The sequence below is a fragment of the Arthrobacter sp. P1_H7 genome, from assembly GCF_056405215.1.
In genome coordinates this window covers 56776-114446 of record NZ_JBFUCO010000010.1, presented here as the reverse complement: position 1 = coordinate 114446, position 57671 = coordinate 56776, and the positions used below count along the sequence as shown (strand labels likewise).

The following is a 57671-nucleotide window of genomic DNA, read 5'->3' as shown; positions in this document are numbered from 1 at the left end:
TGGACGGGGTGTGGATGGCGCCGGTGACGGCGCTGGTGATGATGACCTTGCGGGCAGCAGCCATGGGAATGTCTCCTTGGTGGGGCAGGGTGGGTGCGGGGAGGGGCGGCCGCTTGGGACGGACCGGATCCCCAGGCAGTTCAGTTCAGGTCAGTAGAGTTTTTCGGTGTTGCCGTCCACGGCGAGAGCCTGGCCGTTGACGTTGCGGGCCATGTCGCTGGCCACGAAGACGGCCATGTTGGCGATGTCCTCGGCCTCGATCAGGCGGCCCAGCGAGGACTGGTTGTTATACAGCGCGGACACCTCGTCCGCCGGCAGCGCCAGCATCCGGGCCTTGGCGGCGATGACGGAGTCGATGCGGGGGCCGTTGACGGCGCCGGGGCAGATGGCGTTGACGCGGATGCCGTCCGGGCCGAGTTCGATCGCGAGGGTCTTGGTCAGCCCGACGACGGCCCATTTCGACGCCGAATAGGCGCTGCGGCCCGCCATGCCCAGCCGACCGGCGGCCGAGGACAGGTTCACGATAGAGGCGCCGCTGCCCGCGCGCAGCAGGGGCAGGGCATGCTTGATGCAGAAAAACTGGCCATGGATGTTGACGTCGAAGGTTGCCTTCCACGCCCCGGCGTCGAGGGATTCCAGGGGCCCAGTGGGCCCGGCGATCCCGGCGTTGTTGACGAGGACGTCGAGGCCGCCCATTTCGTCCCGGATGGTGTCCATGAGTTCGCGGACCTGGCCCTCCTCCGAGACGTCGCTGACCGCGGCGAGGAGCCCGTTGACGCGGGCCTTCTCGACGGCGTCGGGGTCAATGTCGGTGACGAAGACGGTGGCGCCGAGTTCCCGGAACTTGCTGGCGATGGCCAGGCCGATGCCGTTGGCTCCGGCGGTGACGAGAACGCGCTTGGCGGTGAAATCCATGAGTGGTCCTTGCAGTGAGATGGCGTGCGGACCCGTTCCGAACGCGCGGCGGGGCACATCCGGAACGGGCGGTGGGAGCAGTGGGTCAGTGGGCGGCCGGGACAAGCGCGGGCTTCTCCGCGCCGCGCTTGAGCAGCAGGGACAGCAGCGCGCCGATGACGCACATGCCCACGATGAACCACAGCCCGGAGAGCTTGGAGCCGGTGGCGTCCTGCATGAAGCCCATGACGTAGGGGCCCAGGAAGCCGCCGCAGAGGCCGATGGTGTTGACGAAGGCGATGCCGCCGGCGAGGGCGGCGCCGCTGAGGCGGGTGGCCGGGTAGGTGAAGAGGATCGGCTGCAGGGCGAAGAAATTGAAGGCGGCGAGGCAGAAGCCGATCATGCCCAGCAGCGGCCCGCCGACGGCGCCGAGGGCGAAGCCGGCGACGATGCCGGTCATGGTGCCGGTGACCAGCATCCGGGAGCGGCGGCCGTCGGTGGCGAAGCGGGGGACCAGCAGGGCGCCGGCGGCCGAGAAGATCCAGGGGATGGCCGTCAGCAGGCCGATCTGGAGCGGGCTGAGCTTGCCGTAGGTGCCGATGATGGAGGGCAGGAAGTAGGACAGGGCGTAGACGGCGATCTGGTGGGTGAAGTAGACGCCGACGACGAGGAGGATCTGCTTGTCCTTCAGGACATCCCGGAGTCGGTGGTTGCCGGAGGCCTCGGCGCCGGCGGTCTCCTCGGCGGCGATGCGGGCCTCGAGATCGGCGGCTTCCTCGGCGGTGAGGAACGTCGCCATGCTGGGGCGGTCCGGGAGCTTCTTCCAGACGACGTAGGCGAGGACGCAGGCCGGGAGCCCTTCGACGAGGAACATCCACTGCCAGCCGTGCAGGCCGCCGAGCCCGTCAAGGGTCAGCAGCAGCCCGCCCAGCGGGGCTCCGACAATGTTGGCGATGGAGACGCCGAGCAGGAACATTCCGTTGGCCTTGGCGCGGTCCTTGACCATGAACCACTGCGTCAGGAAGTACATGACGCCCGGGAAGAGTCCGGCCTCGGCCACGCCGAGCAGCATCCGCATGATGTAGAAGGACCATTCGCCCTGGACGAAGGCCATGCCGGCGGAGATGATGCCCCACGTGATCATGATCCGCATGATCCAGAACCGGGCGCCGACCTTGTGCATGATCAGGTTGGACGGAATTTCGGACAGGGCGTAGGTCAGGAAGAACAGCCCGGCGCCGATGCCGTACGCGGTTGCCGAGATGCCGAGGTCGATCTCCAGCCGGTCCTTGGCCATACCGATGTTGGTGCGGTCCAGGAAGGCCATGATGTAGGCGCCGATCAGCAGCGGCATGACGCGGCGTAAGATCACGCCGTTGATTTCCTGCGGTGTGCGCATCTTCTTTGTTGCGGATACAACTGACATGGGGCGGGGTCCTTGGCTCGTTGGCGGGATAGGTGGTCAGGTCGGGCATGCGGAAAAGGGCAAACGGGAGGTACGCGGGCGCGGCGGTGCGCGCGGCGCATGGCTCGTCAGGGTCTCGGGAACGTGTAGGGCCGGCCGCGGACGGGCCGGCGTGCGTGCGGCGCCTGGCCTCAGCTGTCCGGGGGCGTGCAGCCGCACGTCCGCCCGACATGCAGGCGGTGCCGGCACACTTTCGAGGTGTAGGTGGCGGACGGGGAATCGATGCGTTTGAGCAGCATGGCGAACGCCTCGTTGGCCATTTCCTGCTGCGGTTGGACAATGCTGGTCAGGTTGATCAGCCCGGAGCGGCTGTGCGGCAGCCCGTCACAGCCGGCGACGGCAACGTCGTCCGGGATGCGCAGGCCGCGCGACAAGGCGTATTCCATGACGCCGATGGCAAGCTCGTCGCTGCCGCACACCACGGCCTGCGGCGGCGTTCCGGCGGAGAAGAGCCGCTCCGCCGCCAGCCGGCCGCCCTCGTTGTTGACCCTGGTGCTGATCTTCCGGTCGCCGCTGATCGTGATGCCCGCAGCGGCGGCGGTGCGGACAAACGCCTGTTCGCGGGCCAGGGAGGCCGTTGAGAACCGGGGTCCGATCACGGTGGCGATTTCGGTGAAGCCGTGGCTGAGCATGTGCTGCATCAGCGTGGTGGCTGCGGCGTCGTCGTCGATCCCGACGAAATCCGAATCGAGGAAGTCTGCCCGGCGGGACAGGCACACGTAGGGGATCCGGGCCGCCCTCAGGGTGCGGAGCGCGGTGGCGTCGTCCCGGAGTGAGGCGGCCAGGATGATGCCATCGACGTTGCGGTGCGCGAGCGTCGAGGTGACCTGGGCCAGCACCTCCGGATCGTCCTGGGTGGTGGCGACGAACACCTCGTAGCCGGACTCCGCCGCGGCCGTAATGACCCCCTGCGCCCAGCGTGGAAACATCGGATTGATGATGTTCGGCAGGATCAGCCCGATGACCCGGGTCCGCTGCGGGTCGGTTGACTGCGACGGCTTACGAGGCCTGAAGCCGAGCTCGTTCGCCACGTGGATGATGTGGCGCCGGGTCTCCGGCGAGACGCCGCCCTTGCCGTTGAGGACGTAGGAGACCGCAGCCGAGGAGACCCCTGCGGCACGGGCCACGGCGGCGGCCGAAACCGGCGGCACGGGGCCGTCCACGGTGGCGCTTGTGGCGTGTTCGTGCATGTCCGGCCCTCCTTCGCGTCGGTTCGTTTTGATGTGACCCCAGTTACAGTAAGGAGCCCGCCGATCGTTAAGCAACGTTAAGTCATTCACGCGGGCCGTGCGGGCTGACGTCCGCCGGACATGCTCATTGTTGGCCTCGAACCGAAGGGGCATGCTCATTGTTGGCCTTGAACCGAGGGGGCATGCTCATTGTTCGAGTCCGGGCCGAGGGGACATGTCCAGTCTTGGTCCCGGGCGCTGGGCATAGTGGCATTATGTCCACTCTTCGGGCGCGGGGGGAGGGCATGTCCCGCGGCGGGGTGCGGCGGAGGTCCGCGGCCGGGTTGCGTGACGGACGTACGGGGGCGGCTCCCAGGGGCCGCGGGCGGTCGGCCTCTAGACAGGCGTTTCGCTGTCGGCAAACATGGAGCCAGCCTCCCCCATATTAAAGTTGAGCGATGTAGACTCAACTTTGACAGCAAGACCATTCCGGAAGGAGCCCTCGTTGGACGCCAAATTCACCACCAAGAGCCAGGAGGCCCTCGCAGCGGCTGCCATGAACGCCTCGACCGCGGGCAATCCGCAGCTCGAGCCCGCTCACCTGCTCAAGGCGCTCATGGACCAGCGCGAGGGTGTCGCCGTCGCGCTCCTCCGCGCCACCGGGACGGACCCGGATTCCGTCAGCGTCCAGGCCAGCAGTGCCATTAAGGCCCTTCCGTCCACTTCCGGCAGCTCCGTGCAGCAGCCGCAGCTGTCCCGCACCGCCCTGCAGGCCATCAAGAACGCCCAGAACGAGGCCGAGCGGCTTGGCGATTCCTTCGTCTCCACCGAGCACCTGCTGCTGGGGCTCGCGTCCGGAAGCGACGCCGTCGGCAAGCTGATGCGCGACTCCGGCGCTTCGCACGAGGCGCTGCTCGCCGCCCTGCCGGGCGTTCGCGGCGACCGCAAGGTGGACAACGCCGACCCCGAAAACACCTTCCAGGCGTTGGAGAAATACGGCACGGACCTCACCGCGGTCGCCCGCTCGGGCAAGCTGGACCCGGTGATCGGCCGCGACGCCGAGATCCGCCGCATCATCCAGGTGCTGAGCCGCCGGACCAAGAACAACCCCGTGATCATCGGCGAACCCGGCGTCGGCAAGACCGCCGTCGTCGAAGGACTTGCCCAGCGGATCGTGGCGGGCGACGTCCCCGAAAGCCTGCGCGGCAAGACCCTGATCGCCCTGGACCTCGCCTCGATGGTGGCCGGAGCAAAGTACCGCGGTGAATTCGAGGAACGGCTCAAGGCCGTCCTGGAGGAAATCAAGGGCTCCGAGGGGCAGATCGTCACGTTCATCGACGAGCTCCACACCGTCGTCGGGGCGGGCGCCACCGGCGACAGCTCCATGGACGCCGGCAACATGCTCAAGCCCATGCTGGCCCGCGGCGAGCTGCGGCTGATTGGTGCGACCACGCTGGATGAGTACCGCGAGAACATCGAAAAGGACCCGGCCCTGGAACGCCGGTTCCAACAGGTCTACGTCGGCGAGCCGAGCGTGGAGGACACCATCGGCATTCTGCGCGGCCTCAAGGAACGCTACGAGGCCCACCACAAGGTCTCCATCTCCGACTCCGCCCTCGTGGCTGCCGCCACCCTCTCCAACCGGTACATCTCGGGCCGGCAGCTGCCGGACAAGGCGATCGACCTTGTGGACGAGGCCGCGTCCAGGTTGCGGATGGAGATCGACTCCGCGCCGGAGGAGATCGACCAGCTGCGCCGCCAGGTGGACCGACTGACCATGGAGGAACTGGCCCTGGCCGGCGAGGCCGATCCCGCCTCCGTGGAACGGCTTGCGGCCCTGCGCGCGGACATGGCGGACAAGAAGGAAGAGCTCGCGGCCCTGAACGCCCGCTGGGAGGCCGAGAAAGCCGGCCTGAACCGGGCGGGCGACCTGCGCGCCAAGCTCGACGAGCTGCGGTCCACGGAGGAAAAAGCCGAGCGCGAGGGCGACCTCGAGACGGCGTCCAGAATCCTCTACGGCGAGATCCCGGCCCTGGAGCGTGAACTCAAAGCCGCCGCCGAGGCCGAAGCGGCCGTGTCCGACAAATCCGGGCAGATGGTGGCCGACGAGGTCACCGCGGACGACATCGCCGAGGTGATTTCGGCCTGGACCGGCATCCCGGCGGGGCGCATGCTGCAGGGCGAAAGCCAGAAGTTGCTGAACATGGAACACGTCCTGGGGGAGCGGCTCATCGGCCAGACCAAAGCCGTCGCCGCGGTCTCCGACGCCGTGCGCCGCGCCCGCGCCGGGATCAGCGACCCCAACCGGCCCACCGGCTCCTTCCTGTTCCTCGGCCCCACCGGCGTCGGCAAGACCGAGCTCGCGAAGTCCCTTGCCGACTTCCTGTTCGACGACGAGCGCGCGATGGTGCGGATCGACATGTCCGAATACTCGGAGAAGCATTCCGTGGCCCGCCTTGTCGGGGCGCCCCCCGGCTACGTCGGCTATGAGGAGGGCGGCCAGTTGACCGAGGCCGTCCGCCGGCGCCCGTACTCGGTGCTGCTGCTCGATGAAGTGGAAAAGGCCCATCCGGAGGTCTTCGACATCCTCCTGCAGGTGCTCGACGACGGCCGCCTCACCGACGGTCAGGGCCGCACCGTGGACTTCCGCAACGTGATCCTGGTGCTCACCTCGAACCTGGGCAGCCAGTTCCTGGTGGACCCCAACCTTGATGCCGCAGCCAAGAAGGATGCCGTCATGGCGACCGTGCATGCCTCCTTCAAGCCGGAGTTCCTGAACCGGCTGGATGAGGTGGTGCTGTTCGACCCGCTGAGCGTGGAGGAGTTGTCCCGGATCGTGGAGCTCCAGGTCAAGGAGCTGGGCGAGCGGCTCAAGGGCCGCCGGCTCAATCTCGAGGTGACCGAGGGCGCCCGCGCCTGGCTCGCCGTCACGGGCTTCGATCCCGCGTACGGCGCACGTCCGCTTCGCCGGCTGGTGCAACGCGAGATCGGCGACCGGCTGGCACGGGCCATCCTGGCTGGCGAGATCTCCGACGGTGACACGGTTGTGGTGGACACTGCGCCGGACCTGATGGAACTCACCATGGGCGGGCCCGAGGCCACGGCCCGGCCCGACGGCGGCGCGTCCACCGGCAGCGGGCTCTCAGTCAGGCGCAAGGAGTAGCCGCCGGACCGGGTGCGCTCAGTGCCACCGGCAGCCCGGGTCCCGTCCCGGCTGCCAGTGGCGCTGAGCACCCTGCCGGTGGGCCAGAGCCGTGCGCCTTGCCAGTGTACTTAGCCGGGGCAAGGCTAGGGCAGCAGGGACTCTTTGATGACGTTTCCGGTGTTCGTCACGGCGTAGCAGTCGACCCGTCGGTCGCCCATCTCCCAGCTGCGCGGGCTCGGGTAGGCCAGCTTGTAGCTCAGGTCGTAGTCGCCGGCCTTAGCCGTGAGCGGAGCCGTCTTGCAGGCATCGCGTGCTTTCTGCTTGAGCTGGTCCCGGCCGGGGTACGAGTCATTTGACCCGTATTTTTCAACGGCAACCAGCTGCGCCGAGTGGCCGCTGGCGCAATCCACGACCGTGGACTGTTGCGCATCCGGGTCGAAGTCCTGGAAGCAGTCCCGCAACTGGAAGTCCAAGGGGCTGACGCCTTCCAGCGGCAAAGCTCCGCGGCTGGCCGGGGCGGACGCCGACGAAGCTGCGGGGGCCGGGCTGTCGTTTTCCGCGGAGGCCTGGCCGCTGCCGGCAAATGCGGTCACAGCCCACCAGACCAGCAGCGCAAGCACCACGAGGACGGCCGCGGCCGCACCGAGCCGCTTTGGCCCCTGCCGGCGGATCCGGCGGACCAGGGGGCGTGCCCGCCGCGAGAGAGCTTTCTTGGTGCGTGAGAGCGCTTTCTGGGTGCCGGCGAACGTGGTCTCGGCAAGCGCCGGGCGCGCTGGTTTAGCCGCTGCGGGTGCCGCCGAGGGATTCGTGCGCCGCGCAGGATCGGCAGTAATGACGGGCAGGGCGGACGTCGGCGGCCTCGAGGGCGGCGGCGGGATGGACCCGGCGTCGTTCCTTGGATTCTCTTCAGTCACTGAGAAATTCACCACTTCCGTGCGTCTTTGCCGTGGCTGGAGGCCCGGCGCGGCGGCCCTTTTCTGGGCGCACATCACGAAACTCTATCGAAGATGCGCGGCACCGCGCATGCGCCGGTGGCTTCGGCCACCGTTGCGGGACGCGCCACACTGTCCACAGGGGGCGGGCCGGCGAGCAGTTGGCGCCGAAAGCATGTAATCTAGGTGTACGACAAATTGACCAAACATTCCGGGGCCTCACCGATCGCCAAAAGGTGACCACCTCCGGTCCAAGTACAAAAGGGGGTCACGCCATGGGGCGCGGCCGTCAAAAGGCAAAAGCTACCAAGCAGGCTCGGGACATCAAGTACTACTCCCCGAACACTGACTATTCGGCCCTTCAGCGCGAGCTCACGGGCCCGGGAAGTCGTGCCACGAGCCACTTCGCGGATGACCCGGTCGAACCGGATTATTCAGCGTATGTGGATAAGTACGCGGACGATGTGGAAGACGACGACGACGAGGTTGATTCCCGTCGCATAGGTTAGTCGACGCTTCCTCCCGGCAGTTCTCTCCGGGGGATCCTTCCGGCACCGCGGTGCCAGCCAAAGATTTTCGGGCCGCCGGCCACACCTGTAACAAGTGTGGCCGGCGGCCTTTCTTGTGCCCGCAGCGTTCCGTTTCCGCAGCCGGCCGCCTGGCCGCGCTTCGCTGTGATGTGCCGGCGCAGTTGTCACCGGCGGGGCGCCGGGCTACGTTGTTCGTGCCGGATTTTCCCGGACGCGCCACCGATGCCCGGAAGGACTGCCATGACTATGCGCAAAGGATTCGCCGAGGGCGAGCTCTGCTGGACGGACCTCCAGACCCGCGACGTGGAGGCGGCGAAGGCCTTTTACGCGGGGGTTTTCGGCTGGCGGTATGAAGACCTGCCTACCCCGGACGGACGCAGCTACGCGAAAGCCTTCCTGGGCGAGGACCTGGTTACCGTGCTCGCGCCGCAGAACCCCCAGCAGGAAGCCGCGGCCGAACCGGGCCGGTGGAACGTGTATTTCGCGGTCGACGACGCCCGGGACCTGGCCGCCGAACTGGCCCATTCCCCCGGGCACCTTGAATTCGGCCCCGAGGAGATCGGTGACACCGGCGTGATGGTCTTCTTCGCCCCGCCCGGCGGCGGAACCACCGGGGCGTGGCAGGCCGGCAGCCACGTCGGAGCCGGCCGGAGCCAGGAGGCGGGCACCCTGGCATGGGCTGAGCTGCTGACCCCCGAGCCGCAGGCCGCCGTCGGCTTCTTCCAACAGCTCTTCGGGCACGACGTGACCGAATACCCCCAGGACGACGGCGGCACCTACACCACGCTCATGGTGGGCGGAACCGAGGTGGCCGGCATCGCCCGGGTTCCCGGCGACGCGCAGGACACCCTCGAGCCGGGATGGCAGGTCTACTTCGGTGTCTCCGACGTCGCAGCGGCGGTGCAGGCTGCGGTGGCCGCGGGCGGCGTCGTGCTGATCGAACCGGACGAGGTCGAGGAAGCCGGCACCATCGCCACCCTTAAGGATCCGCAGGGCGGCGTCTTCAGCCTGCTGGAGGTTTGAACAGATCGAGTGCTCCGTAACTGCCGTTCAAAGCGTTCAAAACGGCAGTTACGGAGCACTCGATGAGGGTTAGGCGTAGGTGTTGACCAGCCGGACGGCGCCGCCGTCGACGCCCTTGGCGCCCTGGACGTAGTCCGGGCCGGTCTTGAGGACCGCATCCGAGTTCTGCTCGACGGTGCCCATGATCCAGGACGGCAGGCCGCGGTCGTTGAGCCGGTTCACGGCGGCGTCGGCAGCTTCCGGCGAAACAATGGCGACCATGCCCACGCCAAGGTTCAGGGTGCGCTCGAGGTCGGCCAGCGGGACGTTGCCGAGTTCGGAAACCAGCTTGAAGATGGCCGGGAGCTCCCAGGTGGAGCGGTCCACGGTGGCCAGCAGGCCCTGCGGGAGGACGCGGGCGAGGTTGGCGGCGAGGCCGCCGCCGGTCACGTGGCTGAAGCCGTGGACGGCCTTGCCGCCCGCAGAGCCGTTCACGGGGAAGGTGCGGGCGAGGTCCAGGCAGTCCGCGGCGTAGACGCGGGTGGGCTCGAGGAGCTCCTCGCCCAGGGTGCGGCCGAGCTCGGAGACCTGGCGGTCCAGGGCCCAGCCGGCGTGGTTGATGACGCGGCGGACCAGGGAGTAGCCGTTGGAATGCAGGCCGGAGGAGGCCATACCGATCACTACGTCGCCGGCGCGGACCCGGTCCGGTCCGAGCAGTTGGTCGGCCTCGACCACGCCGGTGGCGGCGCCGGCGACGTCGTACTCGTGCTCACCAAGCAGGCCGGGGTGTTCGGCGGTTTCGCCGCCCACCAGGGCGGTGCCGGCGACCGAGCAGGCGGCCGCGATGCCGCGGACGATGTCGGCGATGCGCTCCGGGACCACCTTGCCGCAGGCGATGTAGTCGGTCATGTACAGCGGCTCGGCGCCCACGACGACGATGTCGTCCACCACCATGCCGACGAGGTCGTAGCCGATGGTGTCGTGGATGTCCATGGCCTGGGCGATTGCCACCTTGGTGCCGACGCCGTCGGTGGAGGTGGCCAGCAGCGGGCGCTTGTAGGTCAGCAGCCGGGAGACATCATAGAGGCCCGCGAACCCGCCGACGCCGCCGATCACCGAGGCGTTGTGGGTTGCCTTGACGGCGTCCTTCATGAGTTCGACGGCGCGGTCTCCCGCTTCGACGTCGACGCCGGCGGAGGCGTAGGTGATGCCGGCGTTCTGTGCGGCGTTCATGTCAGCGGCCGGGGAGGCGGAAGTCATACTGGCTCTTTCTTGTCGGCTGTGGTGACGCGGTCGGCATCGGTGAGCAGTTCTTCGAATTCGGAGTCCGGCCCCGGATCGCAGCCGGTGGCGCCGGCCTTCTCGGCCGGATCGTCGGCGATGGAGGTGCCGGGTTCGGCGTCGGGCGCCGCCGCGGAATCAGACGCGCCGGAGGGCGCCGAGGACGCCGCCGAGCCGGCGGCGGGCGCGAGGCCGCCGAGGTCGGTGCGCTCGAGCAGGTTCTTGCCGAGCTTGTCCGCGCCGGGCAGCTCGATCGGGTACTTGCCGGTGAAGCATGCCGTGCAGAGACGCTCGCGCGGCTGCCGCGTGGCGTCGATCATGCCGTCTTCGGAAATGTAGGCGAGCGAGTCGGCGCCGATGGCCTGGGTGATTTCGTCGATGGTGGCGCCGTTGGCGATCAGTTCCGCCCGGGAGGCGAAGTCGATGCCGTAGAAGCAGGGCCACTTGACCGGCGGGGAGGAAATCTTGATGTGGACGCTCGCGGCGCCCGCTTCCCGGAGCATCCGCACGATGGCGCGCTGGGTGTTGCCGCGGACGATCGAGTCATCCACCACCACAACACGCTTGCCGCGGATCACGGATTCGAGGGCGTTCAGCTTGAGCCGGATGCCGAGCTGGCGCAGTGTCTGCGAGGGCTGGATGAACGTGCGGCCCACGTAGGAGTTCTTGACGAAGCCGTGCGCGAACGGGATGCCGGATTCTTCGGCGTAGCCCACCGCCGCGGGGGTGCCGGATTCCGGCACCGGGATGACGATGTCCGCTTCCTGGGTGTTTTCGCGGGCCAGCTGCCGGCCCATTTCGACGCGGGATTCGTATACCGAGCGGCCCGCAATGGAGGCGTCCGGGCGGGCGAGGTAGACGTATTCGAAAACACAGCCGGCCGGCGTCGCCTCGGCGAAGCGCTGCGAACGGACGCCGTCCTCGTCGATCGCGATGAACTCGCCGGGTTCGATTTCGCGGATGAAGCTGGCGCCGACGGTGGCGAGGGCGGACTGCTCGGAGGCAACCACCCAGCCGCGTTCGAGCCGGCCCAGGCACAGCGGGCGGATCCCGTAGGTGTCCCGGGCCGCGTAGAGGGTGCCCTCATCCATGAAGACGAAGCAGAAGCCGCCCTTGATCTTGGGCAGCAGCTCCATGGCCGTCTGCTCCAGGGACTTGCCCTCTTCGCCCTCCAGGAGCGCGGTCACCAGGGCGGTGTCCGAGGTGTTGCCCTGCTTCATCTCGCCGCTGAGGTTTCCGCCGTTGCGGTCCTCGATCATCGCCTTGAGCTCGGCCGTGTTGGTCAGGTTGCCGTTGTGGGCCAGAGCCACGGTGCCCGTGGCGGTCGCGCCCAGGGTGGGCTGGGCGTTGGCCCAGTGGCTGGCGCCGGTAGTGGAATAGCGGCAGTGGCCGACGGCCAGGTGCCCGGTCAGGGTGTTCAGCGTGGTCTCGTCGAAGACCTGGGAAACGAGCCCCATGTCCTTGTAGACGTTGATCCGCTTGCCGTCGCTGGTTGCTATGCCAGCCGACTCCTGACCGCGGTGCTGCAATGCATACAGCCCGTAGTAGGTGAGTTTTGCTACTTCTTCACCGGGTGCCCAGACCCCGAAGACGCCGCATGCGTCCTGAGGGCCTTTTTCGCCTGGGAGAAGATCATGAGAAAGTTTTCCATCGCCGCGTGCCACTGGTCGATTATCTCACGATGTGCGCTAAGACTTTTCCGGCGGCCGGTTTATGACCTGACGCCCTCAGGCGCGGTTCCCGTCGTCGTCGGAGTCGTCGTCCGCGTCCGGTGCGGATTCGACGACGGCGTGCTCGGCGCGGCGGACGCTCCGCCGGTCCAGGACCAGGGCGGTAGCGGCACCCAGGATGACGCCGCCGGCCGCGCAGAGAATCATGAAGAAGCCAAAGACCGAGGAGCGGTCGAAGCTCGCGTCACCGGGAAGGGCGTAGGCGATGACGGCCGCGACGGCCACGCCCAGGAGCCCACCCAGGATCAGGAAGGGCACATATTTCGGCGCCCGGCGGACGGTGACCTCGCGGCGCTCCGGAACGCCGCTCTGGGCACTGCCCTGAACACTGCCCGGGGCCGGTTCCCGCTGGGGGTCGTTGCCTGCTGTGCCGGGGGTTTCGTGGGGAGACATGCCGTTAAGCCTACTGCCCTTCGACTCATTGCCGGGGACCGCTTCCCGGAGCAGACTAGGGCTAGGTACAGACCAGCTAAGGAACCGCCAATGTTAGCCTCAGCCGACCGTATTCGTGAGGAGCAGCGCTTGCTCTGGGATGAGTTCTCGTCGGGCTGGAAGAAATGGGACGCTGAACTGCTCGGCTGGCAGGCCCCGTTCGGGGACGCCCTCATCAAGGAGCTCCGGCTCCGCCCCGGCTCAGAGGTGCTGGACGTCGGGGCAGGCACGGGGGAGCCTGGCCTCAACGTGGCCGCGCAGGTGCCGGATGGCCGGGTGGTCCTGACTGACATTTCGTCAGGGATGCTTCGGGTGGCCGAAGAGAAGGCAGCGGCCCGGCGCCTGAACAACCTGGACTTTCAAGTGTGCGATTCGGCCGCCCTGCCGTTCCGCGACAACACGTTCGACGCCGTCTATAGCCACTTCGGTTTGATGTTCTTCCCGGTGATGTCCGCGGCCATGGCAGAGATGGCGCGCACCGCCAGGCCGGGCGCCCGGGTGGGCGCCGTCGTCTGGGGACGCGCGGCGGCAAACCCCTGGGCCAGCCTGATCCTGGGCACGATTGCCCGGCACCGGGAACTGCCCATTCCGCCCACGGGGACTCCCGGGCTGTTCCGCTGCGCACCAACCGGGTTCATGACCCGCATGTTCAAGGAGGCCGGACTGGCGGAGGTGGCCGAGCACCAGGTCAGCACCGACCTGGTGCACGAATCCCCGGAGAGCTATTGGGAGTTCATGACGGACATCGCGACCACCGTGGCGATGGGGCTGGCCAAGGCGGACGCGGACTCGCGGGCCCTGATCCGCTCGGATGTGTTCTCGCTGCTGGGCCGCTACGAGCACGACGGCGCGATCCGGCTCCGGTCCACCGCCACCGTGGCGGCGGGGACCAAGGTGTAGCCAGGGGGGCGGGCCCGGACTGTTTCCGCGGCGACGCTGCGGAGGGGGCGCGCCGTTAGACGCCCAGTGCTTCCTTCAGCGACGCCACGTGGCCCTGGGCCTTGACCTGGTACTGTGCCAGCTTCACCTTGCCCTCCGGGTCCAGCACCACGGTGGAGCGGACGATGCCCTCCGTAACCTCGCCATGGATCAGCTTCTCGCCCCACGCGCCGTAGGCGAGGGCCACCGCGTGGTCCTCGTCGGCCAGGAGCGGGAAGGTCAGGGCGAAGTCGCCGGTGAAATGGGCCAGGGCCTCGGGGGCGTCGGGGGAGATGCCCAGGACCTCGTAGCCGGAGCCCTGCAGGGACGCGAGGTTGTCGCGGAAGTCGCAGGCCTCGGTGGTGCAGCCGGGGGTTGCCGCCTGCGGGTAGAAGTACACAATGACGTTCTTGCCGCGGTAGTCGGCCAAGGCAACCTGCTTGCCTTCGGCGTCCGGCAGGGTGAAATCCGGGGCCGGGGTGCCGGGCTGAAGCTTGACGGTCATGTTTGCGCTCATGATGTTCCTTCGGGGAGTGGACAACGGTCTGTGATGGACAACATCGTGAGCCGAGGCTGTATTCCGCCGCCTGGGCCCGGGCAGCACCCGTCCGGGGCGGACTGGGTGCCCGCCGGCCTGACAGCTTTTTCAAAGCTCGGGCATAGCTGCCGTGGCTAGCTTGGAGCCATTATGGAACAGCAAACTCCACGGCAGCGGCGACTCGGATCCGGGCGCACGTCCACGGGACGGCAGCCGACGCCTGGCCGGGTCCGGGCCCTGACCCTGGCGGCCGGTGCCGCAGTGCTGGCGGTCGTGCTGGCCGCCGGCATCTATTCCTCCGCCGAAGCCCGCTCGACGGCGGCGAATCTCACGGCTGCGTCTGCCGCCCCGTCTGCCGCGACGACGGCGGAGGCCAGCGCGTCGCCGTCGGCCAGTCTCGATGCGGCGGCCCCGGCATCCGCACCGGCGCCGGGAACGGTGGACGAGGCACTGGATGCGCGCATCAAGGCCATTCTCGATGCCAACAGCCAGTACCAGATCGGCGTGGCGCTGGTCGACGTTTCCCGGGACCCCGGCGCCGCGGACGTCCACGAATACGGGGTCCGGGAGGAGTTCGTGGCCGCGAGCACCGCCAAAGTGCTGGCCGCGGCGGCCTACTACCACCTGGTCGAAACCGGGGCAGCCAGCCTCGATGACCCGTTGGGGAACTACACCGCCGGCTTCCAGCTCCGGGAGATGATCCAGCAGAGCGACAACGACTCGTGGTCCCTGATCATGGATGCCGTGGGCCACGAGCAGCTGACGGAGTACGCGGGATCGCTGGGCGTGAGCTATGACCCGGAAATCAACACGCTGACACCGGCGGAAATGGCGACGATCCTGGCGGGGGTCTACTCCGGGACGCTCCTGACGGCCGGGGACACCGCCCAGTTGTTGTCCTATATGCAGGACACCAACTACGAAACGCTCATTCCCGCCGCCGTTCCGGAAGGGATCACGGTCTTCCACAAATACGGGCTCCTGGACGACGAACTGCACGACGCCGCCGTCCTCGCGCAAGGCAACACCGCGACGCGCTGGTCATCTACACCAAGGGCCAGGACTTGGGTGACGTCCCGGAACGCACCGAGGTGATCCATCAGCTGACGCAGGCCGTGGCGGGCGCCCTCTTCTAGCGCGGCGTTATCGGAAGGCTGCGGCGGAACCGGACCACCGCACCGCGGATCCGAGGAGCCTTCGTCCCGAAGCGGGGCAGAAAACCGAATGCGGCGCGGACCAGACGCGGACTTGGCTCATACGCCGCGGCGGATCAGCTGGCCGGTCGGAGTCCGGCCGTCGATCAGGATGCCGCGGAGGTAGGTCTGCCGGACGACGCCGGAAAGCGCCTTCCCGTCGTACGGGGTGATGGGGTTCTTGTGCCGGAGTTTGGAGGCGTCCACGACGTACCCCTCGTCCGGGGCAAACACGGAGAGATCGGCGTCGTACCCCAGCGCCAGCTGGCCCTTGTTGCGCAGGCCGGCGAGCTGGGCCGGCTTGGCAGCCATCCACGAGAGAACCTGCTCCAGCCCGATGCCGCGGTGCCGGGCCCCGGTCCAGATCAGCGACAGGCCCAGCTGCAACGAAGAGACGCCGCCCCAGGCCACGGCGAAGTCCCCGTTTTCCAGGTCCTTCAAATCCAGGGTGGACGGGGAGTGGTCCGAGACGATGCAGTCGATGGTGCCATCCAGAAGCCCGGCCCACAGCAGTTCGCGGTTGGCGGCTTCGCGGATCGGCGGGCAGCACTTGTAGGCCGTGGCGCCGTCCGGGATTTCCTCGGCCGTCAGCGTCAGGTAGTGCGGGCACGTCTCCACGGTGAGCCGGACGCCGTCGCGCTTGGCGGCGGCGATCATGGGCAGCGCGTCGGAAGAGGACAGGTGCAAGATGTGGGCGCGGGCGCCGGTCCGGCGGGCCCGTTCGATGACCTCGGCGATGGCCTTGTTCTCCGCCCCGCGCGGGCGGGACGCCAGGAACGTGGCGTAGCGGTCGCCCCCCGGGCGGGGCGCGTGATCGATCGTGTGGGAGTCCTCGGCGTGGACGATCATGAGCGAGTCGAAAGACTTGAGCTCGGCCATGTCCTCTTCCATCTCCTCCGCTGCCAGGTCCGGGAACTCGTCCACACCGGAGTGCAGCAGGAAGCACTTGAAGCCGAAGACGCCCTCGTCGTGCAGCGGACGCAGCTCATGCTTGTTGCCCGGAACGGCTCCGCCCCAGAAACCGACGTCCACGAACACCTGGCCCTCGGCCACCTCGCGCTTAAGTTTCAGGGCCGCCACCGTGGTGGTGGGCGGGATGCTATTCAACGGCATGTCGATGATCGTGGTGACGCCGCCGGCCGCTGCTGCCCGGGTGGCGGACGCGAAGCCCTCCCACTCGGTGCGGCCGGGCTCGTTGACGTGCACGTGAGTGTCCACCAGGCCTGGCAGGAGGGTTTCGTCGCCGCCGAGAACGATGACTTCACGGCCGGACAGGCCGGTGCCCAGCGGCTCGATCGCGGCAATCACGCCGTCGCGGATACCGACCTCCCGCGCGGCGACGCCGGCGGTGGTCAGCACCTGCCGGCCGCGGAAGACGACGTCGTAGGTGTCTTCAGGCACGGAGCGTCTCCTTTCCGGGGAAGCCTAGGTGAATGGATCAGCCGCCGACGCCCTGGCGGACGGCCCAGCTGAACGCCGTCTCCGCCGGTTCTTTGTATTCCAGGCCGATGTAGCCCTGGTAGCCGAGGGCGCGGCTGCGGGCGACCCATTCGCCGAGCGGAAGCTGCCCGGTTCCCGGAGCCCCGCGGCCGGGGTTGTCGGCGATCTGGATGTGGCCGAAGTCCCCGGCGTGCTTTTCGATGACGGCGGCGACGTCGTCACCGTTCACTGCCAGGTGGTAGAAGTCGGCGAGGAACTTGATGTTCTCCGCGCCGGATTCCCGCCTGACCCGGGCGATGACATCGAAGGCGTCCTGGGCCTTGAGCAGCGGGTAGCGTGGTGCGCCGCTGACCGGTTCCAGGAGCACCGTGCCGCCGATACTGGCGACGCCGGCAGCCGCCGTCGCAAGGTTCTCGGCGCCAATGGCGTCCTGCCTCTGCGCGGATTCGCCGTCTATGCGGTTGCCGTAGAGGGCGTTGAAGGCCTTGCAGCCGAGGCGTTCACCGATCCCGGCGACGACGTCGATGTTGTCCTGGAATTCGGCGGAGCGTGCCGGCCAGGAGACCAGGCCGCGGTCGCCGCCGGGCATGTCGCCCGCGTTGAAGTTCAGGCCCGTGAGCTGCACGCCGGCGTCGGCGATGGCGTTCTCAAACCGGGAAACCTCGGCGTCGGCGGGGACGGAGGCCTCGAAGGGCCACCAGAATTCGACGGCGTCAAAACCGGCGGCCTTCGCCGCGGCCGGGCGTTCCAGGAGGGGGAGCTCCGTCAGGAGGATGGAGCAGTTCACGGTGTACGTCATTGCGGGTTTCTTCCGGTGAGGGCGGGAGCTGGATCCCGGTGGTTGGAGAGCCAAGGGGTGGTGCGCCGGGGCGGGGCTGGGCTGCGGGCTCCCGGCGGAGGCCATCCCTACCGTTTCCTGGGGTCCTTCCGGGCCGCCAGGCCCACGAGCGCGCCGAGCGCCACGCCGATCAGCAAGCCCGTGAACGGCTTGTCGACGGTGGTGACCCCGATCGCGTAGCCGAGGGCCGCGCCAAGGAGCATTCCGATCCACATGGATTCGTACCTCACAGCATCAGGCTAGCAAGGATCGCCCGTGCCACAAGTGCTCCCGGCTCCGGTCTCACGTCAGGCGGATCTGGCGGTTGACGTCCTTGTACAGCAGATACCGGAAGTTGCCCGGACCGCCGGCGTAGCAGGCCTGCGGGCAGAAGGCGCGCAGCCACATGAAGTCGCCGGCCTCCACCTCCACCCAGTCGTCATTGAGCCGGTAGACGGCTTTGCCTTCCAGGACGAAGAGCCCGTGTTCCATGACATGGGTTTCCGCGAAGGGGATGGAGGCCCCGGGCCTGAAGGTGACGATGTTGACGTGCATGTCGTGGGCGAGGTCCTCCGGGTCCACGAAGCGGGTGGTGGCCCAGGCGCCGTCGGTGCCGGGCATGGCCCGCGGTTCGACGTCCTGGTCGCGGGTCACGAAGGATTTAGCCGTGTAGCCGGGCAGCGGCTCGTAAGCCTTCCGGATCCACTGGAAGCTGGCGATCTCCCCGGACTCGTTCGCTACGGACCATTGGGCCCCCGCGGCGAGGTACGCGTAGCTGCCCTCTCCGAGTTTGTGGACTTCCCCCTCAAGGGTCAGTGCCAGGGCGCCCTTGGTCAGGAAGATGACGCCTTCGACGCCGGCCTCCGGCTCGGGCTGTTCCGCGCCGCCGCCTGGTCCCACCTCGACAATCAGCTGCGCGAACGTCGTGGCGAAACCGGCGATGGGCCGGGCAATGATCCAGGCGCGGGTGTTGGTCCAGCCGGGCAGTCTGCTCGTGACGATGTCGCGGAGCGCGCCCTTCGGGATGACCGTGTAGGCCTCCTTGACCACGGCCCGGTCGGTCAGGAGCTGGGTCTGCGGCGGAAGCCCGCCCTCAGGGTAGAAGTAGTTGCTCATGGGTGCGTTCCTTTGGCTGAGGGGGTGGAGGTGGCGGCCCGCCGGGGATGGGCCAAGGCGCTGAGTTGGGGGAGCCCGACGCCGGCCAGCGCCAGGACTTCGTCGGGACCGACGGCGCCGCACTGGGCGCCGCGCAGCAGGAAGGCCGCCAGGGCGCGGGCGGTGGCGGGTTCATCCAGAACGCCGCCGGCGGTTTGTTCCACGTAATGGCGGAGCCGGGCAGCGGCGGCGGGGAGCCCTTGCCGGTAGAAGGCGTAGGTCGCGGCGAACCGGCTGGGCAGCTGCGCCGGGTGGAGGTCCCAGCCCTGGTAGTAGCCGCGTTCCAGCGAGCGGCGGACCAGCCGGCCGTGGAGCTGCCAGGCCTGCTCCACGTTTCCGCCCACCGGGATGATGTTGGTGGAGCCGTCGGAGAGCCGGATCCCGGTGCCTGCCGCGGCAAGCTGCATGACTTCTTTGGCGAAGTCCGCCACGGGATGTTCCATGGACTGGTATTCGGCGGAGATCTGCAGCGATGCCGAGTAGTCGTAGGTGCCGTAGTGCAGCCCGCTGATCCTGCCGGGCACTGCGTGCGGCAGGCGCGCCACCGGCGAGGTTCCGTCCGGGCCCAGGATCAGCTGCGGCGTTTCCACCTGCACCTCGAAGCGGAGCCTGCCGGCGGCGAGTGCGTGGACTTCCTCGAGGCGGGACACGGCGAAGGCCATGGCTTCCACCTGCGCCACCGTGGTGACCTTGGGCAGGGTGAGGATGAGCCCGTCCGGGAGTTCGCCGGCCGCGGCCAGCTGCGACACGAAAAGATCCAGGGTCCGCAGGCCCCGGGCGCGGGTTGCGGCCTCGAAGCACTTGAAACGGATCMCGATGTACGGCGGCGCGGTTCCGGCGGCGACGGCGGCGGCTACGGCGGACGCCGCGGCAACAGCGGCGCCGTCCTCGGCGTCGTCGCCCCGGTCCCCGAAGCCGTCCTCAAAGTCCAGCCGGAGGTCCTCGATCGGCTCGTGTGAGAGCTTGGTCCGGACCCGGGGCGCGACGGCGGCGGCCAGCTCGGAGTCCTGGCCGAGCAGGATGCCGAGCTGTTCCAGCCCGCCCCGGGCCTCGACCGCGGCCAGGGCCTGGGCGCCCCAGTCCGCGGTGAAGTCCGGGCTGAAACGGTCGGCCGGTACGTAGACGGTGTGCACGGGCTGGCGGGAGCCGTCGTCGCCCGGGTAGCCACGCTCCAGCAGCCGGTCGGTGTCCGCGAGCCGTGCATCGATCCGGGCGAGGTCCGACGCCGAGAGGGCCGGCGTCACCGTGCCGCGGCTTGGCGAAGGGCCCGGTGAATGGCTTGGTGGACGGCCCGGTGGATGCTGCCCCGCGCTGGCCGAGGAGGCTGCCATGCTTTCAGTCCACCAGCTCGTACGCCGGCGTGGTGAGGAAATCGGTGTAGTCCTCGGACAGGCAGAGGCCGCCGATGAGTTTGCTGGCGGGCAGGTAGTGCTTTGCGAAAGCGTCCTCGCCCACCTCGGCCCGGAGTTTCTCGGTTTCCTCGGCCAGGAGGGCGGACACCAGCTCCCGGGTGACGGTCCGGCCGGTGTCGGCCAGCACCGAACGGTTGCGGATCTGTTGCCAGACCTGGGACCGCGAGATTTCCGCCGTCGCCGCGTCCTCCATCAGGTTGTGGATGGCGACGGCGCCGTTGCCGGAGATCCAGACGGCGGTGTACGCGACGGCGACGTAGAGGTTCAGCCGGAGGCCGGCCTCAGTCACCTGGCCCTGGGCGGAACGGATGTCCAGCAGCTGCTCGGCGGTGACGCTGACCTCGGGGCGCTGCCTGTCCAGCTGGTTGGGCCGCCCGCCCAGGACGGCGTCGAAAACCTCGCGGCAGACCGGCACCAGGTCCGGGTGGGCCACCCAGGATCCATCGAAGCCGTCGTTCGCCTCGCGGGTCTTGTCCGCGCGCACCTTCTCGAAGGCCTGGGCGGTCACGTCGGGTTCACGCCGGTTGGGGATCACCGCTGCCATGCCGCCCATGGCAAAGGCGCCGCGCCGGTGGCAGGTCTTGACCAGGAGTTCGGTGTAGGCCCGCATAAACGGTGCGGTCATGGCGATGGTGGCGCGGTCGGGCAGCACGAAGCTCGCACCGGCGTCGCGGAAGTACTTGATGATGCTGAACAGGTAGTCCCAGCGGCCGGCGTTCAGGCCGGAGGCGTGGTCGCGGAGTTCGAAGAGGATCTCGTCCATTTCGAAGGCTGCCGGGATGGTCTCGATCAGGACGGTGGCGCGGATGGTGCCTTGCGGAATGCCGACGTAGTCCTGGGCGAAGACGAAGATCTCGTTCCACAGCCGGGCCTCGAGGTGGCTCTCCATCTTGGGCAGGTAGTAGTAGGGTCCGTGACCGTTTGCCACGAGCCGCTTGGCGGTGTGGAAGAAGTGCAGGCCGAAGTCCACCAGGGCGCCGATGGTGTGGTCCCCGCCGATCAGCAGGTGCCGTTCGCCCATGTGCCAGCCGCGTGGCCGGGTCACCACGACCGCGAGCGGGGCGTCGCTGCGCAGCGTGTATTCCTTACCTTCGGGCGAGGTGTATTTCAGCGTGCCGTCGGCGGCGTCCCGGAGGTTGAGGATCGATTCGACCACGTTGGACCAGGTGGGCGTGCTGGCGTCCTCGAGGTCGGCGAGCCACACCTTCGCGCCGGAGTTCAGCGCATTGATGGCCATTTTGGCCGGGGCAGCCGGCCCGGTCATTTCGACCCGGCGGTCCTGCAGGGCCGCAGGCGCCGGAGCCACGCTCCAGTCGGCGTCGCGGATCTCCGCGGTCTCCGGCAGGAAGTCCAGGCGGCCGGTCAGGGCCACGTGCTCGCGCTTGCGGGCGCGGGCCTTGAGCAGCTCGGCGCGGGTTCCGGCAAAGCGGAGGTGGAGTTCTTCGATGAAGGCGAGAGCCTCCGGGGTGAGGATTTCTCCGGCCCGGTCGACGGGGTGGGGATCGGTGACGACGAGAGTCATTTCTGGTCCTTCCTGGGCCGCTCACACTTCTCTTTGGCCGCTCACACTACTCCTAGGCACCGCCGGCGGCGGAGGTCCCGGCGGTGCGTGGCGTTAGCAGAAGCCGGCGATCCCGTGCCAGGCGATGTCGGCGGGGCTGGTGTCTTGACGCTGGACCGTGGCCTCGATCAGGCCGTAGGGGCGGTCGGCGGCAAAGAAGACCTCGTTGGGGTTGTCGAGGCCGAAGGGCGCGAGGTCAACGAGGAAGTGGTGCTTGTTGGGCATGGAGAATTTGATCTCGTCGATCTCGGGGTGCGCTGCCAGGACCTTGGCCCCCATGTCGAAGAGGGTCTGCTGCAGGGCGTGGGAGTACTTTTCGCTGAAAGCCTCCAGCAGCAGGGCCTTGACGTCCTCGTAGCTTTTGTTGAAGTCGAACGCGCCAAAGTCGGTGCCGGTCCTGAACCGCCAGCGGGCCGAGACGTCCGTGGCGAGGATGCGGTCGGCCGTTTCCTGGAGGGTGGTGTACTTGTCCCGCGGGAAGCCGCTGAACCCGGACTGGGTCGTCTTCAGCACGGTGAGGTCCTTCAGCCCGGCGATGAGGTGCTCGGTACTGCCGTCGCGGACAAGGACCGCGGTGCGGACCTCCTGGCCGTTGCGGACGAAGGAGTGGTGGTGCCCGGACCCGTGGGCCTGGATCCGGTCCCACTTGTAGGCCTCGGCCGCCCAGCGGCCGCCGGTGACCCAGTCGAAGTTCGAGGTGAAGTGCTTGCCGAGCCGGAGCAGGAAGGCTTCCGGGGAGCCGATGCCGTCCCGGGCGAAGGCGTAGATCGTGTTCTTTTGGGTGTCTGTGGCCACCACGTGGCTGTTGTCGCCGTCGAGGTGGGCCGCCGCGAAGTCGCCGCGCAGCTGCGAGGTGACGTTCAGGTCTTCGATCTCATGGCGGCGGGTATCCCTGGTGATCTTAACGACCCGGACTTCGGCTTTTCCGTACTGGTTTTGGCCGAGGACGATCTTGTTGCTCATGGTCTGATTCCCAACTTCAGGTATGCGGCACCACAGTCCCGCATAGAAATTAAGCGCCGTTTCCCGCGCGTTTCTTGTTCCGTCCGTCCACAAAAAAGAGCCGACATCAGTTGATGCCAGCTCATTACGACCCTGCCTGCTGCTCCCAGGTTACGTGGCCTGGCCACGACTTCCGGGCCACGAAGTGGGACCAAGCGTAGCCGGACCCCGGCTTGGTGTACATCACTTTTCGAAAAATCGAGGGTGGCCGGGATGGCCCGGGGTTGGCGTGAAGACCCGGAAATGGAGATTTCACATCACGAAAATGAGGCATCCACCCAATAGGGCGCGCCGTGCGGAAGCCCCGGTGCTACTCTCAATCTTGCCAACGGCGGGCAGCCCGGACCCGGGAAGCTATCTACCAGGCGCAACCTTCAAGGCACATGCTGAAGACAGTCACCGTCGCATCCGGCCCTCGCGCTCCCGCTACGGTGTACCGGCTTCCGCAGGCAGGGAGTGGCAGCATGACGACAACCGATACGGCCCAGAAGTTCCTGGCGAGATCCATCGAGTTGGCCATGGCCAACGTCCTGAACGGCGGCGGGCCGTTCGGCGCCGTGGTGGTCACGGCGGACGGGCAGGCGTTCGAAGGCGCCAACCGCGTCACCGCCGCCAACGATCCCACGGCCCACGCCGAGGTCACGGCCATCCGGCGGGCCTGCAGCGAACTTGGCACCTTCGAGCTCGGCGGAGCCACACTCTACTGCAGCTGCGAGCCGTGCCCCATGTGCCTGGCGTCCGCGCTGTGGGCGCGGGTGTCACGCGTGGTGTTCGCCGCGGACAGGCACGATGCCGCGTCCGCGGGGTTCGATGACGCCGTCTTCTACGAATACTTCGAAAACGATCAGCGCGGCGCGCTCATGCCGGTGGGCAGGCTGGAACTGACCGGCCCGCAAGCCCCCGCAGCCCTGGATCCCTTCACCGCCTGGAACTCGCTCGAGTCCCGGACCGAGTATTAGCGCCGGCACGTTGCAACCCCAGGAGGCCCCATGGACCTGAACACCGTCGAGGCCGTGGTCCGCACCGCGGATCCGGCGCAGTGGCGCGAGGGCGACGCCTGGCTCGCGGGGGGCACTGTGCTTTTCTCCTCCGGGAGCCCCGACGCCGGACCGGAACCGCCCCGGCGTCTCCTGGACCTCGGCTCCACGGACTGGACACCCCTGGCCGTCTCGGCGGCCGGCATCGAGCTGGCGGCAACCTGCACCATCGCGCAACTGTCTGCGTTCCCTGAGTCGGTCCCCGGCCGGGAACTGGCCGGGGACTGGCCCGGCGTGGCGCTCATCCGCCCCTGCTGCGAGTCCTTTGTGGCCTCCTTCAAGGTCTGGACCATGTCCACGGTGGGCGGCAACCTGTGCACCTCCCTGCCGGCCGGGCCCATGATCTCGCTCTGCGCGGCCCTCGACGGCACGGCCACCATTTTGGGCCCCGGCGGTGCCCGCCGCACGCTCCCCGTGCTGGAGTTCGTCACGGGCGACGGAACGAACTGCCTCGCTCCCGGCGAGCTCCTTCGCAGTGTGAGCCTGCCGGCGGCGGCACTGTCCTCCCGGGTTGCCTTCCGCCGGCTGTCGCTGAGCAACCTGGGCAGGTCCGCGGTGCTGCTGATCGGAAGGCTCGACGCCGACGGCGCCCTGGTCCTGACCGTCACCGCAGCCACCAAACGCCCGGTGCAGCTGCACCTCTTGCCCTCCGCGGCGGCGCTCGCCGACTCCCTCACTGATCCTCTCTCCGAGGCCTTGGATGCCGCGATCCCCGATGAGCTGTACCACGACGACGTCCACGGGCTGCCCGCCTGGCGCAAGGACATGACGTACCGGTTGGCCCATGAAATCAGGGCCGAACTCACCGCGCCGGCAGGCCGCGGTCCGCTGCGCGTCTCCGGTGACTTCTGGCCGCCGCGGGCCCATTCCACGCGGACGGAGCCCCCGCGGACAGAGCCGCCGCGGACAGAGTCCCGGGGCGCCGGGTCCCGGACGGAAGGGGCCTGAACATGACCATCGAGTTCCACAGCAGAATCGAGATCAACGGCGTCCCGGCGCAGGCCGAACCCCGTCCCGGCCAGTGCCTGCGCACGTTCCTTCGCGAGCAGGGGAACCTGAGCGTGAAGAAGGGCTGCGACGCCGGCGATTGCGGCGCCTGCACGGTACACGTGGACGGGGTCCCGGTGCACAGCTGCATATATCCCGCCGTCCGCGCGGAAGGCCGCGCGGTCACCACGGTGGAAGGATTGGCTGCCGCCAGCGCCTCCGGCGGAGCTGATGACCCCGACGGCGCCGCGCTCCATCCGATGCAGCAGCAGTTCCTGGACCGGCAGGGCTTCCAGTGCGGTTTTTGCACGGCCGGCATGGTGATGACGGCCGCGACGTTCGATGACGGGCAGAAGGCGGACCTGCCGCGGAACCTCAAGGGCAACCTGTGCCGGTGCACCGGGTACACGGCCATCGAGGACGCCGTCTGCGGGACGGGGAACCACCCGACCACCTCCCACCCGGTCACCTCCGCCCCGGCCGCCTCCGGCCCGGCCACCTCATCCGAGGGGCCCGGCCGGCCGGAGCCGCGCCCCGGACAACTGGGCGACGACGTTCCCGCGCCGGCCGGCCTCGCCATCGTCACTGGGCGGGCCCGCTACACCCTGGACGTCCCGGCCGAAGAGCTGCCCGGGCTGCTGCACGTGAAGCTGCTTCGCTCCCCGCATGCCCACGCCCGGATCCGCTCCATCGACGCAGCAGCCGCGCTGGCGATTCCCGGCGTCGCGGCGGTCCTCACCCATGAGGACTCCCCGGCGCAGTTGTTTTCGACCGCGCAGCATGAGCTCTACACAGATGACCCGGACGATACCCGTGTGTTCGACGACGTGATGCGCTTCATCGGCCAGCGGGTCGCCGCCGTCGTCGCCGGGACGGTGGCCGCGGCGGAGGCAGGCGTGCGCGCCCTGAAAGTCGACTACGACGTGCTGGACGCCGTCTTCACCCCGGAGAACGCCATGCTCCCCGGCGCCCCCGCCCTTCATGGGGACAAGGACGCGACCACGGCCCGGATCAGCCGGCCGGAGCGGAACGTCGTGGCGGAACTGCATTCCGAGCTCGGCGACGTGTCGGCCGGTTTCGCCGCGGCGGACTTCATCCACGAACACACCTACCGGACCCAACGGGTGCAGCACATGGCACTCGAAACCCATGCCTCCATCGCCTCCTTCGGCAGTGACGGGCGGCTGCTGATCCGTACCTCCAACCAGGTCCCGTTCCTGGTGCGGCGGACCCTGGGCCGGGTATTCGGCCTGCCGGAAGAGCAGATCCGGGTGGTGGCCGGACGGGTGGGCGGGGGTTTTGGCGGCAAGCAGGAGGTGCTCACCGAGGACGTCGTGGCGCTGGCCGCCCTGAAGCTGAACCGCCCCGTGCAGCTTGAATTCACCCGGACCGAACAGTTCACCGCCGCCACCACCAAGCATCCCTTCACCATCCATCTCAAGGCCGGCGCCAGCCGCGACGGCCGGCTGACCGCACTCCAGCTGGAGGTGCTCACCAACACGGGTGCCTACGGCAACCACGCCACCGGGGTCATGTTCCACGGCTGCGGCGAGTCGCTGGCGGTGTACAAGTGCGCCAACAAGAAAGTGGACGCCCACGCCGTGTACACCAACACCGTGCCGTCCGGCGCCTTCCGCGGCTACGGGCTCAGCCAGATGATCTTCGCGATCGAATCCGGCATCGACGAGCTCGCGGCGGGGATCGGCATGGACCCCCTGGAGTTCCGCCGCCGGAACATGGTCCGGGAAGGCGACGACATGCTGTCCATTAGCGACGAGCCCCAAGAGGACGTCCGCTACGGCAGCTACGGCCTGGACCAGTGCACGAAGCTGGTGGAGGATGCCCTGGCCCGTGGACGGGAACGCTTCCGCGCGGCCGGCCCCGACAGCTTGGGCCCGGATTGGGTGGTCGGGGAGGGGACTGCCCTGTCCATGATCGACACCGTTCCGCCACGCGGCCACTTTGCCCACTCCAGGCTCCGGCTCCTGCCCGACGGGACCTACGCCGCCGACGTCGGGACGGCAGAATTCGGCAACGGCACCACCACCGTCCACGCGCAGCTCGCGGCCACCGCGCTGTCCACCTCCGCCGCCCGAGTCACCGTCCGGCAGTCCGACACCGACCTGGTGGACCACGATTCCGGTGCGTTCGGATCTGCCGGCACCGTGGTGGCCGGCAAAGCGACGCTGGCCGCCGCAGAGGACCTCGCCCTCCGCATCCGCGTCTTCGCCGCCGGCCTCCGCCGCGTGCCGCCCTCGGGCTGCGTGCTGGACGGGGACGCCGTGGTCTGCGAGGGAACCCGGGTGCCCCTGGCGGAAATTTACGATGCCGCGGAGCAGGCCGGCGTCGGGCTCGCCGCCGAGGGGCGTTGGGCCGGGACGCCGCGTTCGGTGGCGTTCAATGTCCAGGGCTTCCGGGTGGCCGTGAACACCGGGACAGGGGAGCTGCGGATCCTGCAGAGCGTGCAGGCGGCCGACGCCGGCGTGGTGGTCAATCCGCGCCAGTGCCGCGGCCAGATCGAAGGCGGGATCGCGCAGGCCCTCGGCTCTGCGCTCTACGAAGAGATCAAAGTGGACGACGCCGGCCGCGTCACCACCGACGTCCTGCGGCAGTACCACGTCCCCTCCTTCGCCGACGTGCCGCGCAGCGAGGTGTACTTCGCCGACACCAGCGACAAGCTGGGCCCGCTGGGCGCGAAGTCCATGAGCGAGAGCCCGTTCAATCCGGTGGCGCCGGCGCTCGCGAACGCCATCCGGAACGCCACCGGCGTGAGGTTCTCCCAGCTGCCAATCTCCCGGGACAAGATCTACCTGGGCCTGAAGGAAGCAGGGCTGGTCCCCTCCATAGGAGCGCCCTGAATGGCCGATCCCGCGATCCGGGCCTTCGTGGACAGGCTGGCGTCCGTGCAGACCGGGCCGGACAGCCAGAACTTTTTTGATTTTGCCGCTGCCGGCAATGCCCTGCGCCGCCGGAACCTTGAGCTCTATCTGCAGGAAATGCTGGACCGGCGCCCGGACGTGCTGCTGCTGGGCGAAGCGCCGGGATTCCGGGGCATGAGGATCACCGGAGTTCCCTTCACAAACCGCACCATGTTCGAAGGCCCCGCCAACGAGTTTGGCCTGTTTGGGCCGGGGAAGGGGTACGCGCTGCCGACAGACTCCGAAGGCATAGCCGCGGAACCGACGGCCACGGTGATGTGGCAGGTCCTGGCCGAGCTGGAGTTCCTGCCCCTGCTGTGGAGCGCCTACCCGTGGCACACCCACGTGCCCGGGCGGCCGCTGTCCAACCGCACGCCAAGGGCTTCCGAGGCTGCACTGGGAACTCCGTTTTGGCAGGCGCTGATGGAGGCGTTTTCCATCGAAACCGTGGTGGCCGTGGGCAATGTGGCGCACCACAGCCTGCTGCGCGGCGGCCTGGACGTACCGAAGATCAGGCACCCGGCCCATGGCGGCCGGTCCGGTTTCAAGCGTGGCCTGCAGGAGCTGTTGGCACACTCGCGCTAAAACCAACCAACGCGGGGTCAGATACGGCCCATTGGAGAGCCCCTAATGGGCCGTATCTGACCCCGCGTTGGTTTTAGCCGAGAAGGTGCAGCTGTTCGGGGGAGTCGAGGTCCTCGCCGCCGGAGAGGTCGCTGCAGTCCACCAAATCGATCAGGTCCGGGTGGGCGCGCAGGAAGACTCGCGCTCCGGCGTCGCCCGTTGCTGTCTCCGCGGTTTCCGCGCGGAGTCCGGCATCGAGCAGCAGCGGGTGTCCGCGCTGCAGCGTCCCCTCCGCATCGCGGTAGGCGGCCGCCGTCACCCGGCCGGGCCGGTGGGCTGCCAGCAGCCGTGCAACAGTCTCGGTGGTCAGCCCGGGCTGGTCCACCAGCGCGATGAGCACATGGTCCGCCTGGGGCGCCGCGGCAACGCCCGCCCGGAACGAACTGCCCATCCCGGTGCCCCAGTCCGGGTTCTCGATGACCCGGTGCCGGCTGAGGTCGGTGCCGGCGCGGACCGTTGCCGCGTCCGCGCCGAGTACCGTGACCACTTCCCGGCAGCCGCCCGCGAGCAGCACGTCCGCGAGCACTTCAACCAGCGTGCGGCCATGGAAGGGGAGCAGCGCCTTGGGCCCGAGCCCCAGCCGCGTCCCGGCGCCGGCGGCCAGCAGCACCGCCGTCGTGCCCGGTGCTCCGCTATTGCCCATGTGCCGCTAGCTGCCGCGGTAGGTGGAGTAGGCGAAGGGGCTGAGCAGCAGGGGGACGTGGTAGTGGGGCTGCGATTGGGACACAGCGAAAACCAGGGTGACTTCGGGGAAGAAGGTCTCGGTTCCGGCGGCGGCGTAATAGGCTCCGGTGTCGAAGCCCAGCCGGTACGTTCCCGAGCCCAGGCTGTCGGGACCAAGCGACGTGACGCGCCCGTCCTCGTCCGTGGCCCCCGCCGCGACCCTGACCCAGCGGCCGCCGTCGAGCCTGTCCAGGGTGACGGCGACGCCCGCGGCGGGCTTGCCGGAGCCCGTGTCCAGGACGTGCGTGGTGATGTGGGAATTGACGAGCGAATTTTTCATGCGCGGATCAGTCCTTCGAGTCGGAGCACCGCGATTTCGCGCAACTGCTGGCCGATGACTGCTAGTTCCTCTTCGGGCGTATGGGCGAGCCTGGCGGTGAGGGCGGACAGGATTTCCTCCCGGCTGCGGCCGGCCGCGCGGATCAGGAAGACCTGGCCGAATTTATCTTCATAACTGCGGTTCCCCTGGGCAATGGCTGCCGCGACGGCCGGATCCGGGGTGCCGAGAGCCGCCTGCTCCGACTGCGAGAGCCGGGCTTCCGTGCTGTTTCCTGCGGCCCGTTCGCCGATCCGGGGATGGTGGGCCAGGGCGGCCTCCACCTCCGCGGCGGTGAAGGGCTCCGCCGCGCGGCGGGCGGCGTCGAGGAGGCGTCCGGTGCTGCCGAAGGGCCGGGAATCGACGAGCTCCTCAATCCACCGGCCAATGTCCAGGCAGGGGCGCAGGGCGGCCGCGGCCTCCGGACGCCCGGCAGCGTTAAAGTCTTCCAGCAGCATGTGCCAGATCCTCGATGCCAATTCCCGGCTAGCTCGCCAGGAACCGCAGCAGGACCTCGTTGACCTCCGCGGCGTGGGTCCACAGCATGCCGTGCGGGGCGCCGTCGATCTCCACGTACTCGGCACTCGGCAGTGCCTCGGCGAACTGGCGTCCGGCGACGTCGATCGGCAGGATGTTGTCCGCCGTGCCGTGCACGATGAGGGCCGGGACATCGATTTTGGGGATGTCGGCACGGAAGTCCGTGAGCCAGGTCGGCTGCGCTGCCGACGACGCCGTGGGCCCGCCCCCGGTGGCGAGGTTCCAGCCCGCGTTCATGACCTCCTGGCTGAGCCGCGGTGTGCCCAGGAAAGTGTCGCTGTTGTAGAAGTTCTTGAAGAATTCCGTGAAGAAGGCGTACCGGTCCGCGGTCACAGCCTCCATCAGCCCGTCGAACACCGACTGCGGGACACCGCCGGGGTTGTCCTCGGCCTGCAGCACGTACGGCTCCAGCGAGGCCAGGAACACGGCCTTGGCCACCCGGGCAGAACCGTAGGTTCCGAGGTAGCGGCCCACTTCGCCGGTGCCCATGGAGAAGCCCACCAGCACGGCGTCGTTCAGGTCGAGGGTGGTCAGGATGGTGTTCAGGTCCGCCGCGAAGGTGTCGTAGTCGTAGCCGTCGGTGGGCTTGCTGGACTGTCCGAAGCCGCGCCGGTCGTAGGTGATCACACGGTAGCCCGCGCCGAGCAGCGCCGCGGTCTGCTTTTCCCAGGACGTGCCGTCCAGCGGGTAGCCATGGATCAGGACCACGGCCTGGCCGGATCCGTGGTCCTCGTAGTAGAGCTCGACGTCTGTGCTGTTTTCGGTTCCAACCTTGATGTAAGCCATGCCAGCGGTCCTCCCGGTTCGGCGCAGTTCGCGGTGGTGCAGTGCTCGGCAGAGCAGGGCGCTGCGGTTCTCTATGGTCTGCAGTCAGTACGTGGGCTCCACTTTAGCGGCCGGAACCACCGCCGCCAGGGCCTCTTCAGCATTCGGAATGAGGAAATCTTCCGCCAGGTCCGCCCACTGGGGCCGGAAGGAATACAGGCAGCCGAGCCTCAGGCGGGTCGCGGCGGCGTAGGCGTCGAAGCGCGCAGGGGTGACCTGCAGCTCTTCGGCCGTGGCGAGAACGTGGCGGCGGGCGGTTTGGTACCGTTCGGCGGTCAGGCGGTGCTGGTGCAGGCGCAGCTGAAGGTGCACGGCGATGTTGGCGAGGTCGGCGGCGGCCTCGGCGCGGCAGGCTTCGTCGAAGTCCAGCAGACCCAGGGGAGCGCCGGGATCCAGGGTGAAGATCTGCTTGTCGTGAAGATCCCCGTGGGACCACACCAGCGGATCCGGATCGGCCCGGAGCAGCTTTTGGGCGGCCTGCCCTGCGGCCCCGCGGACGGTGGCGCGCTCAGGCTGCGCCGCCGGAATGTCCCCGGCATGCACCAGCCACAGATTCACCGTGCGTTGCAGTCTCGCCAGTTCGACGGCGGCCGTCCGCGGCGGGAGCGCCTCGAGCGCGGGGCGCTGCGCCGGAGCCCGGGCCAGGGAATGGTCCCGGACCCAGGCCCGGGACCATCCTTGCCAGACTTTGTCGAAGAGCACATCGCTGACCGCGGGGTCGTTTCCCAGCGCGAACAGGGAGCGGCCGGGCAACGTCATGAGGGTGAGGCAGCCCGGGGTGGAGGAAACAATTTCCGGTGTGAGGAAGTCTCCGGCGCCGAGGAGCTCGTTCATCCGGGCGTGCCTGCCCACTGCTTCGTCGGACTGCCGGACCCGGAAGATCTTGAGGTAGTGCTCCCCGGTACTGACCACGGCACGCTTGTGGGCCCGGTGCACCACCACCTCGCCCAGCGGCGACGCATGCCTCAGGGCGGGGAGACGCCGGTCGCGGCCGTCCCGCAGGAGCTCCAACTGCCCCGCCCGGAGGTGGGCCGCCCGGATCCCTGCCCGGCCGGGCGCCGCCAACTCCAGGACGTAGTCCTCTGCGGCGTCGTCGGGCCAGGACCGGATGACTGTCCATTCGGTGTTGTCCGCGTCCAGGACGGTGGCCGGGACGGGCGGGTGCCAGCCCATTGGATCAGCTCCGGGATCCGATGGACAGGCCGGCGGTCAATGTGGTGGATCCGAAGGCCCGGCGATGCTCTAACCGTTCCTCAAGAACGTGGGTCGCCAGCGTTGAGCCCGAAGGAAGCGAAGAACAGGCCAGCCGCAGCCAGCGTGCGTCCGAGTAGGCGCCGATCCGATCCGGGCTGACCTGCAATTGCTCGGCGACGGCCAGCACCTCCGTGTGGGCCTTAAGATATCGCGCCGGCGTCAGGTTATTGCGCAGCAGGCGCCGCTCGAGATGGAAATCCAGATAGGCGAGGTCGCGGGCGGCCTCGGCCTGGGAAGCATCGTCGAAGTCCAGCAATCCGAAGGGGGACCGGCCGTCGCCGGCGATGATCTGCCGGTCGTGCAGGTCTCCGTGGGCCCAGACCAGCGGGTCCGGTGCCGTCCGGAGCAGGTCCGTCGTCACCTGCTCTGCCATGGCGATCAAGAAATCGCGTTGGGTGGACAGCACCGGAACATTCGCCGTGTGGCGCAGCCATCGTTTCAGCCACCGGGCCACAGCCTTCGCTTCCACTTCCGGTGAGCGGACCGGCAGGGTCTCCAGAACGGTCTTATTGCTGGCGTCCGACGCCGTGCCCAGCTGGGCGAGCCACGCGCGGGACCACTCTTCCCATACGCCGGCAAACTCCTTTTCGCCGATCGTGACGTAGTCCTCGCCGATTTCGCCCAGCGTCGGTCCGGAGAGGGCGCTAAGAACGAGGGTGTCCGGGGAGCTCTGAAGCACTTTGGGCGCCGTGAAGGCACCGGCGTCCAGCAGGCGGTCCATCTGAGCGCACCGTTCGGCGGGGACGGCGGCGCTGCCTGGCCGGAAGACCTTGATGTAGCAGCCCTCCGCCCGGATGACCGCCCGCGTGTAGGGCCAGTGGGAAATGATTTCCCCGCGCTGTCTTTCCGTCCGAAGGGCCGGCAGTTGCGGATCGTCCTCCGGCAGGAGCTCAAAGTGGCCCTGGCTCAGATGGGCTCCCCGGGCGCCGGGCCGTCCCGCAGTCACGACCTCCAGCAGATATTCTCCGGGTTCTCTGTCGGGCCACGCCTTGCGGACGCGCCACGCGGTGCCGGCGTCGTCGGTGTAATTCCACAGCGGCGGGTGCCAGTTCACGCGATCAGCTCCAAGGCTCGGCGGATATGCCAGTTCGTGTCGGCCGGCCAGTCATTGGCCCGGTTCCGGAACGGGTCGACGCTGTTCAGGAACAACCGGAAGGCCGCCCAGCTATCCACCCTGGCCTGCGTCACGTGTCCGCCGGCCTCGCGGTAACCGTCGATCAGCAGGGCCGTCTTGCGTCCGCCGGCGMCGGGCCCGGCGCCGGCGGGGTCTGCGATGTCCTCCACCGCGGCAAAGGACCCAAGGTCCCTCGCCGGGTCGGAGGTCGTCACGCGGTCGAAATCGATGATGCGGATGACCGGGCCGTCCACCAGCACCTGGTCCGCCGAAAAGTCACCATGGACCAGCACAGGCTGCTGCCTTTGGGGGCCGGCGGCGCCGACAGCTGCCAGGAGCCGGCCGGTGAGTGCGTCCACCGGAGCCCCGAGCCCGGGGAGCAGGCAGGTGATCATGGACCGCGTGGCGGCGAGCTGGCGTGCCAGGTCCTCCCTGTCCGTCATCGGGTCCGCCCCGGCGCCCGCGTCCATTCTATGGAGCGCCGCCAGGGCTTGGCCGGCCCGGTAGGCGGCCGGATCGTTGTCGCCGCCGCCCAGGTCTCCCTGGCCCCAGCCCGGGGAGGCACTGATGCCGTGAGCGGCGCATTCCGGGTCCGCGAGTTCGGGCAGGACCGGGATGCCGTGGCTCTGAAGCCGCTGCCGCAGACGGAGTCCTGCGGCAGCTTCGTCAGCTTGGACGGCGGTCTTGACGACGACGGGGACCGTCTCCGTGGGGACCCTGGCAACGAGCCGGCGCTCCGGGTTGTATCTGAGCACGCTGACCGGGGGGTCCAGGAAGCGCCCTGCCGCGGGGAGCGCCCCGAGCCGTCGGAGTCCGTGGTCCCGGAGCCACCGCAGGTTGGGGCGCAACGGCCAGTCCTCCTCGATGGGACCGGCCGCCACGGCGACGTCGGGGTGGAGATGATCGGGCTGGATAAGCCGGATGCCGCCGCCGCGCTGTTGCGAACTGTCCGCCCGCCGTTGCAGTTTCCCGGCGTGCTCGGGGGCGGTGGTCGATGCCCAGCCGTAGCTGCCGGCGCCGTTGCCGGCCCGGCGGAAGACGACGAGGACCGAGCTGTGCGGCTTGTAGCGGGTCCTGGTGATCCGGACGCTTTCGCCCAGGAGCTCGGAGAGCAGCTCGTCGTCGAGGACCCAGTTCAGGCCCGGGATTCGGGGGTCCCGGGCCGCGAGGGCACGGTCGGCTTCGCGCCGCTGCGGCTGCAGCCCTTGTCCCTGCAGCCGTTCTCCCTGCAGCCATCCCTGCGGGGCGGTGCTCATGTCGGCACCTTGAACAGTTCACCCGGTTCGCCGGTCTGCTGCCGATGGACCCAGCCGGCGAAGCGGGAGTCGGGATCGGCCAGCAATGTCTGCGGCGGCCCGTCTTCGAGGATTTCGCCGTCTTCGAGCCAGATCACCCGGTCGCAGGTTTGGGCCGAGATGACGTCGTGGGTAATCGTGACGGAGGTCCGGCCCTCGGTGAGTGTGTCCAGGGCGCTGAGGACCGAGTCCCGGGATGCCGGATCCAGCCCCGCCGTCGCCTCGTCCAGGATCACGATTGGGGCCTTGCGGAGCATCGCGCGGGCGACGGCCAGCCGTTGGCGCTGGCCCCCGGAAAGATCGTTGGCCGCCTCGCCGAGGACGGTTTCGTATCCCTGGGGCAGTGCGCGGATGAAACCGTCGGCCTGGGCAAGGGCCGCCACGGCTTCGATCTCCTCATCGGTGGCATCGAGGCGGCCAAACCTGATGTTCTCCCGGACGGAGGTGCCGAACAGCACGGAGTCCTGGAGCAGGATGGAGACGTGGGCGCGCACGGAAGCGATCTTCAGGCCCCGCAGGTCCTCGCCGCCGAGGCTGACACTCCCCTTCCAAGGGTCCACCATCCGAAGGATCATGCTCGCCAGCGTGGACTTCCCGGCCCCGGAGGGCCCCAGCACGGCGCAGTGCTGACCCGCCGGTATGGTCAGGGTGATTCCCCTGAGCACCGCGGTTCCGTCGAAGTGGCCGGCCCAGACGTCATCAAACACAATGTCCGGGTGCGGGTTCTTGAGGGCGACGGCGTGTGGTGACTCGGGCACGTCACTCTGGGCCTCGAGCAGGTCCGCAACCCGTTCCCCGGAGGCCGTCGCGCGGGCGATGCGGCTGGTGTACCTGGCCACGTCCTTGAGTGGCCTTAGCCCGGTTTTCAGATAAAACAGGAAAACGACCAGATCACCCGGGGTCATCGCATGCTGCATCACCCTCCAGCCGCCGGCAGCCAGGACCACCGCCGTCGCGAGTCCCGTCAGGACGTCGGTTTTCCGTTGCAGGCTGGCGGCCAGCCGCAGCGTGACCACCCCGGAGCCAAGTGCCGCCTGATTGCTCTTGCTGAAGCCCGAGCTGATGGTGTCTTCGAGTCCATACGCCTGGACTTCGCGCATGGCTCCCAGCGTCTGCGCGGCGGTGGTGGCCAGGGCGCTTTCGCCCTTGCGTGACTTGCGGGCCGCGGTAGTAATCGATCCCGAGCTCTTGCGGGAAAACACGATGAATATCCCGATGGACACGAACGTCACCAGGGCGATCAAAGGGTCGAGCCAGAGCATGATGAACATCATGGCGATCAGCGACACGATATTGCCGATAAGGGGGAGCCCGGCCGTGACGGCTACTTCCTGCAGCCGGGACACGTCCCCGACGAGCCGCTGGACCGTGTCGCCGGTGGAGGCGCGGCTGTGGTGGCGCATTGACAGGCCCTGGAGGTGGCGGAAGGTACGGGCCCGCAATTCGGAGGAAATCTGGGTACCCACGAGGGCAAACGAAATCGCGGACATGTAGCCGGCCACGGCCCGGACGAGGCTGATGACGAGCACCGCGCCGGCGCACAGGAGCAGCACCTCCGCGCTCGCCTCCACACTGAACGGGGTCTTGCGCATAGTGGCGCCGAGTGAGTGTGAGACGGAGTCGATGACGATCTTCACTGGCCACGGCTCAAGAAGCCGGAAGAGGATTTCCGTGGCCATGGCGATGAATCCCCAAGTGATGAGCAGCCTGTGCCCGCGCAAATGCGGGCGGATACACCGCAGGGTCCGCCGCAACGGTGAGGGATCAGCCGGTGCGTTGGCGCGGGTCCTTCGCCACAGGGTCCGCCAGCTGCGGGGGCTCGAATGCCTGGCCGTGGTGGTCATTGCCTGGCCAGTCTGCGCGCAGGCGGCAGCGCCCCGGTGATCCGGGACAGCACCCCGCTCCAGCTGAACCGCTGCACGGCGTCGTTACGGGCCTCGAGCCCCAGCTTTTCCCGCAAATTCGGGTTTTCGCCGAGCCGGAGGAGGGCGTCCGCGAGCGCGGCGGGGTCCCCGGGCGGGACGAGGAGCCCGGTGCGGCCGTCCTGGATGATGGACGGGATCTGGCCCACGGCGCTCGCGATCACGGGCAACCCGGCGGCCATGTACTCAAAAACCTTCAGCGGCGAGAAGTAATCGTCCTGGCCAGGTCCGTCCGGGGGATAGGGTGCGGCGGCGGCGTCGAATTCTGCCAGGAGGCCTGGCACCGCAGCCGGAGCAACGGCGCCCGTGAACACCGTCGGCACGCCGAGGGACTCGGCGAGGCGCTCGAGGTCCTGACGGCCGGGGCCGTCACCCACCACGTGGAGCTGCCAGCGCAGGGCCGGGTCGGCGGTCTGCTGATTGGCCAGCGCCACACCGTGCAGCAGGCCGGGGACACCGTGCCAGGGTTTCAAGGTTCCGACGAACCCGACGGTGAGATGGTCCGGGTTCCGGCGGCCGGGGCGGCGGGCCGGGATCCGCTCGACGTTCACTCCGTTCGGTGCCAGCACGGTCCGCGCGGTCGGCACCCGCGCCCGTACCCAGCGCACCACGGGATCCGAGACGCAGGCCACGACGTCGGCCGTCGCGGCGTTGCGGCGGAACACCGTCTCAGCCTTCTTCACATCGAGCAGCTGGCGGTACCGCTGCTGCTCCTCGATCAGCGGAGCATTGACCTCAAGCACGGACGGCACGTCCAGGATGCGGGCCACCACGGACAGTGCCGGGCTGAACAGCGAATAGCGCTCGTAGAACAGCCCGCAGCCGTTGCGCAGGACCTCGTCCGCCAGGCCCAGCGCGGCGTCCTGGACCGCCCGTTCCCGCGCGGCGGCGGGGACGGATTCCGGCTTGACTTCGACGACGTCGAGATCGGCAAGGTCGCTGGGCCGCTCGGTGCCGAGCAGGGTGCAGTAGACGGTGACGGCGGCGCCGGTACCGCGCCACGCCCGGACGATTTCCTGGACATGGACGGAGGAGCCCTTGGTGCCGAAGACGGGAACGCCGGGGTCGGCGCAGAGGTAGGCTACGCGTGTCATGCGACTCTCCTTTCCGAACGGGAGAGGGACCTCAGGAGCTCGGCCTGGCGGTGGACGTCGTAGTCCTCCTCGATCAGGGCGCGGGCGTTGCGGGACATGGCGACCCTGTCCGTGGCCGGGGAGCCGAGCGTGCAGATGCCGCGGGCCAGGGCGTGCGGGTTGCCCGGCCGGACCAGGACACCGGTGGAGCCGTTCCGGACCACTTCGGGGATCCCGGTCACGGACGTGCTGACGCAGGGGACGCCGGTGGCCATGGCCTCGAGCAGGACTGTGGGCATGCCGTCCGCGTTGCCGTCGGCGCCGACCACGCAGGGCGCCACGAAGACATCGGAGGAGTGGAGCAGCTCGTGCACCTGGTCCTGGGTCTGCGGGCCGAGGAGGCGGACGTGCCCGCCGAGCCGGAGCTGGCCGATGCTGGCCTCCAGTTCCTCGGCCATGAGCCCGGTCCCGGCGATCCGGAGGTCAAGCTTGACCCCCTGGTCCAGCAGTTCGGCGGCCGCTGGCAGCAGATACTGGAAGCCTTTTTTCTCCACCAGGCGCCCGACGGCGGCGATCCGCAAGGTGGCTCCGAGCGGCCGCGGCTCCCGGTACGGGAAACGCTCCAGTTCCAGCCCGTTGCGCACCAGATGGAGCCGGGCCGTCGAGGACGGGAAGCGGCGGCGCAGGTAGCGCATGTTGTACTGGCTGATGGTTACGGCGTGGTGGGCCTGCTCGAGCTTGAGCCGCAGGTCCTCGTCCTGGACCGATTCATGGAAGATATCCACCGCGTGCGCGGTGAACGAGAACGGGATGCCGGTGATGAGGGACGTCAGCCGGGCCACGGTGGTTGATCCCGAGGCGAAGTGGACGTGCATGTGCCGGATGTTCCGGTCCTGCAGCACGGTGGCCAGGTTGATGGCCTGCACGGCGTCGTCCGCCGTGGCGGCGGCGAGTTCGCCCAGATTCCGGCCGACGGCGGCCGTGAGCCCGGCCGCGTCGGCCATCCGGAGGCTCTCCCATAGGGCCACAGTCTTGATGGGGCGGTCAATGTACGTCACCGGTGCCTGGACCCGGGCGAGCTCGGGGTGGAACCGGGGGTCGTCGGTGGGCCGGAGGGAGAAGATCTCGATCCGGTCCCCGGCCGCCTCGCGGGCCAGGATCTCCGAAACGATGAACGTTTCGGAGAACCGCGGGTACGTCTTCAGGACGTACGCTGTCCCGGGTTCAAACGGCGACACGGCTGGCACCCTTCACGCTCGCAGCGGCATCGCTTTCGTCCGCGCTGAATTGATCGGCGGCCAGATCGGCACTGACCTGATTGGCCCGGTCTGATTTCGCCAGTTCGGCACTGAGCAGCGGCTGCAGCAGCTCGGCGGCCAGTTGCGGAACCCGGATCAGGCCGTCCAGCACCGCACGACGGCGGTCCACGGTGGTGCCGAACCGGGCGGCCAGCCAGGCGGCCAGGATTTCCGGCGTCAGCGTGCCAATCTCGTGTTGTTCCAGGTACCCGGCCGCGGCGAGGGAAGCCGCCCGGATCCGCTGCTCGGCGCGCGACTGCGTGCGGGGCACGATCAGGGCGGGGACGGGCGTGCTCATGATTTCGCACACTGTGTTGTAGCCGCCCATGGCCACGACGGCGGCGGCGTGCCGGAGGTGGAACACGATGTCATCGACGGTGGAGACTACTTTCACGCCGGGGCGGGCCCGCTGGCGGAGGTCGTTGAGCTGTTCGGCGGGCATCTGCGGCCCGGCGACCACGAGGTGTCCCAGCCCGTCCGGGACCGGCGTGGCGACGGCGACGCGGGCAAGCGCGTAGCCGTCCGAGCCGCCGCCGACCGTCGTCATGCAGTACCGCCCGGGCATGCAGCTGGTGCCGGAGGCCGMGGGGCGCCCCTCGGCGAGGTAGCCCGTGTACCGGATGAGCTTTCGGAGGGCGAACGGTATTTCGCCGGCGGCCACGGGATCGTGGACGGCGGGATCGCCGTACACCCAGATGGCATCGAACAGGTCCTTCACCACGCGGGGACCGCCCACCCTGGCCCATTCGGCAAGGGCCGCGGCGGGCGAGTCGAGGACCTCGCGGAGGCCCAGCACCACACGCACGGGCCCGGCGGTGCGGGCGTGCCGCAAGGCTGTTTCGAGTTCGCCGTGGACGCCCGTGGCATGCCGGTCCACCACCACGAGGTGCGGGGAGAAGCCGGCCAGCGTTGCCTGCAGCAGCCTGGCCCGCAATGGCACGAGCTCCCCCATGGGCAAGGTCAGGTTCCGCGGCAGGTAGCCGGCGGAACCCTTCGCCACACCGGGAAGAAGCACCCAGTCCCACCGCTCGGGCAACCGGAACGCCGGTGCGAGCGCCGTGCCGGTGATGAGGATTCCGGTGACGGGGCGGCCGATGAGGCCGGGAAGCTGATTGTTCAGCGCGTGGGCCAGCGCTAGATTCCGACGCACATGTCCCAGGCCCACTGAATCATGTGAGTACAGCACGATCCGCATTGGCTCCACGGCAAATCCTCCCCCGCCCCCGGTGCCCCCGGGCCTGGCTGCGATCGCAACTGTGTCCGGGCCGGTGCTGTCTGATGGTATGCATCAGCCTGCGCCCCGAGAGTGAGGATGGGATGAGGGGAAGATTAAGGATTCCTCATCAAAGGCCCCGCATTTGCGGCCCCGCGCTTAGGCACGGGCGCGGTCGGGTGCGGGCACCATCAAATGCGGGCGCCATCAGGTGCGGGCAAGGTCAGGCGGCGGGCCAGGTCAGACGCGGACGCCGGAGGACTGCAGGGGGATCCGGATCATGAACGTGGCCCCGTGGCCGTACTCGGATTCCACCGTGGCCACGCCCCCGTGCGCCTGGGCGATCGCCGCGACAATGGCAAGGCCCAGTCCCGAGCCTTCCACGCCGCGGCCCGTGTGCACGCGGCCGAACCGTTCGAAGATCCGTTGCTGGTCCTCTGCGGCGATGCCGATCCCGTCATCGCGCACCCACAGCACGAGGGTGTCCTGCGGGGGCAGCGAGGTGCCGTCGGACGCCGTCGGGCGCTCAATGCGGGAACCGAGCGCGATTGTGGACGATGGCCTGGTGTACTTGACGGCGTTCGCGGCGAGCTGGACGAGTGCCTGGGTGAGGCGCTGCGGATCCGCCTCCACCACGTAGTCGGCCCTTTCATCGATCTGCCAGTGCCGGTCGGCCAGGACGTGCACCTTTTCCATGACCTGATCCAGGAGCTCCGGGATCCGGACGGGTTCACGCTGGATGAAGCCGATCTCGCCGGAGTTGGCGAGCAGCAGGAGGTCATCCACCAGGCGCTGCATCCGGTCCACCTCGTCCAGGAGCACGTCCCGGGTGGCAATGACGTCGTCCGGATCATCGACCGTCTCCAGCTCGAGGTGCCCGCGAAGAATGGTCAGCGGGGTGCGCAGCTCATGGCCGGCGTCGTCCAGGAACTGCTGCTGTTGCTGGGCGCCCTCATCGAGTCTTTCCAGCATGGTGTTGAAGGTCTTGGCAAGCAGGGTGACGTCGTCCTCACCTTTGCGCACCTTCACCCGTTGCGTGAGGTCCTCCGGGCCGACCGCCCTGGAAGCCTCGCGCAGGCGTCGGAGCGGATCGAGCAAGCGGCCCGCGACTATGCCGCCGATCACCGCGGCAGCCAGGAGCATCCCGAGGGACACCAGCGAATACGTCCGGACCGAGCTGGCGTTGTGCTCGCGCTGGTCGGCCGCGTCCCGGCCGACCAGGAAGAATGTGCCCGTGGCGCCCCTCATGGGCACCACCACAGCCCGGAGCGGGCGCCCGTCGGCGTCGAGTTCACCGAAAGACGCGCCGGCCGGATTCCTGAGCTCGGCGGCGTCGGCCAACATGCTGTTTTCCAAGAGGGCCCTGTCCCCGTTGCCCTCAACGGTCCACGCCACGCGCCCGTCCACGATCCCGGCCATGACCTCGTTGCTGCGCGGCTCAATATCTTCCGCGGCCTCGTGAAGGGCGCTGACGTACGTCCTGTTGGCATAGTCCCCGTCCGTCTTCTTCTTGGTCTGGACGATCTTGACCACGGAGTTCGCCTTATCCAGAAGGGCCTGGTCGAGCCTGGCATCTGATTCCTGGAACTGGACCACGAACGTGACCAGCCCCGCGGTCATGAGGCCGGCCAGCATCATGCCCAGCATGGCGGCCACCACGCGGAAGCGCACCGAGTGGATCTTTGCGCCCCAGCCGGACGGGTCCTGGGTTTCCGTCTCAGGGAAGGCAGCCTCCGGCGCGGCCTGGCCGTCTTCACTGGGATGTTCATCCAAGGTGGCCACTCTGTTCCCTTCCTGCGAGGATCAGCCTGCTTTGCCTAGCTGAGGCGGTACCCGGCGCCGCGGGTGGTGAGGATGCGGTCTGCGCCGAGTTTCATCCGCAACTGGCGCACGTACACGTCCACCACGTTGGACGTGCCGTCGAAGTCGTAGCCCCAGACGTGGCTGAGCAGTTGCTGCCGGCTCAGGACCTGCCCGGGGTGGAGCAGGAACATTTCCACCAGCGCGAATTCGCGGGCGGAGAGTTCCACCATCCTGCCGTCGACGCTGACCGAGTGGGTGAGCAGGTTCAGCTCCAGAGGCCCGTAGCGCATGACGCTTCCCGCCAGCACATCGCCGGTGTCCGACTTGCGGATCCGGGCCTTGATGCGGGCCACGAGTTCCTCGAAGTGGAACGGCTTGACGATGTAGTCGTCGGCGCCGCCCTCCAGCGCTGCGACGGTGTCGCTGGATGATCCGCGGGCCGTGAGGAAGATGACCGGAATGCCCACCTGGCCGCGGCGCAACGCCGCGAGGACGGCGTACCCGTCCAAACGGGGGAGCCCGATGTCCAGGAGCAGGAGATCGAATTCGCCGCTGGAGGCGTAGTCCACGGCCGTGACGCCATCGGCGACCACCGTGGGCACGTAGCCAGCCGCGCGCAGGCCCTTTTCGATGAAGCGGGAGATGCGTTCTTCGTCTTCGGCAATGAGGATACGGATCAAGGTGACTCCCTTGAAAACGCCCGGATCCGGGAGGCGGGCTGGTCTGCGCGTTCTGGTCAGGGCGGCGGCGCAGCCCGTGCGGGACCGGAGGTCCCGGGTTCGGCGGGACGGCAGGATCGAGATTCAGAAGGAATGAACATCTGGTGCTCCTCCAGGAGACGGCCCAGCACCGTGGTGTTACGTCGGGCTGCGGCTGAGACTATTCCCGCTTCTTTCATCCTGCCCCCGTAATGGAGCCTGCGCCACCTTTGATCGGTGGATTTTCAGACTGTTAACAGGTCACTCGCAGCAGCACGCCAGTATTGGCCTGTTATAGCCCGAACAAGGCGCCGGTGAGCTGGCGAGTCAGGTCGTGGATGAGGTCCAGGCGGTCCGCACTGTCGGCGTCGTCCGGGCCCCACGTGTAGATGACCACCGCGTAGGAGCGGTCGCCGGCGCTGAGCAGGGCGGCGTCGTGGACGTAGCCCTGCACCACGCCGTACTTGTGGTGCACCGTGATGCCGGGCGCGATTGCGGCCGGGATGAGGTCCTCGTCATTGGTGTGCTGCATGTAGCCGAGGAGCTCCGCGGTGTGGTCGGCGTTGAGCAGTTTGCCCGTGGCGAGCTGCGTCAGGAGCCGCGCCGTGTCCGCCGGGGCCAGCAGGTTTTGTTCGGGATCGTAGGTGATGCCGAGGGTGGCGGCGTAGGCGGTGAGGTTGGGGTAGCCGACGTCCCGCATCAGCAGGAGCCATGAGTCGTCGCTGCTGGTGTTGATCATGGCCTTGAGCTGGAACGCGGCATTGAACGCACCCAGGGGAGCGTCGAGTGACTTATCGCCGGTTTCTACCAGGTGGTAGTAGGCGGCGGCCGTCAGGACCTTCGCGGTGCTCGCCGCGGTGTATGGTGCCACGTCGCCGTAGCTCTGCAGCTGGCCGTCGCGGGTGTTCATGACGGCGACGCCGATCCGGTGGTCGGGGTGTTCGCCGATGATCCGCTGCATCTCGGCGGGAAGGTCGACGGCGGCGGCCGCCGGGGCTGCCGGTGCAGCCTCCGCCGGGTCCGGCTCCTGCTGGTGGGCGACGGTCAGGACGTCACCGGTAGGGAAATCACGGGTCAGGAAGTCACGGGTCTGGGAATCACTGCCGGGTGAGGGGACGGTGCGGATGGCGCCAAGGACCACGACGGCGGCCAGCACCAGCACAGCGGCGGCCCAGACGAGCACCACGTTCCTGCGGTGGGTGGGAGCGGCCGGCCGGGGGCCCGGATTCATCATGTGCATGGGCCTTTCCGGACTCGACTGGGTGGTGCCTCCGACGTTAGGCCGGGCCGGGGGCGAAGTCCACGGAGCGCGCGGGGCGCGGCCCAAGTGGGACAAAAATCCCAGATGCGGGTCCACTACGCTGGCATTCATGACCCGGAAAATTACTGTCAGCCTGCCGGACGCCACCTTGCGTGAATACCTTCAGCCGCACCCGGACGTCACCGTCCTGGAGTGGGACCTCGCCGGGGAACCGCCCCGGGCGCGGATCGACATCGTGGTGCCGCCGTACATGGGCGGCCCGCAGGTCCTGCGCGGTCTGGAAAATGTGGACACGGCCCTGGTGCAGAGCCAGTCGATCGGGTACGACGGGGTGGCGGAGTTCCTGCCGGCCGGGCGGGTCTTCGCCAACGCGTCCGGCGTGCACGAGACCTCCACCGCGGAGCTGGCGCTCGCCCTGATCCTGGCCAGCCAGCGCGAGCTGCCCCGCCTGATCCAGAACCAGCAGGAGGGCCGGTGGGACGCCCGGCCCACGGCCAGCCTGGCCGACCGCCGCGTCCTGATCGTGGGCTACGGCGGGGTGGGCAAGGCGATCGAGGACCGGCTCCTTCCGTTCGAGACCAGCGTGACCCGGGTGGCAAGCACCGAACGGATTGATGACCGCGGCCGGATCCACGGCATCGCGGAGCTGCACACGCTCCTGCCGGAGCACGACATCGTGGTGGTGGGGGTTCCGCTCAGCGACTCCACCCGGCACCTCATTGGTGACGCCTTCCTCGCGGCCATGCCGGACGGCGCCCTGGTGGTGAACGTGGCCCGCGGCCCGGTGGCGGACACGGAGGCCCTGGTCCGGCACACCGCCTCCGGACGGATCCGCGCCGCACTCGACGTCACCGATCCCGAACCCCTGCCGGAGGACCACCCGCTCTGGCGGACCCCGGGCGTCATCATCAGCCCGCACGTGGGCGGCGCGAGCTCGGCGATGCGCCCGCGGATGGGCCGGCTGCTGCAGCGGCAGATCGAGATCATGCTGGCGGGCGAGCCGCAGGCCAACGTGGTGCTGAACGGCTAGTAGGGCGGGCAACGGCCCGGGCGTGCCGCCTTAGCCCTCCTGGGCCACGGCCGACATATCGCCGACGCCAGGGGTGCCGTCGGCGAGCGCGTAGCGCTGCAGCACCGCGCCCTTCGGTGAGGCGACGACAGGCTCGATGAGTCTGAGGTTCGTCGGAACCACCCCGTCCGCGAAGACCTTCTTTCCACTGCCGAGGAGGATCGGGTACACCCAGAGCGTGAGCCGGTCGAAGAGCCGCTCGGCAAACAGGGTCTGCACGAAATCGAGGCTGCCGATCACGTGGATGTGCTCGTGCCGGTCGCGCAGTTCGCGTACGGCGGCGGCAACATCGGGACCGAGCAGCGTGGAGTCGGCCCACTCGAGGGCAGGAGTCCCGCGTGAGGCTACGTATTTGGGGATGCGGTTGAACAGCTGCGCGATGTCACCGTTGGCGTGCGGCCAGTACGCGGCGAAAATGTCGTAGGTCCGGCGCCCGAGCAGCAGCGCGTCCAACTCCGCCATCCCGGATTGGATCTGTTCCCCGACGACCTCGTCGATGAGGGGCGCCTGCCAGCCGCCAAACGCGAAGCCGTCGGCAGGGTCCTCGTCCGGCCCGCCGGGCGCCTGCGCAACGCCGTCGAGCGTGGTGAACAGGTCGATATGGATGAGTCCCATGCCGTGCTCCTTCTCCGTCGCCCTCGTCGCCGCGGCGACGGGATCACTTCGAGGCTGGCACACCGTTCCCCCGCGAAGCAACAGTTTTCAAGGGCTCCCGGCGGTGTCCACCACGCAGAAACGGTTGCCCTCCGGGTCGGCAAGGATCACATAGTCGGCGTCCGAGGGCCGCTTGCTCCACTCGACCCGGGTGGCACCCAGGGCCAGGAGGCGTTGGACTTCGGCGTCCTGGGCGTCCGCGTACAGGTCCAGGTGCAGGCGCGGGGGAATCTGGACGGCCGCGGGGACACGGTCAAGGGAGACGCAGGTGCCCACGCCGCCCGGCGGCTGGAGGATCACGAAGTCGCCGTCGGGCTCGTACCGCGGCTCGTAGCCCAGGGCGGCCTGCCAGAAACTCATCTGGCGTTCGAGGTTGTCCACCCGGATGACGATTGAGCCAATGCGCAGCATCCGCATCAAGCTACACCCGGGCCGTCGGCCCGGCAAGCAGTCCAGCCGGGCAAGCAGACAAAGCGGATGAGCCACGGTCGGGTTGCTCCGACCTGCAGTCTTGTGCGGCACGGTCGCGTCGGCGAGGATGAACGCGACAGCCGTGCTGCGAAGAGGGAGTCCACCCGAATGACCAAGTATCAGATCTCGTTTCCGAGTGCCGCCAGGGTTGTCCCCGAGGAAGAGTTGCGGGCCGCAACGGAGGCGGCGCACGCGGTTGTCCAGGAGGCGAAGGACGCGGGCGTCTGGGTGTCCGGCGGCGGCATCGATGAGAGCATTCCGCCCGTCATGGGCGACGCCGACGGGAACGTCCGCGAGGGCACTAACCCGCCGACGGCGCGGTTCGATGGAGGCATCGCGGTGCTGGAGTTGCCCTCGTACGAGGCGGCCTTGGAGTGGACGACGAAGATCGCAGCCGCGTGCCGTAGTGCGCAACAGCCGCCCGCCTTCCAGAACGACCCCGCTAGCGTGGGCGATCCGAAAGAGATCGACGTAACCTTCGACTTCCGCTCCGACACGCCCTCTGGGAAAGATCCGGATAGGTTCAGCCCAGCGCTCCGCAATACCCATCGGAGGCTCTGGGGCAGGCCTCTGCTTACGCAGAATGGTGCGCTGTTCCATCTGGACGCAAGCACCCGACGCAGATACCTCTTTCACGAGTCCGAACTGGGCAAATTCTTCCTGTCGAGTGACGCGATCATTCGGACCTTCCGCCGGCACCCAAGGGCCGCTTCGATTTTGGCGCAGATTCCGGAGTCAGAGCAGGAAGCCTTCAGCCGGCAGGGCTACACCATCGGCGGGATGATGGTTTTCCCGGGCAACAGGATCAGCAACAAGCAGACGATCAATCAGCGCCGAGGCACTCATCCCCGCATCGCCGACCGGTTCGATCTGACTCTCGAGTGCATCCGGCGTCACTATCTCCGCCAGGCGAGCCCGCTGGCCGAAACCTTGGAGCTATACCCCGAGTTCTTCGGCTTGTTTGGCGACTTCCGTGGCTATGTGGATTTCTTTCTGCTCCAGGACCTGGTAACGGATGACTACGCCAGCGTCCGGTTCTTCCTGCCGTTCGCCGACTTCACGACTCGTGCCATACCAAAGACCCTCGATGAGTATCTGCTCTACCGGCAAGCCAGCCTCGAGTTCGTAGGGGCACGGAACGCTCAGATCGCTGACTTCGTCGCCCAGCCAAAGTAGCCTCCACCATTCGAGCTTCTGGTTGCACTCTTTGTCGACGTCGACGCGCGCCACATCGCGGCGATCTCCCCCGTATGCAACGCCCACCAAACGCACACCGATTCGCCCTGAGAGGAACCCGGCCCGCTCCCGGGTTCGGGACGTAAACTGACCCACACAAGTGCCCGTGACGCGTGAAGTGGAGACCGGATGCTCTGGAAACTGCTTGTCGAATACCTCCGGCCGCAGCGGCGGCTGTTGCTCGTCGTCGTCGTCTTCCAGCTGGCGGCGTCCATTGCCTCGCTCTATCTGCCCACCCTTAATGCCGACATCATTGACCAGGGCGTGGCGACGGGGAACACGGAGTACATCCTGCGCATGGGCGGGCTGATGCTCCTGGTCACCCTGCTGCAGGTCGTCTGTACCGTTGTGGCCGTGTATTTCGGCGCGAAGGCCGCGATGGCGCTGGGCCGGGACGTCCGGGGTGCCATCTTCAGCCGGGTCGCGGCGTTTTCCGAGCAGGAAGTCACCCGGTTCGGCCCGCCCAGCCTCATCACCCGCTCCACCAACGATGTCCAGCAGGTCCAGCAGCTGGTCCTGATGTCCGCCACACTCATGGTCACGGCGCCCATGCTCTGCATCGGCGGGGTGATCATGGCCATCCGGCAGGACCTGCAGCTGTCCTGGCTGATCGCCGTCAGCGTCCCCGTGCTGCTGGCCGCGGTGGGCTCGATCATCTTCCGGATGGTGCCGCTGTTCCGGGTGATGCAGGCCCGGATCGACACCGTCAACCGGGTACTGCGCGAACAGCTGACCGGCATCCGTGTGGTGCGGGCCTTCGTCCGCGAGGACGTGGAGACCGCCCGCTTTGCCCGCGCCAACGAGGACGTCACGGACACCGCGCTGCGCGCCGGCCGGCTCATGGCGCGCGCGTTTCCCACCGTGATGCTGGTGCTCAACGTCTCCAGCACGGCCGTGATCTGGTTCGGCGCGTTCCGGATCGAGGACGGCTCCATGCAGGTGGGGACCATGATCGCGTTCCTCAGCTACCTGATGCAGATCCTGATGTCGGTCATGATGGCCACCTTCATGGCGATCATGATCCCGCGCGCCGCCGTGTCCGGGGACCGGATCGGCGAGGTCCTCGGGACCGAATCCAGCGTCCGGCCGCCGCTGCGCCCGGTTTCGCGCGCGGCCGGGCGGGCAGCCCGTGGCGAGCTGGAGATGCGCGACGTCGGATTCGCCTACCCGGGCGCCGAGCAGCCGGTGCTCCAGGACGTGAACTTCACCGCCCGGGCGGGGCAGACGACGGCGATCATCGGCAGCACCGGCTCCGGCAAGACCACCCTGGTGAACCTGATGCCGCGGCTCTTCGACGCGACCTCCGGCTCGGTCCGGATTGACGGCGTGGACGTCCGCGAGCTCCACCCGGATCTGCTGTGGGGGCATATCGGCCTGGTCCCGCAAAAGCCCTACCTGTTCTCCGGCACGGTGCGCAGCAACCTGCTCTACGGCAAACCCGACGCCACCGAGGACGAGCTCTGGCGGGCTCTGAGGATTGCGCAGGCGCAGGACTTTGTGGAGGAGCTGGAGGGCGGGCTGGACGCGCCGATTTCGCAGGGCGGCACCAACGTCTCCGGCGGCCAGCGGCAGCGGCTCGCGATTGCCCGGGCGCTGGTGAAACAGCCCGAGCTGTACATCTTTGACGACTCCTTCTCCTCGCTGGACACCGCTACGGACGCCCGGCTGCGGCAAGCACTCAAGCAGCACACCGCCGGGGCCACCATGGTGATCATCGCCCAGCGGGTCTCCAGCATTGTGGACGCGGACCAGATCCTGGTGCTCGAACGCGGCAGGATCGTAGCGCACGGCACGCACGAGGAACTGCTGGAGGCATCGGAGACGTACCAGGAGATTGTGAACTCCCAGCTCGCGGCGGAGGAGGCAGCATGAGCCGCACCGACAAGGCGCCGACGCCGGCCCGCGCCGCCGCTCCTGCCGCCGGGGCACCCGGGGCCCCCGGGGCTCCCGCTACGCAAACCCCGATGCGGATTCCCCGTCCGGCGGGCGGACCCGGCCGCGGCGGCCCGTTCGCCGGGATGAACATCCCGGCCGAGAAGGCCATGAACTTCTGGCCCTCCGCCCGGCGGCTGCTGGGGGAGCTGCGGCCCGAACGGCTGTGGCTGGTCCTGGTGCTGGTGCTCGCCGTCGTCGGGGTGACGTTCTCGGTGATCGGGCCCCGGCTCCTGGGCGAGGGCACCAACCTGATCTTCGCCGGCGTCGTGTCCAAGCAGCTGCCGCCCGGGGAGACCCAGGACCAGGTGATCGCCCAGATGCGCGCCGCCGGGCAGACCCAGCAGGCGGACATGCTCAGCGCCATGACGCTGACCCCTGGCGCCGGGATCGACTTCACCGCGCTGGCCACCGTGCTGCTGTGGGCGCTGGTGCTGTACGTGCTGGCGTCGGTGTTCGGCTGGATGCAGGCGTACATCCTCAACGGCGTTGTGCAGCGCACGGTCTTCCGGCTGCGCGAGCGGATCGAGGCGAAGATCAATAAGCTGCCGCTGCGCTACTTCGATTCCGTGCAGCGCGGCGAGCTGCTCAGCCGGGTGACCAACGACGTCGACAACATCTCCCAAAGCCTGCAGCAGTCCATCAGCCAGGCCGTCACCTCGGTGCTGACCGTGGCCGGGGTGCTCGTGATGATGGTCATCCTCTCGCCCACGCTGGCGCTGATTGCGCTGGTGACCATTCCGCTGACCCTCGTGACGACGGCGGTGATCGCCAAGCGCTCCCAGAAGCTGTTCGTGCTGCAGTGGAGGCACACGGGCGAGCTGAACGGGCAGATCGAGGAGACGTACACCGGGCACGCCCTGGTGAAGGTGTTCGGCCGGCAGCGCGAGGTGGAGGAGCGGTTCCGGCAGAAGAACGTGGAGCTGTACCAGGCGAGCTTCGGCGCGCAGTTCATTTCCGGGCTGATCATGCCGGCCATGACGTTCATCGGGAACCTGGTCTACGTGGGGATCGCCGTGGTGGGCGGGCTGCAGGTGGCCTCCGGGGCGATGCAGCTGGGTGATGTGCAGGCGTTCATCCAGTACTCCCGGCAGTTCACCCAGCCGCTGGCCCAGCTGGGGTCCATGGCGAACCTGCTCCAGTCCGGCGTGGCGTCGGCCGAGAGGGTGTTTGAGCTGCTGGACACGGACGAGCAGTCGCCTGATCCTTGTCCGTCTGTGGCGCCCGACGGCGGCCGCGGGCGGCTCGTGTTTGAGGACGTGTCCTTCTCCTATTCACCGGACAAGCCGCTGATCTCTTCACTGAGCCTGGTGGCCGAGCCGGGGCAGACCGTGGCCATTGTGGGCCCGACGGGCGCGGGCAAGACGACCCTGGTGAACCTGATGATGCGCTTCTACGAGCTCGACGCCGGGCGGATCACGCTCGACGGCGTGGACGTCACCGCGATGACCCGCGACGAGCTGCGCTCGCGGATGGGCATGGTGCTGCAGGACACCTGGCTGTTCGGCGGGACCATCAGGGACAACATCGCCTACGGCCGGCCTGGCGCTTCGGAGGACGAGATCCTGGAGGCCGCCCGGGCAACGTACGTGGACCGGTTCGTCCGGTCCCTGCCGGAGGGCTACGACACCATACTCGACGACGAGGGCAGCAACGTCTCCGCCGGCGAAAAGCAGCTGCTGACGATCGCCCGGGCGTTCCTGGCCCGGCCGTCGGTGCTGATCCTGGACGAGGCGACGAGCTCGGTGGACACCCGTACCGAGGTGCTGGTGCAGAAGGCGATGAGTGCTTTGAGGAGCGACCGGACCTCGTTTGTCATTGCCCACCGGCTGTCCACAATCCGCGACGCCGACCTCATCCTGGTGATGGAGGCCGGCCAGATCGTCGAGCAGGGGACGCACGCTTCATTGTTGGAGGCGGGCGGGGCGTATGCGGCGCTGTACGCGGCGCAGTTCGCGGCTCCTGTTGCGGAGGTTTAATTTGGCCCGGCCCGGTTTAGTCCTCTGTTTCTGCTGCACGAACCCGAAGTGTTGTCGTCACGTAACAGAGAAAAACCTGCCCCGTCAGTCGATGAAATGAACTCAAACTCTCGGTATGTCGTTATGATATGTCCGTGGAAGAAATAGAAGAATCCGATGCAATCAAGCTCATGGATTCGCTTCGTGCGGATGTTGACAAGCTGCGGGAAAGAGCAAAAGCTGTTGCTAATCTTCTTGCAACAGCATCCGGAGCTTTGATAGCCGGCCTATTTTTTTCGGCGCAAGGTGAAGCGCTCGCTCTTTCCACGAAGATTGTTGGGTACTCCGGCGTTGCTGTTCTCGTATCTAGCGTTTGTTTGTTTTTGGCGGCATCGATATATCAATCCAAAATAGAGAATGCCACAAGTGCAGGTCCCGATAATCGATCAATCGAGCAAATGATAAAGGATGTGGACGAAGCGGCTCGCAGGGCGGCAGGAAGCATTTGGAAGCGGACTCGAATCGGAAAGATACTCGGTGCGGTTGGGATTGGATTGCTTGGTCTGATGTGGTTCGCGCCACTTGCATTTCCTGATGAGCGGGTTCCTGTGCTTGTTCAAATGCTAGCCCCGATTTCGGGGGGTGTCCGCGCTTGCCCACTCTTGGGCGGCGAGTTAGAGGGCATGATGAAGCGGAAGGACCTGGACGACAATACGGTAGTGGTGAACATCACTGTAAACCGTGAGGAATGCGGTGCGGGGGCTGGTGCGACTGAACTCTATCTGGAGCGGAACAGGATCATTATATCAACGGATGTGCGATAGTGGATCAATTATTAGTAATCCATTATAAGGTTCTTTTGGTATTAAGTTACGAATGGGAAATGGCGATAGAAGACGCCGCTGAAGCTCTAAGGGCAGACTCAATTCCCCTAAATTTCGACCTAGTTGATGCAAAAGATGCATTGCTTAGTTTTGTGCTCTACCCGGCTAGTGCACATCAAGCATTATGTTCGGGTGAGGAAATAGCCTCGACCGTCACTGCGATCGCGCCGCCTGTCAACTCTAGAGTGGTCTTGGTGGCATGTGCTCCGACGTATCCAAGCCTTGATCAGACGTCGGTCGATGATATGGTGAGCCAACACTTGCCACCCGCATTCAAGAGGAATGGCATAAGAGCTTTGGAGCCGGATGCATTGAAGGAACAAGCCGAGGCGCTTATGCGCCTTTCGCTCCGTCAAGTAGGCATTTCGCCGGCCACAATAAGTTCCGACTCTCGCGCAAACGATCCCCAATTCTCACTGGCAAGATATGAGGCAAGCCGTTGGATATGAATTCGGAGGCGTGGATAGCTGCTGTAGGTGCCCCTTGGGCCATGGCTCCCCACCCTAATTTCTCCCAAGATGTTGTGACTGGACCGGGCCTATTGGCGTTGGTGGCACAATTTAGAATTGGAGACTTGGAGCGGTATGAAAAGGCACTCTCACCCGATCAGCCTCAGTGGGTTTCTGAACTTGTTCAGGGTGCTAAAAGTACCCTGTTGATCTCAGAGCTCAAGGGCGGTGTAGATACTCTATGGCAGCTTTCAGCTAATAATGAAATACCCGCAACTGCTCGAGTTGCAGCAGCTCTATTTGCGTCCGTGGCAGAGGTGGAATTAGACGAGATCCCCCGCGCTATAGATAAACTCCTTCAGCTGCACGATGAGCTCCTGCGCGACATCTCGACGAGTGTGTCGTCGATAGCCTTGGGACTCTTGACCCTCCAAATCGCCAGTCGGCAGTATGAGCTGTTTGACTACGCCGGTGCTGCCCAAAGCTTGGAAAAGACCCGCGGATACTCATCAAAGACGCTGCGATCCGATGCCTTTCCTGTATCCCTCGGTATTGGCTGGGATTCTAGAACAGTCTTGTTGGATGTTCAGGATGCCCTTTCTGCGCACGCCCGGGAACTGGGTGCGAGGATGGAGGGGTTTCAAGGCAGCTCATGGGTAGACGTCGTGAAGTCGCGCGCTTCTTGGCTGGAGTACCGGGGAAGGCTTCCTGGGGCGACTCGAGATCGCAAGCTTGTCCAGCACTGGTTCGACGAAGCTGTTGGTGCCAATCGTGGTCGACGCTCATTTCACCGCGAAGACCCGATCATTACCCCCGCTTTGGAGTCATTGTTAGTAGCGGAACTGACGGGCAACGTGAACGGCTTCATGAGTGAGCGCACAGCATTAGCCCAAATTAGAGTCCTTCAGCACGACAGAAATGACGATGGAAACTCGTTCTGGGACGTGCAAGAAGCGTTGCGCCTATTTAGACGCTCCCGCTCCCGTGACAATCTTAAGAACACGCTGGATCTGATCTATCTGCAGGGACCGGACGCTGCGCTTCTCGGCGACGCCAAAATGATCCTCGAAAGATCGAGCTTTCCCAACGACGTGGCGTCAGGAGATCTTGCCGTTCTGTCGTTCGCTGCCCAATTTCTGTCGCACGATGATCTGAAGAAGGCCATGGACGCAGCACTGGCATTCCTTGATTCTCCAAAGAGTAGTGCAGGGTCTTATGCGATGGATGAACGAGGTGCTTGGGCTGCCATCGCCAAGCTAGTCCCCGCGAGCGGCCGAGACTCGCAGGTGGCAAAGGTGACGCTCCAGACCCTCAAAAATGCCAAGATTTCAATTTCGCTAGTTGAAAGCGATCTGCTGCGAGTACTAGAGAGTATCGACTGGCAGACAGTCGAGCCTGGCATCATCGCAGCTTGGCGTCAGTGGGGCGAGCAAAAGCTAGCGGAGGAACCTTCGGATGTAATAGCGCACAAGGCAAAAACTATTGGAGAGCAGATGGATTACGCCGCACTCTTAAAGGACACTCCCCCCTCTGATTTGGCTGAGTACCTGGTACGTCATTTTGATGACTTGCACGATGTCGCCGAGAACACGCTCCGAACAGCTGATGACTACTGCATTAGTTCCATTCAACGAATACAAAATGAGGCCGTCAACGGGGTAACGACCTTCCAAAGCGTGGATTCCGGCGAGTTGGCGACGATTTTTGCGAAGTTGTACGACAGGCCGCGGGTATGGATAGCTGTGGCTGAGATGCTGACTGACGGGAACGTCGCTCGCGAAATGAAAGAACGGTCTCTTCAGCGTTTCGCTGAGTACGGTCGGACGGTCATTCCGGAGGACGTTCAAAAGAACATACGGGATCAGTGGGAAGGTGTGATTTTGTCGAAAGCACAGGACTTCTTCTTCTCGAATGGAGACGTTCATCACCAATTCGCGCAGGCCTACCGGGTTGGAGCTGTACTCGGGGTTTACACCAGAGATGAAACTATGGCCAAAGCAACGGAACTTTCATGTAGCAACAGCCCCGATGATCGACTTGCGGCCTGCCAACTGCTGCCGGAGGCTGGAGTGGCACTACAAGAATGGGAGTGGGCTCAACTCTTACTTCTGCAACTGTTCGAAGATAAGAATGCTCTAGTACGTTCCCACGCTGCCAAGAGCTTGGCCTCCATCTCCACTATTAAAAATGGTATTTCAAGGCTGGTCAATCAGGCGGTTGTAAAGGCATTGCACTCGGACGGCATCCATGTTCCCTTGATGGCTTTGCATGGCCTGCAAAAGATCACTCATAGCGGCCAGGCTCTACTTAATGGCGAAGTCAAAGATGTCGTTCAGAACCTTAGCGGCAGTCACGGAGCGAGGATCATACGCCAGGCAGCAAATCATGCGCTCGATGGGGAACATCTGTAAAAGCCTGCTTTGCCGTACAGGGCAAACGGCAACAGGCGGGAGGTCCMGCCGTCGTCCGCTGGATTGGGATCAAATCCGTGATTGCACCATCGGATCCGCTGGTGCAATCACGTCCACACATCGCGGGTGAGCCCGGATTTTACGTGGACGGGAAGGTGGGCACGTCCGGCCACCGGCGGGCGGCAATGGATTTGGCACCCAGCCCTGCCAACGCGATGACCAGAGCCAGCAAGATTTTGGAAGCTGCTCCGCCCTCGGGTCCAAGTGTTGCCGCCAGGATTTGCCGACTCATTAACAGCATCTCCTGCAGGTCGCCAGCCAGGATACGGGTCCCCAGGACGTAGTTGACCGAGATGAACAGGGCGGGAACCAACCACAACAGGGCAAGGTTCGCGGCCCACACCGCGGCCCGCCGCGCAGGACGAAGGCCGCACCATGCCAGGGCGCAACCAACGAGGATGGCCGGAATCCAGTGAGCCGCGGACGGCACTGCCGCGGGGACGTTGATGTGCCCAACGAAGCCGATAACCCACTCCACCGTCCACGAAGCGAACGGCACCGCCACGAGTCCGGCGGCCAATGCCGCCAGGCTCCGGGACCTTGAACAGAGCAGCAGGTGCGCCACGAGGGCCGCAGCGAGGGAGGCGGTCACGCCCGCGAGTAACCCGGCGAAGTAGAGGCTCGCCGTTGTTCCGCCCGTCAAGCCGCCGTCGAGCACTGTGAAGGACTGGACGGCCGCCGTGAACTGAACCACCAGAACGCCGGCTGCCGCGCACCACGTCACCAGTCGCCGTCGGGCGGGGGACCAGATGCGCACCGCGAGTCCGGCCGCCGCACCTCCTACGGTGAGGAGGGCCACGATCGTGGTGAGTTCGTACTGGCTTAGCGGCAGTAACGACACAGGCATCTGGTCTGGAACGACCTCTGCGCCCCACAAGTTCTGCAACGGGAGCTGTGCGCCGGATACCAGCCAAGGGCCCAAGCCGAGCAATCCTGCCAGGATCCCGATCAGACACCCCCAAGCGGCATCCCCGGCGGGAGTCCTGCTTGGTGGTCTGCTGGGGGCTGCCTGTTCCATCGCTTGATCCGGAAGGCTCACGGAGGCTCCTTGCGTATGAGCGCTCTGGCGGGACGCGCATGAAAATGTAAAGTATCCCGTTCAGAATAAGGCGCCGAATGGACTAACGGCGAAGAGCTCCCGCCGTCGTCCGCGGGAACAGCGACTCAATTGAAATAAATTTTGCATCCTGCCCGGGAACCGGATAAATTGTGAGCTGTGTCACCGACCAGTGGCACAGCTTATGATCTGCGGCGGGAGAGTCCTGCCGGTACGTTCAGCAGGCGCCGTAGGAGCAAATCCTCCCCAGGAATCTCTCAGGCCCACGTACCGCCGCGGCAAGGCAACTCTGGAAAGCAGTCCGGGCAACCGGGCTCACCGACGGTGCAAGTGGCGCGCTGCTATCAGCAGGGCAAAACGGAAACTCTCAGGTCCAATACAGAGCGGGGAGGAACCCGAATCATCGTGGCGTCTTGATGCCACCTGAATTATGGAGTTCCTCTCATGACGGTTCAATCGTCCCCGTCCACCTTCGCAGACCGCCACATCGGCGCCCGCCGCCAGGCCGACATCGACACCATGCTCAAGGCCGTCGGCTACGACAGCGTTGATGGCCTCGTTGACAACGCGGTCCCCGATTCCATCCGCCAGGAAAAGCCCCTCACCCTGGACAGCGCCCTCAGCGAAGTCCAGGTGCTGGCCGAACTGCGCAAGCTTGCCTCCAAGAACAAGACGGCCGTGCAGATGATCGGCCAGGGCTACTACGACACCGTCACCCCGCCGGTGATCCGCCGCAACATCCTCGAAGCCCCCGCCTGGTACACCGCCTACACCCCGTACCAGCCGGAAATCTCCCAGGGACGCCTCGAGGCGCTGCTGAACTTCCAGACCATGGTCCAGGACCTCACCGCGCTCCCGGTGGCCAATGCGTCCCTCCTGGACGAGGCCACCGCGGTTGCCGAGGCCGTGCTTCTCATGCGCCGCGCCAACAAAAACAAGTCCGCTGCCGGGGCCAAGACCGTCCTCGACGCCGACTGCCTCCCGCAGACCATTGCCATCGTCAGGGGCCGAGCGGAGGCGCTGGGCTTCGAGGTGCAGGTCGCTGACCTCTCCGCCGGTCTGCCCGACGGCGACATCAACGGTCTCGTCCTCCAGCAGCCGGGCGTCTCCGGCCGGGTGTGGGACCAGTCCGGCGTGATCGCGGAGGCCAAGGAACGCGGCGCACTGGTCACCGTGGCGGCGGATCTGCTTGCCCTGACCCTGATCACCCCTCCGGGTGAGCAGGGGGCGGACATCGCCGTCGGCTCCACGCAGCGCCTGGGCGTGCCGCTGTTCTTCGGCGGCCCGCACGCCGCGTACATGGCGGTGCGCGAGGGCATGGAACGCACGCTCCCCGGCCGCATCGTAGGCGTCTCCAAGGACAACGCCGGCGTCCCGGCCTACAGGCTGGCCCTGCAGACCCGCGAGCAGCACATCCGCCGTGAGAAGGCCACGTCCAACATCTGCACCGCGCAGGCATTGCTGGCCATCGTGTCCTCGTTCTACGCCGTTTACCACGGCCCTGACGGGCTGAAAGCGATCGCCGAGACCGTCCACAACAACACCCGCGCCCTCGCCGCCACGCTGAAGATCGTCGGCCGCGAACTGGCGAGCGACTCCTTCTTCGATACCCTCACGGTCCGTGTGCCCGGCAAGGCCGCCAAGGTCATCGCCGCCGCCGAGGCCCGGGGCATCAACCTGCGGCTCATCGACGCGGACACAGTTGGCGTGTCCGTCGATGAAACCACGACGCCGGAGGTCCTCTCCGCGGTCGTCGTCGCCTTTGGCGCCGGTCCGGTGGTGGAGGCCAAGGGGTTCGAGCTGCCCGAGACGGTGCTGCGCACCTCCGAATTCCTGCAGCACCCGGTCTTCAACACGCACCGTTCCGAAACCCAGCTGCTGCGCTACATCCGCCGCCTCTCGGACCGTGACCTGGCCCTGGACCGCACCATGATCCCGCTGGGCTCCTGCACCATGAAGCTGAACGCCACGGCCGA

At 67.2% G+C, this 57671-nt stretch carries 49 protein-coding genes and 2 riboswitches (2 of these 51 only partly in view); of the genes, 16 read left to right on the top strand and 33 right to left on the bottom strand.

All coding sequences use genetic code 11. The features are described 5' to 3' along the window. The 4 genes from kce to AC1DXI_RS11420 all read right to left on the bottom strand — a co-directional run. A protein-coding gene (gene kce, locus AC1DXI_RS11435; RefSeq protein ID WP_476938715.1) for a 3,5-dioxohexanoate:acetyl-CoA acetone transferase crosses the window boundary here: on the bottom strand, positions 1 to 64 show its 5' portion. The gene continues 869 nt to the left of window position 1, outside the view; the window shows 64 of its 933 coding nt (coding positions 1-64); the start codon lies at positions 62 to 64; the stop codon falls past the left edge of the window. A gap of 86 nt (positions 65 to 150) precedes the next feature. Further along, the gene (locus AC1DXI_RS11430; RefSeq protein WP_476938714.1) at positions 151 to 915 is read right to left on the bottom strand and encodes an SDR family oxidoreductase; all 765 of its coding nucleotides are present in this window, start codon (positions 913 to 915) and stop codon (positions 151 to 153) included. 85 nt (positions 916 to 1000) lie between these two features. Next, positions 1001 to 2320: an MFS transporter gene (locus tag AC1DXI_RS11425; RefSeq protein ID WP_476938713.1), complete on the bottom strand. Its 1320-nt coding sequence runs from the start codon at positions 2318 to 2320 to the stop codon at positions 1001 to 1003. A 170-nt stretch (positions 2321 to 2490) separates the two neighbouring features. Beyond that, on the bottom strand, positions 2491 to 3549 hold the full coding sequence (locus AC1DXI_RS11420; RefSeq protein WP_370124691.1) for a LacI family DNA-binding transcriptional regulator: 1059 nt from the start codon (positions 3547 to 3549) through the stop codon (positions 2491 to 2493). 484 nt (positions 3550 to 4033) lie between these two features. Here AC1DXI_RS11420 and clpB point away from each other — a divergent pair, with 484 nt between their 5' ends. Further along, complete coding sequence (clpB, locus tag AC1DXI_RS11415) at positions 4034 to 6691, top strand: ATP-dependent chaperone ClpB (protein ID WP_476938712.1); 2658 nt, start codon at positions 4034 to 4036, stop codon at positions 6689 to 6691. 125 nt (positions 6692 to 6816) lie between these two features. Here clpB and AC1DXI_RS11410 read toward each other — a convergent pair whose 3' ends face one another. After that, positions 6817 to 7587 (bottom strand): septum formation family protein, encoded by a 771-nt coding sequence (locus AC1DXI_RS11410; RefSeq protein WP_476938711.1) that lies wholly within the window; start codon positions 7585 to 7587, stop codon positions 6817 to 6819. A 293-nt stretch (positions 7588 to 7880) separates the two neighbouring features. Between AC1DXI_RS11410 and AC1DXI_RS11405 the strand changes: the two genes are divergently transcribed. Together AC1DXI_RS11405 and AC1DXI_RS11400 are read left to right on the top strand one after the other, a co-directional pair. Continuing rightward, complete coding sequence (locus AC1DXI_RS11405) at positions 7881 to 8114, top strand: DUF3073 domain-containing protein (protein ID WP_018774150.1); 234 nt, start codon at positions 7881 to 7883, stop codon at positions 8112 to 8114. 261 nt (positions 8115 to 8375) lie between these two features. Then, positions 8376 to 9158: a VOC family protein gene (locus tag AC1DXI_RS11400; RefSeq protein WP_476938710.1), complete on the top strand. Its 783-nt coding sequence runs from the start codon at positions 8376 to 8378 to the stop codon at positions 9156 to 9158. 69 nt (positions 9159 to 9227) lie between these two features. Here the strand turns inward: AC1DXI_RS11400 and purM are convergent, their stop codons facing one another. The 3 genes from purM to AC1DXI_RS11385 form a co-directional block, all read right to left on the bottom strand. Further along, positions 9228 to 10397, bottom strand: coding sequence for a phosphoribosylformylglycinamidine cyclo-ligase (gene purM / locus AC1DXI_RS11395; RefSeq protein ID WP_476938709.1), 1170 nt, complete (start codon positions 10395 to 10397; stop codon positions 9228 to 9230). Beyond that, on the bottom strand, positions 10394 to 12082 hold the full coding sequence (purF, locus tag AC1DXI_RS11390) for an amidophosphoribosyltransferase (protein WP_476938708.1): 1689 nt from the start codon (positions 12080 to 12082) through the stop codon (positions 10394 to 10396). Before purF ends, purM begins: the two co-directional genes overlap by 4 nt. 63 nt (positions 12083 to 12145) lie before the next feature. Next, a complete protein-coding gene (locus tag AC1DXI_RS11385) occupies positions 12146 to 12541 on the bottom strand; it encodes a hypothetical protein (RefSeq protein ID WP_476938707.1) in 396 nt (131 codons plus the stop codon). Positions 12542 to 12631: 90 nt separating this feature from the next. Here AC1DXI_RS11385 and AC1DXI_RS11380 point away from each other — a divergent pair, with 90 nt between their 5' ends. Then, the gene (locus AC1DXI_RS11380) at positions 12632 to 13480 is read left to right on the top strand and encodes a class I SAM-dependent methyltransferase (protein WP_476938706.1); all 849 of its coding nucleotides are present in this window, start codon (positions 12632 to 12634) and stop codon (positions 13478 to 13480) included. A gap of 55 nt (positions 13481 to 13535) precedes the next feature. Here AC1DXI_RS11380 and bcp read toward each other — a convergent pair whose 3' ends face one another. Then, on the bottom strand, positions 13536 to 14015 hold the full coding sequence (gene bcp / locus AC1DXI_RS11375; protein WP_476938705.1) for a thioredoxin-dependent thiol peroxidase: 480 nt from the start codon (positions 14013 to 14015) through the stop codon (positions 13536 to 13538). 171 nt (positions 14016 to 14186) lie between these two features. On the opposite strand from bcp, the gene AC1DXI_RS11370 reads away from it, so the two are divergent. Further along, positions 14187 to 15131 carry a serine hydrolase gene (locus AC1DXI_RS11370; protein ID WP_476938704.1) on the top strand — a complete coding sequence of 315 codons (945 nt, stop codon included), beginning with the start codon at positions 14187 to 14189 and terminating at the stop codon, positions 15129 to 15131. A 158-nt stretch (positions 15132 to 15289) separates the two neighbouring features. On the opposite strand, the gene allB is transcribed toward AC1DXI_RS11370, so the two are convergent. The 7 genes from allB to pucL form a co-directional block, all read right to left on the bottom strand. Beyond that, positions 15290 to 16630 (bottom strand): allantoinase AllB, encoded by a 1341-nt coding sequence (allB, locus tag AC1DXI_RS11365; protein WP_476938703.1) that lies wholly within the window; start codon positions 16628 to 16630, stop codon positions 15290 to 15292. A gap of 37 nt (positions 16631 to 16667) precedes the next feature. Beyond that, positions 16668 to 17468 carry a hydroxypyruvate isomerase family protein gene (locus tag AC1DXI_RS11360; protein WP_476938702.1) on the bottom strand — a complete coding sequence of 267 codons (801 nt, stop codon included), beginning with the start codon at positions 17466 to 17468 and terminating at the stop codon, positions 16668 to 16670. A 107-nt stretch (positions 17469 to 17575) separates the two neighbouring features. Next, positions 17576 to 17737, bottom strand: coding sequence for a hypothetical protein (locus AC1DXI_RS11355; RefSeq protein WP_476938701.1), 162 nt, complete (start codon positions 17735 to 17737; stop codon positions 17576 to 17578). Between the two features lie 52 nt (positions 17738 to 17789). Then, on the bottom strand, positions 17790 to 18602 hold the full coding sequence (locus tag AC1DXI_RS11350; RefSeq protein WP_476938700.1) for a bifunctional allantoicase/(S)-ureidoglycine aminohydrolase: 813 nt from the start codon (positions 18600 to 18602) through the stop codon (positions 17790 to 17792). Next, entirely contained in the window at positions 18599 to 19885 is a 1287-nt protein-coding gene (locus tag AC1DXI_RS11345; RefSeq protein ID WP_476938839.1) for a DUF6986 family protein, read from the bottom strand. Before AC1DXI_RS11345 ends, AC1DXI_RS11350 begins: the two co-directional genes overlap by 4 nt. Positions 19886 to 19976: 91 nt before the next feature. Further along, positions 19977 to 21575 (bottom strand): malate synthase A, encoded by a 1599-nt coding sequence (gene aceB, locus AC1DXI_RS11340; RefSeq protein WP_476938699.1) that lies wholly within the window; start codon positions 21573 to 21575, stop codon positions 19977 to 19979. Between the two features lie 93 nt (positions 21576 to 21668). Further along, complete coding sequence (gene pucL / locus AC1DXI_RS11335) at positions 21669 to 22577, bottom strand: factor-independent urate hydroxylase (protein ID WP_476938698.1); 909 nt, start codon at positions 22575 to 22577, stop codon at positions 21669 to 21671. A gap of 503 nt (positions 22578 to 23080) precedes the next feature. On the opposite strand from pucL, the gene AC1DXI_RS11330 reads away from it, so the two are divergent. Genes AC1DXI_RS11330 through AC1DXI_RS11315 form a run of 4 tightly spaced genes read left to right on the top strand, consistent with a single transcriptional unit; the run spans position 23081 to position 28143 of the window. Continuing rightward, positions 23081 to 23575, top strand: a complete 495-nt coding sequence (locus AC1DXI_RS11330) for a nucleoside deaminase (RefSeq protein ID WP_476938697.1) — start codon at positions 23081 to 23083, stop codon at positions 23573 to 23575. Positions 23576 to 23605: 30 nt separating this feature from the next. Next, the gene (locus tag AC1DXI_RS11325) at positions 23606 to 24601 is read left to right on the top strand and encodes an FAD binding domain-containing protein (RefSeq protein ID WP_476938696.1); all 996 of its coding nucleotides are present in this window, start codon (positions 23606 to 23608) and stop codon (positions 24599 to 24601) included. Between the two features lie 2 nt (positions 24602 to 24603). After that, positions 24604 to 27498, top strand: coding sequence for a molybdopterin-dependent oxidoreductase (locus AC1DXI_RS11320; protein WP_476938695.1), 2895 nt, complete (start codon positions 24604 to 24606; stop codon positions 27496 to 27498). Further along, positions 27499 to 28143, top strand: a complete 645-nt coding sequence (locus AC1DXI_RS11315; protein WP_476938694.1) for a uracil-DNA glycosylase — start codon at positions 27499 to 27501, stop codon at positions 28141 to 28143. It begins immediately after the preceding gene. Positions 28144 to 28216: 73 nt separating this feature from the next. On the opposite strand, the gene nboR is transcribed toward AC1DXI_RS11315, so the two are convergent. The 14 genes from nboR to AC1DXI_RS11245 all read right to left on the bottom strand — a co-directional run bounded on the left by nboR (position 28217) and on the right by AC1DXI_RS11245 (position 43487). Beyond that, positions 28217 to 28825 carry a nicotine blue oxidoreductase gene (gene nboR, locus AC1DXI_RS11310; protein ID WP_476938693.1) on the bottom strand — a complete coding sequence of 203 codons (609 nt, stop codon included), beginning with the start codon at positions 28823 to 28825 and terminating at the stop codon, positions 28217 to 28219. A 6-nt stretch (positions 28826 to 28831) separates the two neighbouring features. Further along, entirely contained in the window at positions 28832 to 29185 is a 354-nt protein-coding gene (gene uraH / locus AC1DXI_RS11305; protein ID WP_476938692.1) for a hydroxyisourate hydrolase, read from the bottom strand. Continuing rightward, positions 29182 to 29679, bottom strand: coding sequence for a 2-oxo-4-hydroxy-4-carboxy-5-ureidoimidazoline decarboxylase (gene uraD / locus AC1DXI_RS11300; RefSeq protein ID WP_476938691.1), 498 nt, complete (start codon positions 29677 to 29679; stop codon positions 29182 to 29184). Before uraD ends, uraH begins: the two co-directional genes overlap by 4 nt. Before the next feature lie 28 nt (positions 29680 to 29707). Continuing rightward, positions 29708 to 30544, bottom strand: coding sequence for an alpha/beta fold hydrolase (locus AC1DXI_RS11295; RefSeq protein WP_476938690.1), 837 nt, complete (start codon positions 30542 to 30544; stop codon positions 29708 to 29710). An 84-nt stretch (positions 30545 to 30628) separates the two neighbouring features. After that, entirely contained in the window at positions 30629 to 31756 is a 1128-nt protein-coding gene (locus AC1DXI_RS11290) for a hypothetical protein (protein ID WP_476938689.1), read from the bottom strand. A 4-nt stretch (positions 31757 to 31760) separates the two neighbouring features. Then, positions 31761 to 32891, bottom strand: a complete 1131-nt coding sequence (locus tag AC1DXI_RS11285) for a phosphotransferase (protein WP_476938688.1) — start codon at positions 32889 to 32891, stop codon at positions 31761 to 31763. Then, complete coding sequence (locus AC1DXI_RS11280) at positions 32888 to 34207, bottom strand: phosphotransferase family protein (RefSeq protein WP_476938687.1); 1320 nt, start codon at positions 34205 to 34207, stop codon at positions 32888 to 32890. The genes AC1DXI_RS11285 and AC1DXI_RS11280 overlap by 4 nt, the downstream gene beginning before the upstream one ends. Then, a complete protein-coding gene (locus AC1DXI_RS11275) occupies positions 34204 to 35925 on the bottom strand; it encodes an ABC transporter ATP-binding protein (RefSeq protein WP_476938686.1) in 1722 nt (573 codons plus the stop codon). The genes AC1DXI_RS11280 and AC1DXI_RS11275 overlap by 4 nt, the downstream gene beginning before the upstream one ends. Positions 35926 to 36086: 161 nt before the next feature. Beyond that, positions 36087 to 37262, bottom strand: a complete 1176-nt coding sequence (locus tag AC1DXI_RS11270; RefSeq protein ID WP_476938685.1) for a glycosyltransferase — start codon at positions 37260 to 37262, stop codon at positions 36087 to 36089. Continuing rightward, positions 37259 to 38479, bottom strand: coding sequence for a glycosyltransferase (locus tag AC1DXI_RS11265; protein ID WP_476938684.1), 1221 nt, complete (start codon positions 38477 to 38479; stop codon positions 37259 to 37261). Before AC1DXI_RS11265 ends, AC1DXI_RS11270 begins: the two co-directional genes overlap by 4 nt. Continuing rightward, entirely contained in the window at positions 38466 to 39734 is a 1269-nt protein-coding gene (locus AC1DXI_RS11260) for a glycosyltransferase family protein (RefSeq protein ID WP_476938838.1), read from the bottom strand. The genes AC1DXI_RS11265 and AC1DXI_RS11260 overlap by 14 nt, the downstream gene beginning before the upstream one ends. 258 nt (positions 39735 to 39992) lie before the next feature. Next, positions 39993 to 41525, bottom strand: coding sequence for a sensor histidine kinase (locus AC1DXI_RS11255; protein ID WP_476938683.1), 1533 nt, complete (start codon positions 41523 to 41525; stop codon positions 39993 to 39995). A gap of 44 nt (positions 41526 to 41569) precedes the next feature. After that, positions 41570 to 42235 (bottom strand): response regulator transcription factor, encoded by a 666-nt coding sequence (locus AC1DXI_RS11250; RefSeq protein ID WP_018774182.1) that lies wholly within the window; start codon positions 42233 to 42235, stop codon positions 41570 to 41572. A 310-nt stretch (positions 42236 to 42545) separates the two neighbouring features. Beyond that, entirely contained in the window at positions 42546 to 43487 is a 942-nt protein-coding gene (locus tag AC1DXI_RS11245) for a serine hydrolase (RefSeq protein WP_476938682.1), read from the bottom strand. 136 nt (positions 43488 to 43623) lie between these two features. On the opposite strand from AC1DXI_RS11245, the gene AC1DXI_RS11240 reads away from it, so the two are divergent. Continuing rightward, positions 43624 to 44544 carry a 2-hydroxyacid dehydrogenase gene (locus AC1DXI_RS11240; RefSeq protein ID WP_476938681.1) on the top strand — a complete coding sequence of 307 codons (921 nt, stop codon included), beginning with the start codon at positions 43624 to 43626 and terminating at the stop codon, positions 44542 to 44544. 30 nt (positions 44545 to 44574) lie between these two features. Here AC1DXI_RS11240 and AC1DXI_RS11235 read toward each other — a convergent pair whose 3' ends face one another. Both AC1DXI_RS11235 and AC1DXI_RS11230 read right to left on the bottom strand, forming a co-directional pair. Then, entirely contained in the window at positions 44575 to 45198 is a 624-nt protein-coding gene (locus AC1DXI_RS11235; RefSeq protein WP_476938680.1) for a dihydrofolate reductase family protein, read from the bottom strand. An 87-nt stretch (positions 45199 to 45285) separates the two neighbouring features. Next, positions 45286 to 45648, bottom strand: coding sequence for a VOC family protein (locus tag AC1DXI_RS11230; RefSeq protein WP_476938679.1), 363 nt, complete (start codon positions 45646 to 45648; stop codon positions 45286 to 45288). A gap of 168 nt (positions 45649 to 45816) precedes the next feature. Between AC1DXI_RS11230 and AC1DXI_RS11225 the strand changes: the two genes are divergently transcribed. The 5 genes from AC1DXI_RS11225 to AC1DXI_RS11205 all read left to right on the top strand — a co-directional run bounded on the left by AC1DXI_RS11225 (position 45817) and on the right by AC1DXI_RS11205 (position 54578). Then, positions 45817 to 46884: a DUF6994 family protein gene (locus AC1DXI_RS11225; RefSeq protein WP_476938678.1), complete on the top strand. Its 1068-nt coding sequence runs from the start codon at positions 45817 to 45819 to the stop codon at positions 46882 to 46884. A 189-nt stretch (positions 46885 to 47073) separates the two neighbouring features. Continuing rightward, a complete protein-coding gene (locus AC1DXI_RS11220) occupies positions 47074 to 48816 on the top strand; it encodes an ABC transporter ATP-binding protein (protein ID WP_476938677.1) in 1743 nt (580 codons plus the stop codon). Then, a complete protein-coding gene (locus tag AC1DXI_RS11215; protein WP_476938676.1) occupies positions 48813 to 50855 on the top strand; it encodes an ABC transporter ATP-binding protein in 2043 nt (680 codons plus the stop codon). The genes AC1DXI_RS11220 and AC1DXI_RS11215 overlap by 4 nt, the downstream gene beginning before the upstream one ends. A 134-nt stretch (positions 50856 to 50989) precedes the next feature. Further along, positions 50990 to 51658 (top strand): hypothetical protein, encoded by a 669-nt coding sequence (locus AC1DXI_RS11210; RefSeq protein ID WP_476938675.1) that lies wholly within the window; start codon positions 50990 to 50992, stop codon positions 51656 to 51658. A 634-nt stretch (positions 51659 to 52292) separates the two neighbouring features. After that, the gene (locus AC1DXI_RS11205) at positions 52293 to 54578 is read left to right on the top strand and encodes a hypothetical protein (RefSeq protein WP_476938674.1); all 2286 of its coding nucleotides are present in this window, start codon (positions 52293 to 52295) and stop codon (positions 54576 to 54578) included. A gap of 139 nt (positions 54579 to 54717) precedes the next feature. Here AC1DXI_RS11205 and AC1DXI_RS11200 read toward each other — a convergent pair whose 3' ends face one another. Continuing rightward, a complete protein-coding gene (locus tag AC1DXI_RS11200; protein WP_476938673.1) occupies positions 54718 to 55485 on the bottom strand; it encodes a hypothetical protein in 768 nt (255 codons plus the stop codon). Between the two features lie 395 nt (positions 55486 to 55880). Next, positions 55881 to 55978: riboswitch (glycine riboswitch) on the top strand. Between the two features lies 1 nt (position 55979). Then, a riboswitch (glycine riboswitch) is annotated at positions 55980 to 56087 on the top strand. Positions 56088 to 56139: 52 nt separating this feature from the next. On the opposite strand from AC1DXI_RS11200, the gene gcvP reads away from it, so the two are divergent. Then, positions 56140 to 57671: the 5' portion of an aminomethyl-transferring glycine dehydrogenase gene (gcvP, locus tag AC1DXI_RS11195; RefSeq protein ID WP_476938672.1), read on the top strand. The gene runs 1333 nt beyond the window's last position; the window shows 1532 of its 2865 coding nt (coding positions 1-1532); its start codon is at positions 56140 to 56142; its stop codon lies off the right edge, out of view.

Bases quoted from the DNA above. Each gene is read 5' to 3' on its own strand.
- AC1DXI_RS11430 (WP_476938714.1), bottom strand. From the start codon at position 915: ATGGATTTCACCGCCAAGCGCGTTCTCGTCACCGCCGGAGCCAACGGC.
- AC1DXI_RS11425 (WP_476938713.1), bottom strand. From the start codon at position 2,320: ATGTCAGTTGTATCCGCAACAAAGAAGATGCGCACACCGCAGGAAATC.
- AC1DXI_RS11420 (WP_370124691.1), bottom strand. From the start codon at position 3,549: ATGCACGAACACGCCACAAGCGCCACCGTGGACGGCCCCGTGCCGCCG.
- AC1DXI_RS11405 (WP_018774150.1), top strand. From the start codon at position 7,881: ATGGGGCGCGGCCGTCAAAAGGCAAAAGCTACCAAGCAGGCTCGGGAC.
- AC1DXI_RS11400 (WP_476938710.1), top strand. From the start codon at position 8,376: ATGACTATGCGCAAAGGATTCGCCGAGGGCGAGCTCTGCTGGACGGAC.
- purM (WP_476938709.1), bottom strand. From the start codon at position 10,397: ATGACTTCCGCCTCCCCGGCCGCTGACATGAACGCCGCACAGAACGCC.
- AC1DXI_RS11385 (WP_476938707.1), bottom strand. From the start codon at position 12,541: ATGTCTCCCCACGAAACCCCCGGCACAGCAGGCAACGACCCCCAGCGG.
- AC1DXI_RS11380 (WP_476938706.1), top strand. From the start codon at position 12,632: ATGTTAGCCTCAGCCGACCGTATTCGTGAGGAGCAGCGCTTGCTCTGG.
- bcp (WP_476938705.1), bottom strand. From the start codon at position 14,015: ATGAGCGCAAACATGACCGTCAAGCTTCAGCCCGGCACCCCGGCCCCG.
- AC1DXI_RS11370 (WP_476938704.1), top strand. From the start codon at position 14,187: ATGGAACAGCAAACTCCACGGCAGCGGCGACTCGGATCCGGGCGCACG.
- AC1DXI_RS11360 (WP_476938702.1), bottom strand. From the start codon at position 17,468: ATGACGTACACCGTGAACTGCTCCATCCTCCTGACGGAGCTCCCCCTC.
- AC1DXI_RS11350 (WP_476938700.1), bottom strand. From the start codon at position 18,602: ATGAGCAACTACTTCTACCCTGAGGGCGGGCTTCCGCCGCAGACCCAG.
- aceB (WP_476938699.1), bottom strand. From the start codon at position 21,575: ATGACTCTCGTCGTCACCGATCCCCACCCCGTCGACCGGGCCGGAGAA.
- pucL (WP_476938698.1), bottom strand. From the start codon at position 22,577: ATGAGCAACAAGATCGTCCTCGGCCAAAACCAGTACGGAAAAGCCGAA.
- AC1DXI_RS11330 (WP_476938697.1), top strand. From the start codon at position 23,081: ATGACGACAACCGATACGGCCCAGAAGTTCCTGGCGAGATCCATCGAG.
- AC1DXI_RS11325 (WP_476938696.1), top strand. From the start codon at position 23,606: ATGGACCTGAACACCGTCGAGGCCGTGGTCCGCACCGCGGATCCGGCG.
- AC1DXI_RS11320 (WP_476938695.1), top strand. From the start codon at position 24,604: ATGACCATCGAGTTCCACAGCAGAATCGAGATCAACGGCGTCCCGGCG.
- AC1DXI_RS11315 (WP_476938694.1), top strand. From the start codon at position 27,499: ATGGCCGATCCCGCGATCCGGGCCTTCGTGGACAGGCTGGCGTCCGTG.
- nboR (WP_476938693.1), bottom strand. From the start codon at position 28,825: ATGGGCAATAGCGGAGCACCGGGCACGACGGCGGTGCTGCTGGCCGCC.
- uraH (WP_476938692.1), bottom strand. From the start codon at position 29,185: ATGAAAAATTCGCTCGTCAATTCCCACATCACCACGCACGTCCTGGAC.
- uraD (WP_476938691.1), bottom strand. From the start codon at position 29,679: ATGCTGCTGGAAGACTTTAACGCTGCCGGGCGTCCGGAGGCCGCGGCC.
- AC1DXI_RS11295 (WP_476938690.1), bottom strand. From the start codon at position 30,544: ATGGCTTACATCAAGGTTGGAACCGAAAACAGCACAGACGTCGAGCTC.
- AC1DXI_RS11290 (WP_476938689.1), bottom strand. From the start codon at position 31,756: ATGGGCTGGCACCCGCCCGTCCCGGCCACCGTCCTGGACGCGGACAAC.
- AC1DXI_RS11275 (WP_476938686.1), bottom strand. From the start codon at position 35,925: ATGGCCACGGAAATCCTCTTCCGGCTTCTTGAGCCGTGGCCAGTGAAG.
- AC1DXI_RS11270 (WP_476938685.1), bottom strand. From the start codon at position 37,262: ATGACACGCGTAGCCTACCTCTGCGCCGACCCCGGCGTTCCCGTCTTC.
- AC1DXI_RS11245 (WP_476938682.1), bottom strand. From the start codon at position 43,487: ATGATGAATCCGGGCCCCCGGCCGGCCGCTCCCACCCACCGCAGGAAC.
- AC1DXI_RS11240 (WP_476938681.1), top strand. From the start codon at position 43,624: ATGACCCGGAAAATTACTGTCAGCCTGCCGGACGCCACCTTGCGTGAA.
- AC1DXI_RS11235 (WP_476938680.1), bottom strand. From the start codon at position 45,198: ATGGGACTCATCCATATCGACCTGTTCACCACGCTCGACGGCGTTGCG.
- AC1DXI_RS11230 (WP_476938679.1), bottom strand. From the start codon at position 45,648: ATGCTGCGCATTGGCTCAATCGTCATCCGGGTGGACAACCTCGAACGC.
- AC1DXI_RS11225 (WP_476938678.1), top strand. From the start codon at position 45,817: ATGACCAAGTATCAGATCTCGTTTCCGAGTGCCGCCAGGGTTGTCCCC.
- AC1DXI_RS11220 (WP_476938677.1), top strand. From the start codon at position 47,074: ATGCTCTGGAAACTGCTTGTCGAATACCTCCGGCCGCAGCGGCGGCTG.
- AC1DXI_RS11215 (WP_476938676.1), top strand. From the start codon at position 48,813: ATGAGCCGCACCGACAAGGCGCCGACGCCGGCCCGCGCCGCCGCTCCT.
- AC1DXI_RS11200 (WP_476938673.1), bottom strand. From the start codon at position 55,485: ATGCCTGTGTCGTTACTGCCGCTAAGCCAGTACGAACTCACCACGATC.